The sequence below is a fragment of the Micromonospora sp. S-DT3-3-22 genome (assembly GCF_015354745.1).
GTDB classification, from domain to species: domain Bacteria; phylum Actinomycetota; class Actinomycetes; order Mycobacteriales; family Micromonosporaceae; genus Micromonospora; species Micromonospora wenchangensis.
In genome coordinates, this window is the sequence record NZ_JACGMO010000005.1 from 1 (window position 1) to 57,671 (window position 57,671).

The following is a 57,671-nucleotide window of genomic DNA, read 5'->3' on the forward strand; positions in this document are numbered from 1 at the left end:
CTGCAGGTTCGGGCGGGTGATGGAGTGGGCGATCTGTTCGGCGTGGTCGTGGTCGCCGGTGGCGGCCACCGCCCGGGCCAGGCCGGCCAAGGCCCACGCCTGCTGGTCCGGGTCGGTGATGGAGCGGGCGATCTGTTCGGCATGGGTGGCTAGTGCGCGGGCGCGGTCGTGGTCGCCGGTGGCGGCCACCGCCTGGGCCAGGTCGGTCAGGGCTTGCGCCTGCAGGTTCGGGCGGGTGATGGAGTGGGCGATCTGTTCGGCATGGTCGTGGTCGCCGGTGGCGGCCACCGCCCGGGCCAGGCCGGCCAAGGCCCACGCCTGCTGGTCCGGGTCGGTGATGGAGCGGACGATCTGTTCGGCATCGGTGGCTAGTGCGCGGGCGCGGTCGTGGTCGCCGGTGGCGGCCACCGCCCGGGCCAGGCCGGCCAAGGCCCGCGCCTGCTGGTTCGGGTCGGTGATGGAGCGGGCGATCTGTTCGGCATCGGTGGCTAGTGCGCGGGCGCGGTCGTGGTCGCCGGTGGCGGCCACCGCCTGGGCCAGGTCGGTCAGGGCTTGCGCCTGCAGGTTCGGGCGGGTGATGGAGTGGGCGATCTGTTCGGCATGGTCGTGGTCGCCGGTGGCGGCCACCGCCTGGGCCAGGTCGGTCAGGGCTTGCGCCTGCAGGTTCGGGCGGGTGATGGAGTGGGCGATCTGTTCGGCGTGGTCGTGGTCGCCGGTGGCGGCCACCGCCCGGGCCAGGCCGGCCAAGGCCCACGCCTGCAGGTTCGGGTCGGTGATGGAGCGGGCGATCTGTTCGGCATGGGTGGCTAGTGCGCGGGCGCGGTCGTGGTCGCCGGTGGCGGCCACCGCCTGGGCCAGGTCGGCCAGAGCCCGCGCCTGCAGGTTCGGGTCGGTGATGGAGTGGGCGATCTGTTCGGCGTGGTCGTGGTCGCCGGTGGCGGCCACCGCCTGGGCCAGGCCGGCCAAGGCCCGCGCCTGCAGGTTCGGGTCGGTGATGGAGCGGGCCAGGGCTTCGGCGCGGATGGGTTGTCTGAGGGTGGCCCAGATCGCGGGGAGTTCGGTGGGGATGTTGGTGTTGCGGTCGGCGAGTTGGTCGCGGTACCAGGCCAGGCGTAGGGCGGCCAGCAGGTCCGGGGATGGTTGGGTGCCGATGAGGGTGTGGGCGGTGGTGATCTCGGCCAGGGCGGTGCTGTCCCCACCGCTGAGGTCAAGCATCCGATCATGGCGTGCCGGATCTGTGGCGCAGGCCACCATCCGTTCCAGGTCCCCGACCGCGTGCAGCATGCGGTAGTAGCCCCGCAGCAGGTATTGCGGGGTATCTACCGGCCAGCCCTGCGCCTGGTATCGGTCAGCCCAGGTGTGCAACCGCTGTCGGTAGCCGGCCAACCGGTCCGCCCCCAACATGTTCACGGCCTGGCGTTGCACTTCCTCGTGGCCGAGCACGTACACCTGCGGCGCGGCATCCGGCCGCCAGTGACTACTTCGGGAGGTGAAGCTACGTCCCGCCACTGTACGCAGGTGGTCTTCCACCTGCCACACTGACCAGCCGGTCAACTCAGCCAGATCCGGGCCGCTCAAACCACCCCCGGCGGCGGTCAGCAGACCCAGCAGATCCTGCTCGGCAGGCGTACCGGCCAGCAGCCGTTTCAGCTCACGCTCCATGTCACCGCGCACGACCCGCGCGTATTCGGATGGGGCGAGTGGGCGGATGATTCGGGCATCGCGCAGCGGGTGATGCTCGGGCACGTCGGTGGGGATCGGCGGGTTCGGCCTACCGGCCACGATGACCCGCAGTCCTGCCGCCGGGCGGACTGGTAGCAGTGCGGCGATGCTGTGCGCGTCCGGCCCCGTGGTGACGCCGCGGTCCTCGTCCAGACCGTCGACCAGCAGCACCAGGCGCTCACCACGGTCGGCGCACCGCCCGGCCGCGTCGGCGAGCATGCGGTGCAGGTGCGCGCCGCGGGTGGCCTCGGTCAGAAACGGCGGCAGATGGCCGTCGAGCAACTCGGCCAACTGCTCCAACACCACGTCGGTGAAGGCCACCCAATTGTCCTGCCCAGCCCAGCGGGCGGTAATGAAGAACGACACCACCCGCACCCCCGGTGGCGGATTCAACACGAACCATGCCATCAGGGCAGACTTGCCCACCCACGCCGGCGCCCGCCACCACACATACGGCCCGCGGTCCGCAGCGGTACAGAAGTCGACCAACTCCGCCAGCTCCGCGTCCCGGCCCACCAACCCCGGTGGCGCGATCGACGCGACCTGGTAGCGGTAAGCCGACCGCACCGTCGGACCAGGTGCCGCCGTGGTGATCGGCCCGTAATTGTTACCACCGATACCGACGGAACCAGCTCCTGGAACGGCTACCTCGTTGTGCCCGGTGGAGGTGGCATCACGCCTGCCGAGGATCATGAATGAGGACTGCCTTCGTCCGGTACGGCAATTGTGGTACGGATCGGCGCGCCGCTATTACCGCCGATAGCCACCGACCCTGCCCCGCTGGCACTGACTCCCGCACTGCCGTCAGCCGAGGCTGCGGCAAGCGGCCGGGTGCCCAACACGCTGGTGCGAATCTCCGCCGTGCTGTCACCGCCGATAGCCACCGACCCCGCTCCACTGGCGTTCACCGGCGGCTTAGCACGGATGCCGGTTCGGCTGTGGCGCCAGGTCAGCCAGCCCAACCCCAGCCCTCCCGCACTCAACGCCACGGAGGCGAACACACCAACCAGCGATACCCACTTCTCCGCACGGTCCAGCCCCTGCCCGGCCAGCAGGACAACGAACCCGGCTAATCCGCCACCGAGCAACACGGCCGCTGCCGTCGTCCTGAATGGTCGGCTCACCAACACATCATCACCAATCCGAGCCACACTCTGACACCCCACCCCACCCCACCCCACCCCGCCGCACGCCAACACCATCGGAAGATCCTGGCCAAGCTGCGCTGCTGCCCTCGCCGCGCCACCACGATCGTGCAGGCCATCCTCGTCCTGCACCACATCGAAACCAACCGCTACCCAGGATGAAAATGGCTGTGAAGGCTCTCCGGCAGGACAAGGTCCTGCAGACTCCCCGTGTCGGGTTGACGGTAGGAGCTGGTCCCCCGCGGGCGGGCCATTGCGAACAGGCCGGGTCGGCGTGCCACACACGTCCTGACTTCCGAACCGCCGCCTTCACTACCGCGCCCGCCTACGGCCCCAACGGCAAGTCGGCCATTTCGACCCCACGGCTGCAGCCGATCGGCGAGGCCGCCACCTGTTCGTCGGGGTCGAATGCGCGTTGGCCTGCCGAACCCACCATCCACCATCTTGCGGCTGGCTTGGCCGGACGGGGCTGTGCCGCAGGCGATCACCGCATGTTCGCCTGCTCGTCGATGTCCCAGACCGCTTTCGAGACCCCTCCGCTCCATCGCTTCGAAGGCGTCTTCAAGAGCTGCGAACTCAGCGAACAACGCATGCTTGTCGGCCATGTTCTCCATCGCGGCCGTCCTTTCGATCCATGAGGCGACTCGTACTATGCGCGGACGGCGTCGGCGTCGGGCTGGTCGAAGATCTTCCGCACCAGGGTGGCGATCCACGGCTGCGCTGATTTCGGCACCTTCGTCAGAAGATTCCGTAGGTAGTGAGTCCTGCACCGTTGCCACGACGGACCGGGCAGGGCCGCCCCGATGGCTGCCACGAGGCCGGTGTGGGCGTCGGAGATGACCAGGCGGACGCCGGTCAGGCCGCGGGCGGTCAACGACCGCAGGAATGCCAGCCAGCCGGCCCCGTCCTCCTGCCAGGCCACGTCCACCCCGAGGACTTCGCGTCCTCCGTCGGCGTTGACGCCCACGGCGATCAGCCCGTGGATGTTGACCGTTCGCCCGTGTTCACGGACCTTCATCGTCAGCGCGTCCATCCACACGAACGTGTAGTGCCCGGCGTCGAGAGGCCGGTTGCGAAACGCCTCGACCTGCGCGTCCAGGTGAGTGGCCATCTCCGAGACCTGCGACTTGGACTGCTGCCGGATCCCGACTTGTTCGACAAGCTTCTCCACCCGCCGGGTCGACACTCCGAGCAGGTAGGGGGTCGCCACGACCGAGACCAGGGCCTGCTCGGCTCGCCGGCGGTGCGTCAGCAACCAGTCGGGGAGTGGGCGCCCTGGCGAAGCTTCGCGATCGCCAGATCGATCGTTCCGGCCCGGGTGTCCCACTCCCGGGACCGGTAGCCGTTGCGGGAGTTGACCCGCTCGTCGTTGCGCTGCCCGTAGCCGGCGCCGCAGATTGCGTCCGCCTCGGCGGACATCAACGCCTGCGCGAATGTCTTGATCATCGTCTGCAACACGTCCGGCGACGCGCCCTCGATCTGCTCGCGCAGCAGGTCAACAGGGTTCGCACTCTCAGATGCGGCCATCGCGTCCTCTATTCCTTCTCTGACTTGGTCGTCTTGAAGGATCGACGCGATGGCCGTCTCTCATCTACGCACACCCATCACGGGCAAGTCGTACACCACTTCCGTGGACGCAACCCCGGTCGAGCGGCGTTGCACGAGGGAGCGGCACAGGGTGACGTGATTTGGGAAGCTCTCCGTCACCTGCCAGAGATGGAGCAGTTCGCGGTTGAGCTGTTGACAGCAGACCCATATAACCGCGTCGGTCGTTCGTCAGAATCCGTGAAGTCTGCGCCACAACCGCGTGTCGGTGCGTTGCCACAGACTTTGGGTGCGATGGTCGTATCCGTCGCCGAGCCCGAGCGTAAGCCTCAGAAGTCCCTGCGGCGGATGCTCCGGACGACGCTTCAGTTCGACCACCTGGTAGGCGGTGACACTCTGCGCGTTGAGCGACTTCAGTCGCTTGAGGGCTTGATCGCGCTCCCGCTTCATCTGCGTGGTGGCGGGGTCCTCGTCAAGGAGTCCGGGGGTGAAGTGCCATGGTTCGATATGGGGACGGAGCACCTCGTGGACCGCTGGGAGCACGTCAAGGGCGAGGTTGTCGAGGTCCTTCCCCTGCTGTGGAGGCACCACCAGCATGGTGACCTTGATGGGGACAACTAGGTTTTGCAGCACCGGCCACCTGCTCCGAAAGTCCTCCATACTGGCGTACAGGGCATCGCGGAAGGTCCGCCGGTCGGCGCTGTTCTCCGGAAGGCCTGGTAGCGGCAGCATCATGGGGAACGACAGCAGGTCCTGCCACTGCTGGGTCTCGTGCCGCTCAATCAAATGAACTAACTCGGGCCTGTTCCGGTGCCCACCGCCGTCGCGAGTGCCCGACTCTGAGACCTGGTAGGGCGCGGACGAGATCGCGCCATCCACGAGCCGGTCCATCGCGATCAGCAACCGCTTCTGAGAAACCTCAGTGTTCTGGTAGGTACTCCACGCCAGCAGGGATGCGTTGAACCGGTCGTGTGCAGGATCGCCAGTCGGTCGCGGTACCTCCGTATCCCACTCCTCAAGCGGGTCGACGCGCGGGTAGTCGTCCTCATCGTCCTCCCCGAACACGTCCCAATCCCGGCGGTGCGGGTGTCTGACCCTCGACAACTCGTGGGACACACGCAGGTCCTCAACGACGTCTCGCAGTGGCTGCCCGTGGATGATCGCCTTGGGGCCCTCAGGCCCGGGCGGATGCCCGTGTCCAGGCCAAGCCTGGTCAAGAGAGACATGTAGTAGCTTGACCTGACGGTCGTTGCGATACAACAGCGGCCGGCGATCGGCGCTCAGCGCGGTGGTAGGACCGGGCTGTTCAAGGACATCGAGTGCCCACTTCGCCATCCGGTGGATGGCAGGCGGCGTCGGCCGCGTCGAGACGAACCGAAGTTCCAACGCGACTGGCCCGGTCATCGCTCGGTGTCCTGCCGCTCGCTGTTGTGCGGCCACCTGCCGCTGGAACTCCGAGATCGCTCGGCGACCCCGCTCGCCCTTACCCTCCGGCTCCCCGTCCACATGAATCCGCCTGACACGCTGACGGCGTACGAACGATCGGTACTGCCATGCCTCAGGCGAAGACCAGAATCCGGATCCGGCCGATGGACGCAGCGTCATCATGAACATGATAGAGAAGGCTGTGGCATGAATTCGAGTACGTGCTACCCGCCGATTCGGCGTTGAGGTGGTGGTGTTGCCGAGCCGCGAACGACCTCCTTGACTCGGTTGGCAGCCTCGACGGGGCTCTCGTGTTCCCAGATTCGGACGATTGTCCAGCCGGTGTCGGAGAGCAGTTGATCGGTCTCGCGGTCCCGTGCGCGGTTCCTGTCGATCTTCTCGCGCCAGAACTGTTCGTTGGCGCGGGCGGGCCGGTAGTGCTCGGGGCATCCGTGCCAGTAGCAGCCGTCGACGAACACCGCGACGCGGGCGGTGGGGAAGACCACGTCGGCGGTGCGCCGCAGCGTGGCGAGTGGGCGGGTGTTGACCCGGTATCGCAGGCCCGCCTTATGGAGAAGCGAGCGTATGCGTTTCTCGGGGCCGGTGTCGCGGGCCTTGTTGGCGCGCATCACGGCTCGTACGGCCGGGCTCTTTGCCCACGAGTTCTGGTCGGTGTGCAGCGTGGCGAGGAGTCCTCGGTCTAGGGCGAGGCGCCATCCCTCGGCTAGGTTCTCGGCCCGGGTGGCGTGCTCGACCTCTCCGAGGTAGCGGGCGGGCGATCGGCCACGGTCTGACCAGCGTAGATAGGCGCGAATTCGTCGTGTTCTGGGTAGCAGTTTGAGTGCGACGGAGGCGCGTGCCCGACGGCCATCGCCGAGGTCGACCCAGCGGCGGTCGGGTCCGCCGGCGGCGCGATCCTGTTCGGCCGAGGCCGCTCGTCGGCTGCGGCCCTTTCGGCCCTGCCAGGCCCTCGGGTTCGGTGGCTTGTCCGCCCAGTGCTGGTCGGAGCGCGCCGATGGTGTCACGGCTGTCTCTCGGCCTCGTCAAGCGCGGTGGCGATGGCTCGGGCGAAGAACTCGCCCAGCATGACGGGAACGGCGTTGCCGAGCTGGCGCATCTGCTCACCTCGCGGGCCGGCGAGCTTCCAGTCGTCGGGGAAGGTCATGACCCGGGCGGTCTCGCGTACGGTCATGTACCGGTGCCGGTAGGCGTAGGGTGATCCGGCGATGGGTTCGGGTAGCAGGTCGTCGGTCAGCAGTACCGACTCGCCGCCGGGCACTCCGTGCACTCCGGCTTTGACCGTCTTCGCCGGTCGGTCGAGCTCGTTGGGCGTGTGGCCCGCGTAGATTCGCGCGTCCGGCCAGCCGATGTGGTCGGTGAACCCTCCGAGCCGGTACTCCCGTCGGTCGAGGCGATCCCACGGCACCGGGGGGAGGGGTCGCTGGCCGTCGAGGCCCTTGATGGCGTCGCGGAGGGTGCGCCATGGCAGGGTGTCGTCAGCCTTGGGCGGGATGTCCGGCAGTCGCGACATGACCCGGTGACGCACGTGGCCAGGGACGTCCGGATGCCGTTCCCAGTAGGACCCGTCCAGCATCGACCGGACTAGCGCGGCTTCCGAGTATCGCGGGCCCACGGCCTTCTTAAAGCGCTTGATATCGACGCCGAGGTCTGACCTGAACGCCACGATGATGATCCGGTTACGGACCTGCGGGACGCCGTAGTCGGCGGCGTTCACCGTCGTGGTCACGACCTCGTACCGGCGTTTCGGGTCTGAGGGCTCCTCGTCCAGTCGCCGCCGCAGCACCTCGTCATGCTCACGCCAGGTAGCGCCGTCGACGCGTTCCTCGAACGGCAGCCGTAACTCGCGTTCGATGTAGTCGAAGTACGGTCTGAAGGACGGTCGTAGCAGGCCGCGGACGTTCTCGCAGATGACGGCCTTGGGTTGGATCTGCCGAATGGCGCGGAACATCTGCGGGAACATGTTGCGCTTGTCCTCGTCGCCCTTGGCGACACCACCCAGGCTGAACGGCTGGCAGGGCGGCCCCCCGGCGAGCAGGTCGACGCGGTCCCACAAGTAGTCGAACTCGACGCCGCCCACGTCGCCGGGGACGAGGGGCCAGCGCTCGCCGGGGACGGGAATGCGCTCGGTGTCACCACGTCGACTCGCCGCGTTGGCCTCCAGGGTCTCGCACGCGTACCTCACGAGCTCGTTGACCAGGAGGGGGCGGAAGCCCGCGCGGTGGACGGCCATCGCGAGGCCACCGCCGCCCGCGAAGAGCTCCACCGAGGTGCGGTCCCTCTTCGGGTCTCCTGCCGGCTCAGACATGGCAGGAGCATACCGCGGAGTTGTCGATCTTGGAAAGATGATCCCGGAGCGCCGCCACTCATGACCCCACCCATTGGGGCCGAGTCACGACGGAGCCCCGACGTGGGCGGCGTCGTGGATGTGGTTTGGTTACGCCAGCAGAGGGAGGGGCGATGGCCACCTGGCAGCTCGGTCCGTTCGACAACGACGACGCGGTCGAGTGGTGCGCCGCCCTGGAGGCGATCGCCCCCGACCGACGCACCGAGCTCGTACGCCGCGCGCTCGACGCCGCGGTGTCAGCCGATCACGCCCTCACCGCGGGCGAGGCCGCTCGGGCGGTCGCGGCGGCCGCGACCGTCCTGCAGTCGATCACCGGCGCGTCGGTCTCGGAATCCGCGTACGCACCGAGGTTCCTCCTCGGCCGGCGGGACATCCAGGTCAGCGAATCACTGCGAGACCTCGCCACACGGGCGCTCGACGCGATGATCGCGGACGGCTCGGCCTGGCGGCTGCGGTGGGCCGGTGACGTCGAGGAGGAGGACGCGCTGACCGTCATCGAGGAACTTCGGGTCGACCTCGCCTCGACGGAGGTCCCGTAGGCGGCCGAGCAGGCTCGTGACACCGTGACGCTGTCACGAGCCGCCGATGCTCAGAACAACTCGCCCGCGACCACGCCGCCGTCCGTACCATCCCCGCCGCCAGAGTCGGTCTCGACAGGTACCTTCTCGGCTTCGGCGGTGGTGAAGCTGCCAGGCGCGAGCTGGCCGAGGTCGCTGAGAAAGTCCGCCAGGATCGCCTCAAGCGTCGCGTGCGGCGGCACTCGCTCGAGGTGAACCTCGATCTCACTCCTGATCTGGCTCTCCGGTTTCTGATCCTCCATGAGACCACCGGCCCACGCCCTGCCAGGATGCAGAGTGTCCCAGGGGGATCGCTTGTTCGCGCGAGTGGTGGCGCTGTCCCCGTGCTTGCCCAGGCCGTAGCAGATCCTCATCTCGTTGTTCCAGATGGGCTTGAAGAAGTTGATCAGGTACTCCTCAGCCGCGCGCTGATAACCCGTCTGCACGATCAGGAAGCGGCAGTCGAAGTCCTCCGCGCGTAGCGTCGAGGTCGCCTTGGCGATGTTCTTCCTGTGCTCGTTGAGACGGTCGAACAAGCTCGTCCCCTGGCTGACCGCGTCCTTCGCCCCGACATCCTTAGGGTCAGCCTTGCCCACGTATATCGGCTGTTCCTTGCCCGAGAGCAGAGAGTAAGCGTCGAACGAACCCTTGTAGTAGAGGGCGTAGACGCCGGCACCATAGAAGGGCTGAAGAGAGACCAGCGGATGCCGCTGCTGGGCGATCGTCGTCAACGCGACGATGCGACCAGTGGTGGCCGGAGCGCTCGGGTCGAAGAGGCTACTCGGTCTGAGAACTGGATCAAGGCGACTTACCGCCTGTTCGAGCCGCGTCGCCTCCGCGATTAGCGCCTTGCGCAGCGAGTTACGCGCGGCGGTTCGGCTCGGAGGAGTCACAGACTCCAACTCGTCAACCAGGGCCGCGAGCTGCTTGAGGATATTCTTAGCGGGGTCACCGTGAGGCGTCGGCGAAGACACCCTCCGAGGCTACATGAGCCCTGCCCCCTCGCCTGAGAGTGAAGATCGCGCCCTTCGTCGTCTGGGAGATCCTCCAACGAGCGGGGCCAAGGCAACCCAGACACAAGCACGTCATGGGGCGACATTCCGGCGCCCGCAGGGTCTGTGCGATCGCCGTCGCCGGCTCTTCGACACCCTATGACCGGCTGGCGTCGACTCGTCCTGGCCGGCATGACCGAGCAATCCGGCAACGCCATCGCACGCTGCGGTGGCGACCCGATCAACATCACCTCGAAAGCACGTCATCGGCCGTGGTCTCGCTACATATGACCGTATATCGGCGGTAATCACTCCTGAACAAGAACCATCGTTCGGCATCGTCGGGCAGGAGACCCACATGCTGGGCCTACGACGGCAGATAGAGGCCTGATGGTCGTGGCGTTCCGGGCGACAACCGCTGGATGGGCGCAGCAGGCCTGATGGTTAGGGCCGCGAGTCCGCCGGATACGCCGAGGATATCGAGCGCGCGGTCAAGCCATGCCGGTTCGCCGGCGCACATGTCAGCCATGAGGCGGTACTGCCCCGGCACGGCCAGGCGACGATGGACGACGACGCTCTCGCGCATCAGCCCACCCGGCAACGTCCGACGAAAAGCTACGCCACGATGGCCGACATGATCGATGTCGTCACCAGGAGTGCCGACTCGCTGCTCACCGGAGGTGAGGACCACACCCAGGACATGCGGATGGGCGTCGAACAACGAGTCTAGGACCTGGCGAAGTGCCTCCTCCTTACCCGGCAGAGAGTCCTGAGCAAACGCGGAAAGCGGCCACAGGGCGCCGGCGTCCTCCAACCACAGCCAGGCCGCTCCAGCTGACTCCGTCTTGACAGCCTTCGCCATGAGCGCACGCAGCAGACGAGGGCCCTGATCCGCCTCCCATACCGGGCCGGCGACAACCGTCCCGGCCGGCGCCGGGCCGGGCCGCACGGTGAGAGTCACATCTTCCAGCGCGACCTCGACGGTTGCGCCGTCTGCCGCGGATCTCCGCGCGGCGGCGCCCACGGCTTCCCGCCACTGATCGGTCGGCTCGTGCGGCAGATCGCCGTCCCAGTGCACCCCGTACCGATGCTCGAGCTGCCGGAGAAACGCTTGCGCCTGGTCAACCTGCTGCTTGTACTCCAGGAACTTCTTGTCCGGCCCGAGCGTCCGCAACTCAAGGAATACGTCGCTGCCGGCGCGAACCGCCCGCAGGTCTCCCGGACCACCCCGGGGTTTGCTGGGCTCCAGCGTCACCCTGGCGCCCGCTAACTCCGCCTGCACCGCGAGCCTCGCCAAAGCAAGGTGATGGCGGAATTCGTCGGCGACAGGGTTCGCTCGGAGGTTTCGGCGCATTTGGCCGACGCCCGGCGTCGCGGCATCAACCAGATACTGCAGACGCGCCCACAACCCCACCACTGTTCCGAAGGCGCCGATGCCCAACAGAGAGGCGAAGTATGGCCCCATGGTCGGACCAGCTACACCCTTGGCGGGACGCACGGCCTTATGCAGCCAACCCGGCCCGAAGAACGCCTCGAGATCCTCGATCATCCGAGTCGCTGTCTGACGACCCAGTGGTGTCAGGTAGGTAGCCTCTGCCGGATCACCGACCGCAATGGACCAGTCGAGCTCGCGGCGGCCTGCTTCTACGTCACGCCATCCATCGTTCACAAGTCAAGCATCCTCAACGCCGCGACCGATTTCCGTCGGCTGAGAGGGCGTTCTAGGTCCTCATCGGCCCTACGAGGGTCCGCAACGGAGCATCCGTCATGGGCACTCCGCTCACTGCCGTCGGGTTGGAGGAGTCCGCCGACTCCGATGTGGCACAGGGATAGGTCGAGTTCCACGCTCATCGGCTGCTCCCGGGTGCGGTCTTTCGGGCGGTGGCTGGTGATGCCGGCGGCATCACTGCTTGCTCTTGCTCCGGGGAATGCGCCCAGCGGAAGCCCAGGGCGTCGAGGGCGTCGATGCGGTCGCGGGGGACGAGGCCACGTTTGCCCTGATTGCGAAGGTTGTGGGCGATGCTGCCGAGGTTGATGTCGCCTTCGCGGTGATGCCGGGGCACCTTGAGGTGTCCCTCGCGGTGGCGGAAGGTGGTGAACGCGGCGAGGTGTCGTTGCCAGCGGGCGTCGAAGACGCGCCAGGTGATGCCGAGCTGTTCGAGGGTGAGGATCTGGTCGGGGGTGAGTTCGCCGCGTCGGTGGCGGCCTCGGCAGTTGTGGATGAAGCTGCCGAGGTCGATGTCGCCTTCGCGGTGGTAGCGGGGTACGTCGAGGTGGCCTTCGCGGTGTCGGAAGGCGTGGTCGGCGGTGATACCTGCGATCCAGCTTTCGGTGGGGTGGGTGGGTGCTCTGCCGGTGGTGGCGTGGTCGAGGATGCGGATGGTGATGTCCCGCAGGAGGCTGTCGGTGAGGTAGCCGTCGGGCATGCGCAGGAGGACCCGTTCGGGTAGTTGTGGGTGTCGACTACCGGTGCGGGCGTGGTGGTGGCGGGTGTCGAGGTCGGTGGCGAGGGCGTCGTCGTGGGCGCACATCGCCCACAGCACCTGCAGGGCGGCCATCCATTCGTCGTCGGCATGGGGTAGCCGGTGGGGGTCGTCGGGGAGTAGCAGGGGGACGAGGATGGTGGCGATGCCGGTGCCTCGGGGGTTGCGGCGTAGGGCTCGTCCGACGGTTTGGACGGTCTGGACGGTGGAGCGCATGGGTCGGGTGAGGACGACGGCGTCGACGGCGGGGACGTCGATGCCTTCGGTGAGGGCGCGGGCGGAGGAGATGACGGTCCATCCGTCGTCGGGGGGTTCGGCGAGGCGGTCGAGGTGGATCTGTCGTTGGCGTAGGTTCTGCTGGCCGTCGACGTGGCCGGTGGTCAGCCGGCCTTTCGGCTGTTCGGCCGCGGGTAGGCGGGCTGCTGTTCGGGCGAGGGTGGCGGCGAATTCTCTGCTGTCGGCGACGCGTGGGGTGAAGACGAGGACCCGGCGGAGTCCGAACTCGGCGGCGGCGCGCAGGAGGGCGGTTTGGACGACGGCGGTGCGTAGTGGGGCTTCGCCGATGGCGGTGACGCGGTCGTCGTTCACGTCTTGAAGCACCTGTAAGGCGTCGTGGGTGCGGATGCCGATGACGACGATGCGGAAGTCGTCGAGCCAGCCGTCGGTGATGGCCTGGCCGAACGGGTACCGGTGCCATACGGGTCCGAACACGCTCGGGTCGTCCATCGACAGCACCTCGTGCGGCTGTCCCTTGCGGTGGTGGGTGGTGATGATGCGGGGTGTGGCGGTCATGTTCACCCGGATGGTGGCGGGCAGGTGGGTGTCGTCGTGGACGCGGGCGAACGTCTTGCCCGTGGGGCCGGCGGTGCGGTGTGCTTCGTCGATGATCAGCAGGTCGGCGGTCATACCGGCGGCCAGGAGTGCTGTGCCGACGCGGTCGGCGGAGGTGTTGGTGACCGCGAGCAGCCGCATCCGCCCGGGTGGGGCGTGGTGGAGCCATGCGGTGATCTCGTCGGGGTCGGCCAGTACCGGGCAGTTCGTCGGGTCGGTGTGGCCGGCGACGTCGGCGACGGAGTCGTCGCTGCACACCGCCGCCGTGTAGGCGCCGAGGGGCCGCCACACCCGCAGGGTCTGACCGACCAGGGCCAGTGACGGACACACGATCACCACCAACCCTCGTGGGCAGCACCGTACTGCCGCGTGTGCGGCGATCAGTGTCTTTCCGGTCCCGCAGGCGGCGATGACCTGTCCCCTGCCGTCGCGGGCGGCACCCTGGACGATCGCCTCGACCGCTTCCTGTTGATATCCGCGCAGCGGCGGCAAGGCGTCCGCCGGCAGTAGATGCCTTTGGTGGTCGCGGGGAGTGTCGGGTCGCTGTCCGTCCGCCTTCATGCCGCTCGCGGCCGTGTCCGGGGCGGTCACGCCTGCACCACCGGGAGGTTCACTGCTGGTCCTGGGCTGCTGTTGTCGTGGTGGGTGGAGTGGCGCTGTCGTAGCTGGTTGAGGTGTGCGGTCATGCGGGCGGTGGCGGGATGCCGGGGGTGGGCGCGGTGGTGGCGGTCGATGGTGTCGGCGAGGAGGGTGTGGGCGGCGTGGTGGTGGCCGAGGTCGTGTAGGACGAGGGCGGTGGTGGCGCGGACGGCGAGGGTGGGGTGCGCGTCGGGTCCGGTGGTGGCGGCCAGGTGGTCGGCGAGTTCCCGCAGGAGGTGGTAGGCGCGCTGGTGGTGGCCTGCTTGGCGGTGGGCGGTGGGCGGTGGCGTGGGTGTGGGCGGCGGCGAGGGTGTGCGGGTGGGTGGGGCCGTGGAGGTGGGTGAGGCTGCGGTGGGCGTAGTCGGCCCAGCGGATCGCCGCCTCGCCTTGTAGGAGCGGGGCGAGCAGGTGCGCGGCGTCGGCGCGGGCGTTGGTGACCCAGGTTTGGAGGAGGCGGCGGTCGAGGTGGAGTTCCCGGGCGACGGTGCTGATCGGGCCGCGTCGTCCCGTCGCGCGGGCGGCTTCGACCCTTCGTACTGCGTCGGCGATGACGTCGGAGGTGTACTTGCGGGGCTTGGCCACAGGAGGTTGGTCCTCGACAGGCTGGGGAGTCGGGGGTTGATGCGGCGTTGGCGCTGTCCGGGCGATCGGGCGTGTGGACACCGGGGTGGGTGGTCCCGCAGGCTGCGGGCTGGTGGCGCCAGGGTGGACGTCACTGTCGGATCGCGGTTCATGGTCTGGTGAGCGAGCTCAGCCCTTGCCAGAACAGGTCCTGGAGTATGGACAGGCTGTCGGGCTGCGTCCCGCCTACCCTTTGTCGCTGAGCTGCTCGTGTCGCGACCGCGAGGTGTCGTGTTTCGCCGCTTGGAGCGTGTGGTGGTCGTTCCCGTGGTCCCGGCGCCTCAGATGTCGATCTCGGCGGTGACGAGGTGGTGGTCGGACGGGAATGGTGGCCCGTCGGGGATGTGGACGTGGTAGCTGCTGGGGATGACGTGTGGGCGCATGGTGTTGTTGACCAGGAGGTAGTCGAGGAGGTCGGGGCCGCCTTCACCGGGTTTGTCGATGACGGTGGGTGCGATGGCGGTGTCAGGGTTGGCCAGCCAGGCGAGCTCGGCGACGGCGTGGTAGCCGGCACCGTTAAGTCGGCGGTTGCTGGTGGGGTCCCATCGGCCGATGAGGTGGTCGAGGGCGGCGGTGTCGGCCCCCCAGCGTCCTTCGGATGTCCCGTCATCGATCCATGCGCCCTTATGGGTACGGATGTGATGGTTTGCGGCCTGCCAGTCCCGTTGGGGGAAGTGTCCGCCGCTGGCGGTCGAGTTGAGGTCGCCGCCGCCGATGAACGGGAGCGGGTCAGTGCCGTAGCGGTCGAGAAGTTTCGCTTCTTCCAGGCGGGCGGCTCCGCTGCGGGAGTTGAAGTGGGCGACCCAGGCGCCGAACTCGGCCCCGTTGGCCTTGGCCCGGAAGCGGCCGACGTTGCGTTTGTCGGGGAAGACGTCGGGGTCGTGGGGGTCGTCGCCGGGCCAGTCCAGGTGGGTGACGAGGCGGGTGTTGTAGAAGATGGCCGGTGGGATGGGTCCGTGTTGGCTGGTGCCGAGGAGCCCGGTGTAGGGGGCGTGGAGGGCGTCGGTGAGGGCTTTCTCCGCCAGGCGTAGCCCTGCGTGTTGGTTGCGTCGGTAGTGCTTGGCCTCGCAGAACAGGATGATCGCGGGCGGAGTGTCGAGGGCGGCGAACGTCTGTTGCAGGGGCCGCATGTTGAAGATGCCGTCGCGGTAGCCGCCCGCCTCGTAGTTGTAGGTCGCGATCAGCAGGCGCGTCATGGGTGGGCCCCTTCGGCGGTGGTGGAGGGCGGGACTGGCGCGATTGCCCTGCGGGGGCGGGCGTAACGCCGGGCTGCAGGGTCCTGACCGGTCGTGGATCGCTCACCTTCGTGTCCTCCTTCGGGGTCGCGTGCGGGGGCTGCGCCGTCCCGGCGCGGCCGGGTCGACGCCCTGATCCGGAGGTAAGGAGCCGCCAGAAGGCTGAGGATCCGCGTGGGTCTCGTCACCGCTCACGGCGGCGAGGCGTTGCCCTGCGCCCGTCCGGAGGGTGGGATGCTGGCAGCCGGCCGCCGGTGTATGGGTGTTCGGGGTGCGGCGGCTGTCGACGTAGAGCCGGTAGCCGGCGGCGTCGGCGATGATCGTCGCTGGGTAGTCGGGTCCCAGGCGTGGGTCCTGCGGTGGGATGGGGCCGGTGATGGCGCTGTAGGCGGCGAGGAGCGCGCCACTGTGCTCGTCGATGGTGAGGATGTCGTGTCTCGGCACACCGGAGCGGCTGGTGTACGGGAGGATCACGTCGATGCCAGGACGCCCGATGCGGTCGGTGACGCCGGTCTGCGCTAGAAGGCCGGGTTGCTCGGCGAGGAGCCGCAGGACCGCGGCCCGGACGGGGCGGGTGGGCGCGTGGCGTTCGTAGAGCATCGCGATGCCGCCGACGACGTGCTGGGGATGGTTCTCGCCGGGACCAGCCGTGATGAGCAGGTGGGTGCGTAGGGCGGATGGTTGGCTCGGTGGCGGCTGGTCGAAGCGGTCGCCGGTCTGGCCGGTCCAGGTGCCGCTTCCGCCGTCGGGGGTACACGTTCCGCCGCTGACGTCCACGCTGACCAGCCGACCGTCGGCCGCGTCGTCGGTGCGCCACAGCTGGTCGACGCTGACCCGTTCAGGCCATCCGGCCGGGCCGGGTGACCCGATGATCCGCCGGTACCAGGTGCGGCGCTCGATGTACTGGTAGGGGCCACGGGTGTTGTCGGCAGGCGCGTCGGCGAGCGTGTCGGCGAGGCGGTTCAGGACCGGTCCGGCGGGGACCGGTGGTGCGCTGTTCGGGGGTGTTGTCGGGGGCGGTGGGTCGGGGTTCACGCTGGCGGAGGGTCCGGCGCAGGCGGTGAGAAGAAGTGACGCGGTGAGCAGCAACGCGCCGGTGCGGGTTCGGATGTCGGTGGGCGGGCCGCCGATGCGGGTGCGGGTGCGGGTGCGGGTGCGGGTCAGCATGCGGGGGATCCCGTTGCGCTCGTGCCTGCCCGTTGTGTGGGCGTCCCCTCGCCTCGGTTTCGTCTTCGCTTTGGGGCGGTTGAGTGGAAGCGGGTTGACCAGGGTTGTCGGGTGGTGCCGAGGGCGTGTTCTGCCAGTCGGAGGAGTTGGATGTCGGAGGTGCCGGCGGGGGCGGCGATGTGCAGGGTGTCGCGGAAGTAGCGTTCGATGGGTGATTGGGTGGGGTGGAGGCCGTGTGCGGCGTGGATCTCCATGGCGGTGCGGGCGGAGTCGATGGCGTGCTCGGCGTTGATCAGTTTGGCGTTGATGAGTTCGGCGTCGCAGGGTTGCCCGCTGTCGAGAAGGTGTACGGCGTGGTAGGCGGTCAGGCGGGCGGTCATCAGCCGGGACTGCATGGCGCCGATGCGGTGTCTGGTGGTGGGTAGGTCGGCCAGGGGTTTGCCGTAGCGGTGTTGGTTGGTCGCGTAGGCGGTGGTGGTGTCGAGGATGGCCTGGTGGATGCCGAGGGCGACGGCGGTGAGGTTGGGTCTGCCGTACAGGACGCTGGAGGAGTAGGCGATGTCGAGGCCGTCGCCTTCGGCGCCGAGCCGGTTCGTCGCGGGGATGCGGCAGTTGTCGAAGGTGATCTCGCCGAAGCTGAAGCCGTGCAGGCCCATGCTGGGCTGGTGTGGGGTGAGGTGCACACCGGGCCGGTCGGCTTCGATGAGGAAGGCGGTCAGTCCGCGGGTGCCGGGGCCGGTGCGGGCGACGACGCCGTGGAGGTCGGCGATGTGGCTGTTGCCGACGAAGGTCTTCGTGCCGGTGATGAGGTAGTCGTCGCCGTCGGGTGTGGCGGTGGTGGTCATGCCGAGGACGTGGCTGCCGGAGCCGGGTTCGGTGACGGCGATGGTGGGCAGGCAGTCGCCGGTGGCGATGGCGGGTAGCCAGGTTCGTTTCTGTGTGTCGTTGCCGAAGTGGATGATCTTCGCGGTGCCGAGGTGGGATGCCTGGAGCATGGCGCCCATGGCGGCGCAGACCCGGGACAGTTCCTCGATGATGAGTGTCTTGGCGAGGTGGCCGAGTCCGAGGCCTCCGTAGGTGGGGTCGATCGTGGCGCCGAGCCATCCTTGGCGGGCGATGTGTCGGGACAGGTCGTGCGCGACGGTCCGGGCCGTCTCCAGGTGCGGGAGGTGGGGTCGGATCTCGGTTTCGGCGAACGCCCGGACCGTGTGCCGGAGTCGGGTGTGGTGGGGGGTGAGGTGGTAGCCGTCGACCATCTGCCGCTCTCCTCGGGAGTCGCCGCGGTGTGCATCGGTGGTGTCGCGGGGCGGGGGTGGGATGCCGGCCCGGCTGTCGCTGGGGTGGGGTTCGCCCGACGCGGGGCGGCCAGGTCCACCCGGTGGTTGCGGCCGGTCCGGGGCCGCCGGATGGACCGGCGTCCGGTCACCTGCCGGGTTGGCGCTGCTGGATGCGGGCGGCGAGGGTGGCCGCCCAGGTCTTGATGGTGGTGAGGCCTTCCTGGCCCCAGGTGCGGGGTTCGGGGCCGACGACGCAGACGGTGCCCAGGGTGACGCCGGTGGCGTCGATCAGGGGGGCGCCCATGTAGGTGCGGATGCCGAGCTGGTCGACGACGGGGTTGCCGGCGAAGCGTGGGTAGGCGCAGACGTCGTCGAGGACCAGCGCGCGGCGTCGGTGGACGACGTGGGGGCAGAATCCCTGGTCCCGGGGCATCCACCGGCCGGGCTCCCGGGTGCCGGCCGGTGTCGTCACGCCGGGTGGGGTGGTGTTGCCGGTGTAGAGGCCGGCGAAGAACTGGCCGCCGTCGTCGAGGAAGTTGACCATCGCCCAGGGTGTGCCGGTGATGGCGGCGAGGTCGCGGGCGAAGTCGTCGAACTCCCGGTCCGGTCGGCCGAGGCCGAGGGCGCGTAGGCGTTGGAGGCGTTGTGGCGCCTGCGGGTCGGGTGGGGTGAGGGGTGCGGATACGAAACCGTCGTGGGTCATGTCGGGCTGCCTGCCGGGGTGAGGTGAGTGCTGGTGGAGGTCGGGGTGAGCAGGGTGCGGACCAACGTCGCCAGGACGGCGGTCGCGGACCGGGGGTGGCGGGCGTCGCAGGTCACGACCGGCACGTCGGGTCGTAGGCCCAGGGCGGCGCGAACCTCTGCGGGGTCGTGGCGATAGGCGCCGTCGAACTCGTTGACGGCGATCAGGAACCGGATACAGCGGGATTCGAAGAAGTCCACGGCGGCGAAGCAGTCCGGCAGGCGGCGGGTGTCGACCAGGACCACCGCGCCGAGCGCGCCGTGGCTCAGCTCGTCCCACAGGAACCAGAACCGGTCCTGTCCGGGTGTGCCGAACAGGTACAGAACGGTGTCGGGGTCGATGGTGATGCGGCCGAAGTCCAGGGCCACCGTGGTGGTCGTCTTCGTCTGCACCCCGGTGAGGTCGTCGGTGCCGACGCTGGCGGCGGTGATCAGCTCCTCGGTGCACAGCGGCGGGATCTCGCTGGTGGCGGTGATGAAGGTGGTCTTCCCGGCGCCGAACCCACCCGCGATGAGGATCTTGAACGCGTGTGGGATGTGGTCAGAGTCGCTGTTGCAGGCCGGCAAGGAGCCTCTCCAGGATCGATCGGTCGGTCGGGTCGGCGACCGGGTGGGGTGGGCGGGTCCGGACCGCGCCGACGGCCACCAGGTCCGACAGCACCACCTTCGTGACCGCCGCCGGCAGCCTCATCCGGGCGGCGATCTCCGCGACGGTGGTCGCCGCCCCGCACAGCCGCAGCGCCACGTCGTGGTCGGGTTCCAGCCGGGCCCGGGGTCGTACGCCGGTGGCGACGACCCACGACAGCAGGTCCATCGTCGTGGTGGGTCGGGTCCGTCCCGCGCTGACGGTGTAGGGGCGCACCAGGCGTCCCGCCGCGTCGTCGACCCACGTCTCCTGGTGCGTGCCGGACATCACGGGGCGGCGGGGGCGGGGATGCCGACGTCGCGGACGGGTGTCGCCAGGTACGGGCGGACGCTCTTGACCATCTGGGACATCTCGTAGCCGAGGACACCGGCGTCGGCCTGCCGGTCGGCCAGGACCGCCAGCACGGCGCCGTCGCCGGCGGCGGTGACGAACAGCAGTGTCTCGTCGAGTTCGGCCACGACCTGCCGTACGCCGCCGCCCGCGTCGAACCGCTCCCCCACGCTGCGGGCCAGGGAGAACAGCCCGGAGGCGATCGCCGCCAGGTGGTCGGCGGCGTCATCGGCGAGGCCGTGGGCGGCCCGGGGCAGCCCGTCGGAGGACAGCAGCAACGCGCTGCGGGTGTGCGGCACCCGGTCCACCAGGCCGGCCAGCAGCCAGGCCAGTTCCGGGGATGACAGCTTCGTGGTAGTCACAGACGGGCTCCTTGTCACACAGGTCGGTGGTTGACGCCCGCACCCGCTGCGGGTGGTCCGGAGGAGGCGGCGCCGTGGAGGAAGTCGGCTATGAGGGTCGGGTTGTGGGTGCCCGACGGTTGGTTCGCCGACGGCGGGCGGGCCTGCCGCAGCGGGGCCGCCAGATGCGCCTGGCGGGTACGGCGAGGCAGCACGGGCTGTGCCCCGCCGGCCTGCCCGGGTGTGCCGTCACGGGCCGGTGGTGGCACGTCGCGGTGCCGGCTGGGTGTCCCCGCCGGTGGCGGTACCGGCGGAGAATGCCGCGGACCGGTCGGCGCGGTGGGGACCCCTGTCGACGGGGGAAACCCGGCCGCGGGTGGTGGTTCGCCCCGTGCGGGTACGCGGGCCGTGTCCACGGCCGGTGGTGGGTCGGTCTGCCGGTCGCCGAGCAGGGCCGTCGGGAGGATCACCACCGCCTGCGTCCCGCCATACACGTTGTTCTGGATCTTGGTGGTGATGCCGTGCCGGCGGGCCAGCGCCGAGACCACCCACGCTCCGATACGACCGTCGCGGAGCAGGTCGCCGACCTCCACCCGGTGGGGATCGGCCAGCAGGGTGTTCACCCTGTCCTGCTCCAGGTGTGTCATGCCCAGGCCGCGGTCGTCGACCTCGACCGCGACGCCGACGGCTACCCGCCGGGCCCGTACCGTCACCTCGGTGTGCGGGGGCGCGAACGTGGTCGCGTTCTCGATCAGCTCGGCCAGCAGGTGCACCACGTCGGCGCCGGCGTGACCACGCAGGGTTCCCTCGACCGGTGGCACCACCCGCACCCGCGCGTACTGCTCCACCTCGGCGATGGCCGAGCGCAGCACCTCCACCAGCGGCAGCGGCCGGCTCCACTGCCGCCGTGGCACCGCCCCGCCGACCACGGCGAGGTTCTCCGCATAGCGGCGGATGCGGGTGGCGAGGTGGTCGACCTGGAACAGGCCCTTGAGCAGGTCGGGGTCCTCGACCTGCGCCTCCAGGACATCCAGCAGCTGAATCTCGCGGTGCACGAGGCCCTGCAGCCGGCGGGCCAGGCCGACGTACACCTCCTGCTGTCCCACCACCCTCTGGCCGTCGGCAGGTGAGGCAGTCACCATCAGGCGGGTGAGTCGACGAACGTAGACGGCCCCGCCGGCGGTGACCACCCCGCTAAGCGCCGCCGCTCCCACCAGCGCCAACCCGGACACCGTCGGAATGGGGCCCGGTGACAGGGCGAGCACCCATGCCGCCGTCCCCAGGACCAACGCCGCCACCACGGCGGCCAGTGCCACACACACCCATGCCAGGCGAGCGGGTGAACCAGCCCCGGGCGGGCCTCCGGCCGACGCATCGAGTAGCACTCTGCCTCCGTGAATCAGGAATAAGGTGTGTCAGCGGTTCCACCACCGGTGGGAACCCGGCCGGTTTCGGCCGTGACTGTCCAGGCCGCGCCTGGTGGGGGTTCGTGGCGAAGGTGGTGCTCGGTCCCGCCGCGGTCAGTCTCGATCGGCCTGGGGATGTCGACCACCGTCGACGTGAGAAATCAACGCCGGTCTCCGGCGCGCCTCGCCGTGTAAGGACCAGCGCCCACGCCTACCACCTCGCCCTTCCGCTACCCCGGCCGCCACTTCCAGTGGGGGCGCGGTGCCGCGGACCGGGGTCGTCGGCCACGAGGGGCGGCGTGACGTGTAGGCCAGTGTCGGATATCAGCGTCGAGGGTGTTCGACACGAGCGGATGCCGGATTACTGGAGGAGGAAGTCCCGTGAGGCAGGAGGGGTGTTTCGACGGCTCCTGCGAGCGGCCCGGCGCTGGGGGGACCCATGAGCAAACCGCTGGTCATCGATACCCACGCCAGCTCCTGCTACTTCCGCACATCGGTCGATGACGGCGAGCGCAAGGCGTTGGTGCAGATCACGCAGCGGTGCAACCTGCACTGCGCCCACTGCTTCGTGTCCTCCACCCAGGTCGGCGCTGATATCGCCGTCGACGACATGGTCGCCGTCGTGCTGCCCCGGTTGCGGCGGGCCCGGGTGACCCGGTTGACGTTGACCGGCGGCGAGCCGTTCGCGCACCCGCACCTGCTGCAGATCTGCGCCGCGGCGGCGCGGATGGACCTCCCCGTCAAGATCTGCACGAACGCCACCCTGACCAGCGACGAACAGATCAGCGCCCTCGCCGAGCTGGGTAACGTGCGGGTCAACGTCAGCTTCGACGGGTTCCGGCCCGCCTCGCACGGCCGGTTCCGGGGCAACCGCGACTCCTTCGCCGTCACCCGGGAGACCACGCGACGGTTCGCCCAGGCGGGTCTGCTGCACGGGATCCTGTCGACGCCGAACGTGCTCACCCGCCCGCAGGAGTTCGCCGAGCTGTGCGCGTTCGCCGCCGACCTGGGCGCGGCGTACGTGCTGATGAACCCCCTGTCGAGCTTCGGGCGGGGCGTGAAGTCCCACGGGCGGCTCGCCGCCCCGGAACAGACGATGCGGGCCATCGCCGCCGCCACCGCGCCCCTGGCCGACCGCGTCGAGCTGGTGCCGATCCGGTTCCCCAACGACACCCGGCCGTTGTCCGGCTGCGACGCCGGCACCCTGATCTACGTCTTCGCCGACGGCGCCACCGCCGTCTGCCCCTACCTCGTCTTCGCCGCCCGCACACCCCAGTCCCGGCACGCCGACCGCGAGTTCCTGATCGGCAACATCCTCGACGGGGAGATCGCCGACGCCCTCGACCGGTACCGCTTCCACGACCGCTACCAGGTCGGCGCCAACACGACCTGCGGAGCGTGCGCGGTGAACGACTCCTGCGGCAAGGGATGCCCCGCCGCGGTGATCGCCGACGGGCAGCGCATCGGCGCACCCGACACCGCGCAGTGCCCGCCCGAGGCGATCCGCCTCCCGCTGATCCCGATCACACCCGCCGCATCCTGATGCCATGTTCGTCGTGATCGAGGGACCCAACGGCGTCGGTAAGACCACCGTCGCGGGACTGCTGGCCGAGCGGCTACGCCACCACACCGGCGGGCCCGTGCACCTGACGACCGAACCCACCCGGACACCCCTGGGGAACCTGCTGCGTGAGGCCGAGGCCATCCTCCACGGCCGGGCACTCGCGCTCGCGCTCGCCGCCGACCGCACCACCCACATCGAGGACGAGATCATCCCCGCGCTCGACGCCGGCACCATCGTCGTCAGCGACCGGTACGTCCAGTCATCGCTGGTGCTGCAGCGCCTCGACGCGGTCGACCTGGGCGAGATCTGGAGCTACAACCGGTACGTCCTGCCGCCCGCCATCTCCCTGTACCTGGTCGACGACCCGCAGGTCATCGCCACCCGCCTCGCCGCGCGCCGCCAGCTGACCCGGCTGGAGGCCACCGGCACACCCGAACGCGAGCTGCGGCTCTACCGGGAGGCGTTCGACTTCCTCAACGGCCACCTGTGGCACCAGGCGTGGATCGACTGCCGCCGCCGCGACCCGGACCACGTCGTGGACGCCATCCTCGACACGCTGGCCCCGTTGCTCGCCCGCCGCCCTAGGGCGTGAAGACTCGACGCCGTGTTATCGATCCTGACGCTGAACATCCAGGCGACCTCCCGTCGGCGCGCCGACGCCCTGCTCGCCTGGCTCGCCGGCCGCCCCGAGCAGATCCTCCTGCTGACCGAGACCAGCAGCGGCGACGGCACCGCCCACCTGCTCGACTGCTTCCGCCGCGCCGGCTGCCAGGTTCACCATCCGCCCCTGCCCGGTGACCGCGGCACCGCCATGATCAGTCGGGTTCCGCTGACCGTCCGTCCGGACATCACCGCCGCACTGAGCATCCCCGGCCGGGCCGTCGCCGCCACCGTCCACACCGACCCGCCGGTCACCGTCCTCGGCGTGTACGTGCCGTCCAGCGACCGCGCCCCGGCCAAGGTCGAACGCAAGCGGGCCTTCGTCACCACCCTCGTCACCGCGATCGGTGGCCTGACCGCCAGCGAACGGGCGCACCTGGTGCTCGGCGGGGACTACAACGTCATCCCCCGCGACCACCAGCCCCCCTACCCGGGGGTGTGGCTGCCGTTCGAGTACGAGCTGTTCGACGCGCTGACCGCCGCCGGGCTCACCGACGCCCATCAGCATCTCGCCCCCACCGCGCAGCCACACAGTTGGTTCGGCCGGTCCGGCAACGGCTACCGCTTCGACTACCTCCACGTCGGCACCGCGTTACGCGACCGGCTACATGGCGGCAGCTACCTGCAGGAGCCCCGCGAGCAGCGCCTCACCGACCACGCCGCCGTCAGCCTCGACCTGGACCTGGCGACCCCCACGCTCGACACACGCCCGGTGCCGTCGACGGCCGCGCCGGCGACCCTGTTCTAACCGTGCTGGAGACGGGACGACGTGGGGCGTCCGCGCAGCCTCACGGTGAGGTGCGGGCGAGGGTCCTCTGACCTGCGACGGTGCCAGGCCAGCCTGACATGACCCGGGCGCTGGTCGGATCGCTCCGCCGCGCTGTGTGGCACCCTCGCCCGGTGGATGCGGTGAGGAAGCGGTATTTGGTGTGCCATGACTACGGCATGGGTGGCCTGTGGTGGTGGGTGTGGGCCGCTTCTGCCGAGGAGATAGTGGACAACGTCGCCGAGGTCGAGGTGATCACCGACGAGGCGAGCATTCGCCAGATGGGCCCCTACGCGGAGGAGGAGCTGCACCTGGACGCGCTGTCGGGGACATCCCTGGCGGACCTGTGGGACCAGCGCGCAGCGCACCGGTCACTGCCCGGGTACGGGGTGCTCGCCGGGCGGGAGCGGGTGTACCTGCGCGACGACGAGGACGGTGCCGTCTTCCTCGTGGAGGTCGGCCCCGACGGGCGTCGCCTGCGGGAGGTGGAGGTGTCCCCCGAGGGCGCGTTCCGCCTGGCCGATGACCTGCTCAACCCACCGCGCGACCTCCGCGACCCGCGATACGTACGGATGGAGATCAGTCGTGACGGGTTCGAAGCGGCGTGGGATCGGTCCGCGTTAGCGCCGTGTACGGCAGAAGCAACTGTTCCCTCCAGTCCCCGGCAGGAGGATGTCGGCCTTCGTTTTCGGCACGCAACCTAGACCCTCGTCCGCGCGGCACGAATCAGCGAGTCGTAGGTGTCGGTGGCCCGCTCCAGAGACACGCCCAACGTGAGAGCGAACCGGTCGAGTTCGGCCTGGAGTCGCTCACCCTCCTCACCGTGGCTGACCATCCGCTCGATCTCCAGGAACGCCCCGATGCCGTCCACCTCGTCGACACACAACGACATCAGCCCGAGCATCGCCGTGCGGCGGGCCTTGCGGATACGCACCGTCGGGTAGAAGCCCATCTGCTGGATCGCGGCGTCCATCTGCGCCCGATCCGCCACCTCGGTCTCATGCTCGACACACGACAACTCGTTGGCCATGGGCGTCTTGACCGTCAGCAGATGACGTCCCCGCTCGGTACGTAGGCGGGCGAACGGCATCCCGATCTTCGACTGGCCGTACTCCCAACCGACCCGCGCGTACGCCTGATCGTCCTGGATGACCGGGGCCGACAGGACAACACCATGCACAGCGAGGGCCGCTTCCACTGCGGCGAGATCACTGATCCGGTACTTGACCTCCACCTCGTACGTGGATGGCGCAGTCATACCTGTCGTCTGGATCGTGTTGATGCCCGTCACGTCGTCGCACCCTATGACCCGACCGGCCGCATCGGTGTCTCGACGCGCCCGCAACCGCGCGAGAGGTCGTCGGACCCGGAGCCATCCTTTGCCCAGCGACGACAGCGGAACATGGGGGCGCGACGCTGGATGATCCACACCCTGGCACACGGCCGGGTCGTCCCCAGCGTCAGCGCCTCCTCAGCCCAATCGTCTCCTCTCGCAAGCATCACCGCACACGGCCACGCAGATGTTCTGTGTGTGCGCCACCCGTCCGTGAGCTCTACGCGGCGTCTGCCCGGTTCCGTCGAGGGACGAGCCTGATCGTGGCCTGCGCGGTCGTCCTCTTCAGTTCCGCGAGGACGGAGGTGTAGATGTCGGCGGTCATCTTGTAGGACGAGTGGCCGAGGGTGTCCTGGATCTCCTTGATGCTGGCCCCGGCGGCGAGCATCAGGGTCGCGGCGATGTGCCTGAGGTCGTGGAACCGCACGGGTGGCAGGCCGCTGCGTTGGACGAGCCGGTCGAAGCGTCCGGTGACGGTCTCCGGGTGCCAGGGTTGGCCGTCGCGTTGCCGGACGAAGAAGATGCCGCTGTCGGCCCAGGCGTCGCCGGCGGCGAGCTTCCACGCCGCCCTGCGGGCGAGGTACCGGCGCAGGCTGGTGACGGTCTCGTCGCCGAGGTCGACGACCCGGTCGCCGGCTGCCGACTTCACTTCCTTCTCGATCACCTGGTAGCCGACGCTGGTGCGCTGGCCGGTGATGGTGATCGCGGCGGCTTGCAGGTCGACGTCGTAGTCGTGCAGGCCGCACAGCTCGCCCCTGCGCGGGCCACGGTGGATCGCCACGTCGAACAGGGCGTACAGCTCGGGGTCCTCGGCCTCGGCGAAGTCGAGAAACCGGCCGGCCTGGGCGGGCGTCCAAACCATGACCGGACTGGGACGCAGTCGGGTGTGACGCCACCGGTTGACCGCCGCGTCGGTCCACAGCCGGGGCCTCGGCGGCCTACCGGGCGCGAGCTCGACGGACTCGGCGGGATTGTGGTCGACCAATTTGTGGTGGTACAGGCGGCGGGCGTCGTTGAGGGCCTTGCGCAGGGTCGCGAGGATCCGCTGCTGGCTGGCGGCACCGACCGTCCGGACCCCCTTGACGGCGTCGCGGATCTCCTTCACCGGGCTGGCTTTCGCGGCGCGGATCTCGTCGTTGCGGGCTTCGATCGTCGCGAACACCGACTCGATGTGCGCGGCGGTCAGTTCCTGCAGCGCGACCTGCCCCAGGTGAGGGGTCCAGTACCTGGTGATGTGGTCGTGGTAGCTGCGGCGGGTCGCGGGCGCGAGCCTGACCCGGTTGGTGATCCATTCGGCGAGGTACTCACCGAGGGTGAGCCGGGTGTCGGCGGGCACGTCGGCGCGGATGCGGCGGGCGACGTGGTCGCGGTCGGGCAGCGGCTGCTGGGGTTTGCATGCCTGCAGCAGGTCGGCGATGCGCCGACGCTGGATCTCGTCGCGGCCGGCGAGGTCGAGCAGCGCGCGGGCGTGGTCACGTTCGGTGGCGGCGGCCTCGCGGGTGTCGAATCCGGTGCGACGCAACTGCCGTCGGCCGTTGCCGGCGTCGAGGGGGAGTTCAAGCTGGTAGCGCCAGGTGCCGTGGTGGGGGTTCCAGCCGTTGCCGCGGCGGAGCTTGGGGCACCTGGCACCGAGGCGTCTGCCGTCCTGTCGGCAACCGCAGCGTTTGGTGATGGATCCGTCTGCCATGACGAGTTCACTCCTCGCCGACGCCCGCTGACGGGCATCGGATTGTCGGGGTTCCGTGGGTGGTGATCACCGCTCGTCGCGGCCGGGTGATCAAGTCGCGGGCGGGGGGTCGCTGGGGACGCCGAGGGCGGTCAGGATCGCGGTGACGGACACGCGGTAGCGGGATCCGACCCGCAACACCGGCACCGGTAGCCGGTCGCGGCGCGCCAGCTCGTAGGCGCTGCTGCGGGACATGCCGAAGATCTCGCCGACGGTCCCGACGTCGGTGACCGCTCCGAGCGCCCGGATGCGTTCGATGGTCCATACCTGCGGGTGCTCTGCGGCAGTGCTAGCCGTGCTGTCCAAGGGATTTGGTCCTTCTCTAGTAGAGGGTGCCGCTATTGGTGAAGCGGCCGACTGGCGGCTATGTGGGCTGCCTCGTCTGAGGGGAGACTCGTGCGGTGAGTTCAGGTGTTCCCCGTGTGGTCAAGGCGGTCGACACGTCGGAGTTGATCCGGCTCGACGCGGAGGCGATCGAGTGCGGGTTGAACCGCAATCACGGTGTCGGATGGCTGATGGAGTTCGCCGATCCCGGGGCGGTGCATTTTCTGCGGCCGGTGCTGGTGCACAGGGCCCCACACCGCCCGGAAGTCTCGCCGCATTGGCGGTGCATGCTGTTGCTGACGATGCGAGACGGCCAGCAGATCTTTTCCCTGCTGGATGTCCTGCCCGCCTCGTTCGAGAACCTGCCAGAGACACTGGACGCGGCCGCGCAGAGTGGAGTCATCCGCCGTCTGGAGTCGGGGGGCCTGCTGACCCAGGCGCAGTGGCCTGGGCTTGAAGCCTGGCCGGGTCCTGGTAGGCGATGACGTGTCGTTGGGCCGACGTTCTTGACGGGTGATCTCTGCGGCGCCGGGCGCCCCGGTATCCGATGGCGGCGAGGTCGAAGCGACCCTGGCTGGCGTCGAGGCGGCAACCTGCACCGCTGTCGGAGGGTGGGATAAGGCCCCGGGAGGTTGGGTGAGGAGTGGTGAGCGCTATTGGTCGGGGCATGGCGGTTGGTAGGGCACGCCGGGAACGTAGGTCGCCCATTCGGTGGGGGTGATGGCGTTGCCTACGGTGGCGCAGAGCTGTTCGGGGATCACACTCAGGTTGGTGTTCCAGATCCAGACGGTGTTGCCGGTGCCTCCGCCGCTGAGGGTGTTGCCGTCGCGGTGGTAGGAGACGGTGTAGATGCCGCCGCCGGGGGTTGGCAGCACCGCGAACACGGCGGGCCTGCTGCGGTCCTTGAGGTCCCACAGCCAGGTTCCGGCGTTGGTGACAGCAGCGGCCAGGGACGTTCCCTCTGTGTTGAAGGCCAGCGTGTACACGTAGTTGGTGGGCCCGGTCAGTGGTACGCCGACCGGTGAGGGCTGTTCGGGATGACTGATGTCGTACAGGCTGATGGAGCTGTCGGCGCTGCCTACCGCCAGGGTTCGGCGGTCGGGGCTGAACGCGACGGTGTAGACGTAGTGGCCTGCGGTCAGCGGCTCGCCGAGTGGAACTGGCGAGTCAGGTCGGCTGGTGTCCCAGAGGCGCACCGATCGGTCGATGCTTCCGCCGGCGAGCAGGCTGCCGTCGTGGTTGAACGCGACGGTCGATACGTAGTTCCCGAAGCCGGGCAGCGTGGCCAGGGGTGTCGGTGTGGTCGGGTGGGTGATGTCCCAGAGGCGGATGGTGTGGTCACGGCTGCCGGTGGCGAGGGTTCGTCCGTTGGGGCTGATGGCGACGGCTTCCACCAGTTGGTCGTGTGCTTGGAGTGCGGGGCCGTGGCGCGCTGGTCGGGTGGGGTCGGAGATGTCCCACAGTTGGACCGTGCCGGAGCGGGCGGAGACGGCCAATGTGTGGTTGTCGGGGGTGAAGGCGAGCGCGCCGGAGAAGCCGTCGGGGTTGGGCAGGGCGGGGCCGGCGGGTGTGGGTCGGTCGGGGTGTTCGACGTTCCACAGTTGGGTTGAGGTGCTGCCGACGGCGAGGGTCCTGCCGTCGGTGCTGAACAGGGTCGCGCTGACCACGCCTGGTGTGGCGAGCACTGGGCCGGGTAGCGGCCAGAGTCGGGCCGTGCCGTCGTTGGAGCTGGTGACTATGGCGCTGCCGTCGGGGCTGAACTGCAGGGCGGTCACTGGTGCGGGGTGGGGCAGTGTGGCGGTGATCCGTTGAGTGGCCAGGTCGTGGATCTGCACCCCGATGGCCGGGTCGGAGCTGCCGACGGCGAGCAGGTTGCTGTGTGGGTGGAATGCGACGGCGTTGACGAAGCTCTTCGGCCCGGTCAGCGCAGGCCCGAGGGGCGTCGGACGTGCGGGTTGGCTGACGTTCCAGAGGTGGGTGGTGAAGTCTCTGCTTCCGGCGGCCAGTGTTCGCCCGTCGGGACTGAAGGTGACCTGGCCGACCTCGGTGGAGGGCCCGGCGGGCCGGCTGAGCCGGTGGGGTCGTTGTGGGCGTGTGATGTCCCAGAGACGGATCGTTCCGTCGATGTCGCCGACGGCCAGGATGTGGCCGGAGGGGTGGAAGGTCAGCGATTTCGCGCCGGAGGGCGAGGGCAGGCCGACGCCGATCGGGGTGGGGTGGTGGCGGTCGGTGGTGTCGTACAGGCGGGTTGTCCCGTCAGCGCTGGCCGCGGCCAGCAGTCGCCCGTCTGGGCGGTAGGCCACCGAGTAGACGGTGTTCCCGGCGTCGGCCAGTGGCGGTAACCGGACCGGGCTGGCCGGGGTGGTCATGTCCCAGCGGTGCAGCCGGTGGTCGCCGCTACCGACGGCCAGGGTGCGGCCGTCCGGGCTGAAGGTGACCGAGTAACCGGGACTGGTGAGGCCGGTGAGCGGGTCTCCCAGGGGCGCGGGTCGGGGGCCGCTGGCCACGTCCCAGAGTCGGATGGTGGTGTCGACGGCTGCGGCGAGCAGTCGCCCGTCCGGGCTGAACGCGACGGCGTACATGGTCTGGTTCTTGCCAGTGAGCATTCTGATCGCTGGTTGGGTAGCCGTTGAGCCGATGAGGCTCGACCGGGCCTCGGTGGTCGGCGCGATCCGGTAGGCGGCCAGGGCCAGTTGCCGAGACAGTGAGACGTCCTTGTCGCGAAGCTGGTCGGCTCGAGCTGCGACCAGGCGGGAACGAGCCTCGTCCCGTTGGTGGGCGACTTGTTGGTGCAGGGTCTGCGCCTCGCCCGTACGGCGGACCGCGATCACGCCGGTGAGGGTGCTGACAAGGGTGAGGACTGTCAGTGCCGCGACGGTCTGGTAGAGCCGGCGGAGTTGGCGGCGGGCGTGCCGGGTGCTGGCTCGCACGAACCGTGCCGGTAGGGCTGGCGGCGCCGGGTGCCCGGCTAGCCACTGTTGGCCCGCGATCAGTCGGCTACCGCGTAGAAGCAGGGCCGGATCTCGGCTCTCAGTGATCCAGGTTTCCGCTGCGTCGGTGACCTGCTGGCCGATGAGCAGGGCGGCTCGGTCGGTGGTGAGCCAGCCGCGCAGTTGGGGCCAGGCGGTCAGTAGCGCCTCGTGGCTGATCTCGACGGTGTCGTCGTCGACGGTCAGCAAGCGCCTGTCTACGAAGCGGTCGATCACCTCGTCGATGTCGTCGCTCGTCGTGCCCGTGGGGGCGCCCTGCAGGAGGTAGGTGCGGCGGAGCCGTCGGCGGGTGTCGGCGGCGCCCTGGCCGAGGTGCACGAGGCGGAGGAACAGTGTTCGGGCGAGTTCCTGGTGGCGTGGGTGCAGGGTGGTGTAGACGGCGTTGGCGGTCGTGGCGACCGCGCCGTCGATACCACCTGTCGCGCGGTACCGCTCGGTGGTGAGTTGGCCCGCGCCGGCCTCCCAGGTCGCCAGTAGGGCGTGCGACAGCAGCGGCAGCGCACCGGGATCGTGGGCCGCCGTCAGATGGCCGGATCGGGGCGCGATCTCTTTCAGGAGCAGGTCGACGAGGCCGTCTTCGACGTCGACGCCGGCTCTGCGGGCTGGTTCGGTGATCGCCTTGCGGAGTTCGGCGGCGGTCATCGGCCCGACGGTGAACTGGTGTTCCTGGGCGACTCCCGCCAGGCTCGGGATGCGGAGCAGGTCGGTGTAGAAGTCGGCCCGCAGTCCCAGGACGACGACGGGGCCGGGCCGTATGGTCGGTTTCGTTGCTGTGGGTGGCTCGGTGGGCCGCTGCGTCGCGGTGACGAGAGCCGCGACGAAGGCGTCCGCTTCCGTGGGGTCGACCTCCGGTGCGAACACCTCCTCGAACTGGTCGACGACGATCACCGGAGCGGTCGCGGTGTTCTGGTCGGAGAGTTGTTCCTGCCATGCCCGCAACGGACGGGACCCGGGCGTCAGGACGGCGGTGTCGATCAGTGGGCTGTTGTCGTTGTGCTCGCGGATCGCCGCGAGTAGCCCGGCTCGGAGCAGGGACGATTTCCCGATCCCGGATGCTCCGGTGACCAGCAGGATGCCGCCGCCGGCCTGCCGTAGGGTGCGCACCCGCTCGACGAGCCGGGTGGTCAGCTGCTCCCGGCCGAAGAACCAGCCGGCGTGCTCGGTGTCGAACCGGTTCAATCCGCGGTACGGCTCTTGGGTGGCGCGGGACGTCCGAGCCCGGCGGACCCGCCGTAGCGCGGCCAACCATCGTGCGACGTCGTCGTCGGTGGCCGCGCAGGCACGGAGCACTTGCTCGAAGAGGGCGTGGGAGGACGGCTGGGGCAGGCCGCGTCCGGCGAACCAGTCGCTGATCGTCCCGTGCCGTCGCGACTGCCGGGGGATGGCGGCCACGACATCGCGTACCGAGAGGCCGGCCCGCTCCCGCAGGTGGGTCAGCTCCCGGGCGAAGTCCTGGCGGGTGCGGATCTGATCAGCGACGGGCGGGGACGGTTCGGACACCGAGACCTCCCTGCTCAGACACGTCGCCGGTCGGCCACAGGTTCCGGCGGTCGGCACCAGACCTGAGCTGAGCAGGGTGTACGGCCTCGTACGGAATCCCACCCGGGGCTTCTCCGCCCTGGTCCGGCGGGCCAATTCTGGTGTCTGACCAACGGTTGTCCGGCTGAGAAGACGGGATCCGGACACGCGAATTCCCAACTGGGAAGGAAGTCCCCGAGATGAGAACACGCATCGTCCGAGGCGCTGTGGCGGCGGCCCTGAGTACCGCCGCCGTTGCCACCACCATCACGCTGTCCGCCGCTCCGGCCGTCGCCTACCCCGGCAACTGCGGCTCGGCCCTGCGGTCCGACGGGGTGGTGTCCGCCTGGTGCGCGACCGGCACCGGCAGTGTCAGCGCGGTGGCCGGCTGCGAGTGGTTCGGCTGGTGGACCACTGCTCAGGGCCCCTGGGTCAACGTCGCCACCGGGTCGTCCCACGTCAGTTGCCCTTGGCCGTACTCCCCCCGATGGACCGGGTTCTACCTGCGGGATTGACCACGGGAGTGACCCCACCGACCGAGCGCCAAGCATCCACAACCAGAGATTCGGCAAGGGAGAGAACCATGCGGGCACTGAATATCGCGGCGATCCTGGCACTCACCGTCGGGCTGGTACTGGGCACCTCCGGACCCACCCAGGCCGCGCCGCCCGGCGGCGGCTACGACTACACCGACCCGGCACAGACCGGCTGTTCCGCCACCGGGATCACGATCTGGTCCAAGGAGCTGCGCCACCCGGCCACCGGAACGGTCAACGGTGTCATGGAGCTGCGCTACTCCACCGCGTGCGAGACCAACTGGGTACGGGTGAACAACTACATCCCGGGCGCAGCCGCCACCAAGATCATCACGCGGCCACGGGTGCACGCACCGGCGGGCGGATCGCTGGAGTACGCCACGGACAGCACCACCGACGTCTACTACGGCTGGAGCTACGGACTGCAGTTCTACGCCCCCTCCTGGGTCTGCGTGGACGTCGGCGCCGTCCTCACCCTCAACAACGCCGTGATCGGATCCAACGGACAGGCGCTCGACCGGGTCTGCTGAACAACCCGTCAGGAAGACCGGACGTGGGGGCGGGGCGGCAGCCGCCCCCACGTCCTTATGTCCGCGCCACTCGACGTCAGGGCCGAACCGGTGATGCTTGGTCGATCAGGCATCCGGGTGGACGGTCATGCACGCTGGCGCCCTGCACCGGTTGGGGCACAGCAGCAGCCGTAACGCGGCGGCTGCCTGTTGCGGGACGACGCCGTTGCCGAGGACCCGCAGCGCGGCGGTGCGCGGCAGTTCGAGCGCCGGGTCGGTGACCCAGTGCTGGTCGAGTCCCATGAGCCATTCCACGAACGGCGGCGCCAGGACCGGTTTGCCGTGCCGCCCGGGTTGGGTCGGCTCCGGCACGGGCCGGCCGAGCAGCAGCTCCCACCGGGCTACCGCTTCGGCGTAGACGCCCCACCGGACGGCGTCCGGCTGGCCCAACCCGCCGATGGTGGTGCGCAGGTCCGCACCGCCGTCGCCGTGTCGGCCTGGTCCCCGCGCGTCGGAGGCGCGCGGGGTGGGCAGGGTCCGGGTCGGAACGCGCACCGCCGCCGACGGCAGAGTGAGGTCCCCGTGCGAGCCGCGTTGTCCTGGGCAGCCCTTGGTGCCGTCGGTTGCCTTCGGGGTGGGTAGCAGCACCTGTGACAGGGGTGGTCGCCATCCGGCGCCGGCGCGCCGGCCGGGGGTGCCGGTGTCGCTGGCGCGCGGGGTTGGCAGCAACTGTCCGGCGATGCCGGAGAGTCCGGGGCGACGGGTCGCCCCGGCTGAGGGGGACTTGTTCGACCCGTATGTCACCGCGGTCGGGGTGGGCAGCAGGTGGTGGCGGGTTCCGGTGGGCTCGATCAGGTCGGGTAGTCCGTGCTGGTGGCCGGGGCCCTTGCCGTCACGGGCGCAGGGCGTCGGCAACGTCCGCACGCTCTTCTTCTCCCGGCTGGTGGGTGGGGGTGGCGAGCAGGAACAGCCTGTCGCGTTGGTGGGCGGCGCCGATGTCGGATGCGCGTAGGCATAGCCAGCTCGTGTCGTACCCGATCGCGGCCAGGTCGGCGTGGACGACGTCGAGTCCTCTGCGTAGGAGGGCGGCGACGTTCTCCACGAAGAGCAGGTGCGGTCGTAGGACGCGAACGGCTGTGGCGACGTGGTTCCAGACGCTGGAGTGCGCGCCGGTGATGCCGGCGCGTTTGCCGGCGTTGCTGATGTCCTGGCAGGGGAAGCCGGCGGTGAGGATGTCGACGGGTTCGATGTGGGTCCAGTCGACGGCGGCGATGTCGCCGAGGTTGGGGATGCCGGGCCAGTGGTGGGCGAGGAGGGTGGCGGCGTGACGGTCGGTTTCGGCGTACCAGGCGAGTTGGCCGCCGAGCACCAGCTCGACGGCCAGGTCGAGGCCTCCGTAGCCGGTGCAGACCGACCCGACTCGTGGTGCGGCGGCCTGTGCACGGTTCACGCCACCTCCCCATGCCCGGCGGCGGGTGCCGTGTCGTGCGGGCAGGTCCACGGCCCGCAGGCGGGGGCGTCGGCCGGTCGTGGGCGTGGGCGCAGGAGGACCTCGTCGAGCGGCACTCGGGCCCGGTGGAGGAAGAACTGCCCGCGTAGTGGGTGCCCGTCGGCGTTGGCCTTGGCGGAGCCGTGGCGGATCGCGTGGTCGAAGGCGACGGCGTCGGCCCACTCCGTCGGGCTGTTCGCTCGCAGGTCGGCCCAGAAGCCGTCGTCGTGGAACGGGCAGCCCACGCAGGACGACTTCGGGGTGTCGCCGAGTCCGTGGTCGGCCAGGTATCGGAGACAGTCGGTTCGCCGCCAGCCCAGGTCGAGCAACGGGAAGATGTTGCGGGTGTAGGCGACGTCGGAGTCGCGGGCGCGGCCGATCTCGTCCAGGCTGATCCCGATCGCCATCTGCGCCCGCAGCCCGGCTGGTACCCGTGTCGGGTGCGGGTAGCCCAGGCGGCGCCGTACCTCCGCCTTGATGGGTTTGATCTTGTATTCGGATGTGCACTGCCGGCGGGCCATGCCCCGCTCGCCGTTCGGGCCGAGCGTGAACAGGGGGCATGGACGCGAAGCGGTGCTGCGGGTCGAGGGCGTCGGCCCGGATGTCTCCGGCGCCGACGCGCACCACGTCGATGCCGGCGGTCTGAGCGATGCCGGTCAGACGGTTTAGGTGACGGTAGACCGCCGTCGGTTCCCAGCCGGTGTCGGCGAAGATCGCCGCGTCGAACCCGGGGATCGTGCCCTGGGCGGCGAGCAGCAGCAGCGTGGTGCTCTGCACGCCCGCGCCCAGCGACAGGTAGCGGTGGGCCGGTGCGCTCACGCGACCACCCCGGGGTCGTCCTGCGACAGTACGACATCGCTTGAGTTGGTCGGCGTGTGTCTGGTGGTGGAGGTCCTTGAGCTGGTGGGTCTCGCGATGCGGATCAATGGTTGTGTTCTGAGCCCTTCTCGGGAATCTTGAAGTTGCTTCGGATCGTCTGGGGTGGCTTCGGCGTGCTTGAACGTGAGGTTCTTGAGTTGGGGTTGGCGGTCGTCCGGGATCTGCGTGACCGGCGTGCGCCGGCGTCGGCCGAGGAGATCGAGCGGTTCGAGGTGGATGTCCTGGCCGGGTTCGTGCTGGCGCGGGCCTCGGCCGGGTTGACCGACGGCACGGTGCGCGGCGATGTCAGCCAGCTGGAGCAGATTCGGGATTGGTTCGGCCGGCCGCTGTGGGAGATGGAACCGGCGGACGCGGACGCCTACTTCGGTCGCGTGCTGCGGGGTGCGCCGTCGGGGACGAGGCTGGCCCGTTCGCAAGCGCTGCGCACCTACTTCGCGTTCCTTGAGTTGCGCTTCCAGGCGGAGCTGCACGCGCTGACCGGCCGGGTCGTGGCGTGTCCGATCGACGAGATGAACCGGCCGCGCGGGCGGAAGGACGCCAAGCTCCGGATCCCGCCCAGCGTCGAGGAAATCGACACGTTGTTCACGGGCTGGGCGGCAGAGTTGACGACATGCCGCAAGTTCGCGCCGACGGCCCGCAACTACACGGCGGCGAGGTTGATGGCCGACGTCGGGCTGCGGGTCAACGAGGCCCGCAGCCTGGACCTGGACGACATCAAGTGGGACATCGGCCCGTTCGGCAAGCTCCACGTCCGCCACGGCAAAGGCGCCAACGGCTCCGGTCCCCGCGAACGCATGGTGCCGCTGATCAACCACGCCGGCCGCACCCTCGCCTGGTTCGTCGAGGACGTGTGGGCGCACTTCGGCGGCGACTACCGGACGCCCGGCACACCTCTGTTCTGCTCGGAACGCCTCGGCGCCGGTCGGGTCAGTTACGACGTTCTGCGCGCCGGGCTCGCCGCGGCGGTCGCCGCGCACCTGCCGGCCTGGACGGACAAGCTCACCCCGCACGTGCTGCGGCACTACTGCGCGTCGCAGATGTATCTCAACGGGGTGGACCTGATCGCGATCCAGGAGATGCTCGGGCACTCCTGGGTCGCCACGACGATGAAGTACGTCCACGTGCACCGCACCCGCATCGAGCAGGCATGGCTCGATGGGCAGCGACGCGCCGCCCGACGACTGGAAGGACTGGGCTGAATGCGGTGGAACATGCGCCTGGTCGCGGCTCAACGCGGCATCTGGAAGGCCTCCGAGCTGCAGCAGCTGTTCGCCGAGCACGGCCTGGTCATCTCCGCCGGGAAGATGTCCGGGCTGTGGTCCGGCCAGCCCGTGACGGTCAAACTGGCTGACCTCGACGTGATCTGCGTGGCGCTGGACTGCCAGGTCGGAGACCTGCTGATCGCCGAACCCGACACCGTGTCCCGGGCCACCCCGGAGGCTGCGAAGCCCGCCGCCGATGCCACGGCACCCGTTCCGATCAGCCGGGTGGTTCCCCGCCGCCGCGACGGCCGGTCGCTGCCGCCGCGCTGACCGGTGGCTGCCCGCGACCATGACGGCACAGTCGTGCCGCGCACCGTCACCAGCTGCGCGGACTGCTTCGCCTGGGGCCTGACCTACGCCCAGGGCATCTGCCTGCCCTGCTACAACTTCGCCGCCCCGCACAAGGGCTACCCGACCGGCGAGTGCGGGGCCTGCGCCCGGCTGCAGCGACTGAAGCAGGGCTACTGCCGCCTGTGCTGGTGCCAGGCCCGCGACGAGCGGGCGCGGCTGGCCAGCGACGCCCGCTCCGCCGTCATGCTCTCCCCCTACCTTGCAGGCATCCGCTGGCAGCAACTGTTCTTGAGCCTCAGCGACCGCCGGCAGCCACCACCACGCACGGCACCACGCCGCTACGGCGCCAAAGGCCGGCCGCCCAAGCAGCCACCACCACACGCGGGCCGCCCCCGCAGCGCCTGGTTGCAGGAGCCGCTGCTGCCGCCCGGACCACGCCACTACCGTGCTGCGGTGGACCTGCGCGCCGGGCCGCCACCGGACAACCCCTGGCTGGCCTGGGGCCTGCACCTGGCCCACACCACGGCCGAGGCACGCGGATGGGAACCCACCGCGCAGCGCGCGATGCAGCGGGTCTTGGTGCTGCTGCTCACCGGGCACCGCGAACCTGACCGCATCCGCGTCAGCGACTTCGCGCCCGTCGCCGCCCGGCAATACATCAACCTCGACCACGTCATCGAGATCCTCACGGCCATGGACATCGTCGACGATGACCGGCCTGCCAGCCTGGAGAGCTGGATGGCCGCCAGACTCGCCGGACTGCCCGGACCGTGGCGTCGAGACCTGAGCAGTTGGGCGCGCACGCTGCGCGACGGCAGCCCACGAAGCCGGCCCCGCAACTACGGCACCGTCCGCGCCTACACCGCTGCCGTGATCGACGCTGCCGCCGGCTGGCCGCAGCGCGAGCACCTGCGCGAGGTCACCCGCGAGGACGTCCAGACCTACCTCGCCACGCTGCACGGCCGCCGCCGGGAAACAGCGACGACCGCCCTGCGTGGCCTGTTCCGATGGGCCAAGACGAACAAGCTGGTCTTCCGCAACCCCACCCGCGGCCTGCGAGGCCCGACCGTGCCGGACCCGATCTGGCCGCTGCTGGCACCGGATGACATCAGCGCCAGCGTCACCGCCGCCACGACCCCGCAGGCGCGGCTCTGCGTCGTGCTGGCCGCCGTCCACGCCGCCAGACCAGGGAAGATCCGCGCTCTGCACCTCAACGACGTCGACCTCGCTGGCCGGCGGATCACCATCGCCGGCAACACCCGACCACTGGACAACCTCACCGCCCAGGCGCTGCTCGACTGGCTGACCTACCGACGCGAACGCTGGCCCCACACCGCCAACCCGCACCTGCTCGTCAGCACCGCCAGCGCCCTGGGCCTCGCCCCGGTCAGCGCCACCTGGATCCTGAACCTGCGCGGCCTGCCCGGCACCCTCGAACGACTGCGCATCGACCGGCAACTCGAGGAAGCCGTCACCACCGGCGCCGACCCGCTGCACCTCGCCGCCGTCTTCGGGCTCAGCGAAGGCACCGCCATCCGCTGGGCCACCAACGCCCGAAACCTCATCGGCGACCCTCACTCGGACCGCCTCCCCGAGTTGCCCTGAACCCCGGTGTCCGCATGGCATGATGTCCCCTCCGGACACCCGGATTCGCCCTGCGAACACTTGGGTTCAGCCGAACTCGCGGACTTTAGTTGCTTGGTGAAGATCAGGACGTCCTCGTGCGCGATGAGGTGCATGGGTGTGCCGGCGGCCCTGGCCTTGCGGACCTGTTGGAGTTGGAAGAACGACGGTCGGGCGACGAGGTGGTCGTCGCGGACGGCGGCGAGGAGGGCGACGCACCGTTCGGTCGGGACGAGGCCGGCGCGCCGGCCGGCGGCGATGACCAGGCTGGGCAGGTCGATCAGCTCGCCCTGTTTGCGCCAGGGGCGGGCGGTGACCACGACGGCGCCGCCGGGGCGTAGCAGGGTGGCGCAGCCGGCCAGGATCTGGGCGAATCCGTCGGCGAGGCCGGTCAGGTCGCGGTAGGCGAGGTTGCCCTTGTCCTCGCCGTACCGGTCGTCGTGCTTGACGATCCCGCCCTCGCCGGGGCGGACGAGGCCGTGGACCGTGGGCCCGTACGGGGGCGAGGTGACCACGAGGGCCACCTGCCCGGTGAGGGCTGTCGGGACGAGGGACATGAGGCGGGTCGCGTCGCCGCGGATGACCGACGCGCGTCCGGTGGCGCCCTGGTCATGGGCGTGGCGGATGTTGGCGTCGGCGATGTTCGACCACTGCGGCTCGTACTCGATGCCGAAGGCGTCGCGGCCGGCGTGAACGGCCTCGACCAGGGTGGTGCCGATGCCGCACATCGGGTCCAGGACCAGGTCCCCGGGCCGGGTGTAGGCGGTGATGGCGTGGGCGGCGATCGCCGGGAGCATCCGGGCGGGATGCTTCACCGACTCGGGCATGTACCGGCCGCGGCGCTGGACGGGTCCGGTGGACTGCGCGGTGGCCCACACGGACAGGCCGTCGGGGTCCGCGCGGTGGCGGCCTTCGTATTCGTGGTGCCGCCCCTGGTAGCCCCCGTCGGCGGGGGTGGGGGTGTTCGGCTGTGGTTCGGGCTGTGCGGGGACGGGGGTGGGTTCAGGCACGGCGGTCACCCCCGTCGCGGGTGCCGCGTCGCCGCGGTCCGGCATCGGGGGTGGGCTGTCGTGGGGTGAAGACCAGGAGGTCGGCGTGCACCCGCAGGTGCGCGACCTTCCACTGCTCGGCGGTGGTGTGGGCGAGGGTGAGCAGTTCCTCGTCGGTGACGACGTGGTAGAGGAACTGGTCGCCGTCGGTGTCGGCCTCGACGGCGACGATGTGCTGCAGGTAGCCGAGTCCGACCCGGGAGGCGGCGGCCACGAGGGGGCCGAAGTCCTCGGGCGTGGGCTGCGTGCCGGCGGGCACGCCGACGACGAGGACGAGGCAGCCGCCGGGGCGCAGCAGCCGCGCGCAGGCGGCGAGGAGCCAGGCGAGCCGGACCCGGGCGGTCGTGTCCGTGTCGTGCAGCGGCCAGGACGCGACCACCAGGCTGGTGTTCGCGTCCACGGGTCCGTCGCCGGCTGGCCGGACGACAGGGGTGTCGGTGCCGGGGAGGTCGGGGTCGGTGAGGTCGTCGCCGAACCACTCGACCAGCTCGGGTGCGTCGTCTCCGCCGTCGTCCCGCGGGGTCGGGAGAAGTGGGTTGTTGTCGTCCGGCAGGGTCGTGGTGGCCGGGCCGATGATCAGGCCGGAACTGCTGTCGGTGAACCAGGCACGGTGGTGCCGCCGGTTACCTCTGGCGCAGGTCGCGGTCAGGGCGTGGTCGCGGGTGAGGTCGACGACCGCCTCCCCGGGCCGGCTGTAGGCGGCGACGAGGCGGTAGGCCAGACGGGCGGGCAGGCTGGTGTGGTGCTCGGCGTCGGTGCGGGCCGTGCGCCAGACCGTGATCGGGACCGGCGGGTCGCCGGCGATCAGGTCGATGAGTGCGGGGTCGGCCGGTGCGGTGTGGCCGGCCTGGGTGTTGTGGTGCGGCGTGTGCTCGCTCATGTGGTGTCGGCTCCGCGCCGCGCCGTGAAGCGCTGACACCCCCAAACCGGGGTTTGTGAGCCCTGACGAACACTTGCCGCGCTCACCACCACTCACAGGCGCCGCACCCGGTGGTCGCCCGCTTTAGTGCGGACGTCTCTCTCCGCCCCGCCCGTGCGGCGAGCAGAGACAGCCGCCGGTCGGCCACGAAGGACTCTGGATCCGACCCGTTCTGTCAGTTGCGGTGCGTCACTGACAGAACAGGGCGGGAGGGCCGCTTCCGGCGTGCCCGGTGCGACTCGATGTGGGCGTGGATCGCGGCTTCGACCAGCACTGTGAGAGCGGCGTGAATGCCACCCGAGGCAACCCGCCTTTGCCGGCACGGTGGCGCTGTCGGAGGTTGGTCGTGTCACCGGTGGCGGTGCCTGCGCCGCTGTCCGAGGCGCTGCCGGCGAGCTGGCGCGGGTCTGTCAAGGTGGCCGGTGACAGCGGCACGGGAGCGGGGTCGGACTGTCACAGGCTGTCGTGTGTGAGCGTGGCCAGTGCCGTCGGCGTCCTGTCATCAGGTTGCGGGTGAGCGGGTGCCGCCGTCACCGCGAGGGTGTCTCGGCGGGTTCTGTCAGCCTGTCACAGGGCAGGTCAACCGGCCTTCGCCGGAGCGTCTGTCAGCGGGTCACAGACGATGCGGGCCGGTGGCGGTGCGGCGGTGACAAACGCCGAGAGACGGGCGCGGTCGGAGGTCTACACAGCGCTGTCAGAGGCTTGTGAGGGTCGTGTGGCGGAATCGATGCCACCGTCCGCCGCGATGACACCGGCGGCGGTCATCCGATCCCCTGCACTGTCACAGGAGTTCTGACATGAGCGTGTCCGACGCTACGGACTGGCCCACCTCCGCCCTCGACGCGGCGGCGACCGCCTTCACCGCGCTGACGTGCGAACCCGCGCCGCTGGTGCTCGACTGCGCGGCGTTCGGCCCCGACACCGGTCTCCCACGGCAGGTGATGCCGCTGCCGGCGCTGCGGGACTGGCTGCTGCGCCACCCCCACGCCTACACGGTCCGTGACGAGGTGTGGCGGGAACTGATCCGCCGCGCCCGGCTCGACGGGCCGCACTGGGTCATCGCCGCAGTCGGCATGGCGCTGCCGGCCCTGCGACAGTACGCGGCCCGGCTCTGCGAGGGCTACGACGGAGACCCGGCGGACATGGACGCCGAGATCCTGACCGGCTTCCTGACCGCGCTGCGCGACCGGGCCGACCTGACCAGACCCGCGCCGTACGCGGGTCTGTGCCGGGCGGCGTGGCGGGCCGGACGGGACCTGCGCCTGCAACGGCAGGAGTACCTGCTGGTCGAGGACATCGAACACGCCACCGCCGGACCCCGGACCCCGAAGACGCCCTACGGTCACCCCGACCTGCTGGTCCGCCGTGCGGTGACCCTCGGGATCCTCGACCCCGAGGACGAGCAGGCCTACATCGACGTGCGGCTCGGGCACCGGGCGATCGAACCCCTCGCCGCCGCGCTCGGCGTCAGCGTCGACGCGCTGCGGATGCGGCTGTCGCGCATCGACCGCCGCATCGCCGAGGCTCTCGCCGACGGGCTGCTGACCGGGGTCGCGTCGCCGCAGACCCGGGCACGCTTACACGCGCAGGCGCAGCAGCGCGGCCAGCGGCGAGCCGGGCGTGCTGCGGCCGCCCACCGCGACATCACCACGCCGCCAGCGACGGCAGCTGCCTGACGGCGTACAACCCGCTAGTGGTGGCCCGACGCGAGGCGTCGGGCCACCACTATGTCGGTGTCCGTCATCCCTGACGGAGCGCCGACGGGCAAGCATCGGTGGTACTGGCAGGGCCCCAGCGACGGCTGTCGAGCGGACCAGGCTGGCGGTGCGACCGGGCAGTCGGCGACAGCAGTGGTCGAGGGCTCGTCCTGCCTATCCAGTGGGGGCGTCCGGTGCCTGCCCATGCCGGTACGGGTCGGCGGCGTTCCAGACGCTGGTGAACTGCTCGTAGAAGTAGTCGAACCACTCGCCGTCGCGTCTGCGGATCATCCGGAAGGTGGGTCGTAGTTCGTGGCGGCCACCGAAGGAGCCGAGGCGGAACTCCATCGAACCGTCGTCCAGACCGGGGTCATAGGCGTAGAGCGTGTACGGGGGCAGGTAGTCGATCAGGCGAACCTCCAGGCCGTCGCCCTGCCCGATGCGTCGTTCGAGCAGCCCGAGGTTGATGGCCAGTCGTTCCTCCAGTCTCTGCCGGCCCCACGTGGGCCCGGCCCGGAAGGCCAGCATGGACATCGCGGCCCCGCCGGGACTGATCAGGAGGACCTTGACCCGGACGTCACGGGCCAGTGCCTGACCGAGGTAGGTATCGATGTAGGGGATGTGCATCGCCAGGGTCGTCCCCCACAGCCACACCTCGTCCTGAGTCTGCTGGATCAGATGGGAGATCTCGCTGACGTCGTCCAGTTCGGCGAAGAACCGGTAGGCGGACACGGGCTGGGTCAGGTCACGGAGAAGCCGTTGGCGGGTCTGGATCGACTTCGACTTGTGGACGCGGTCGAGCGCGTCAAGCCACGCGGAGACCTCTCGGTCGTCGTGCACCTCGCAGGCGGCGAGGAGGTTGAGCAGGAGCTGGCGGCTGGGCGGCCGGGCTCCGGAGCGCGCCTCACTGAGGGACGTCCGCGGCATCGGCCGGTTGTGCGCGATCCCCCACGACTCCAGTTCCCGCAGGGACAAGTTGCCGCAGTGCGACAGGAGGTTACGGATGCACCGTGCCAGCCCCTCCACCGTCTGCACCGACGAGAGTTCAGGTGCCATGCCGCGCTCGGACATTGTTCCTCCCCGATGAGATTCGATGCGGCGAGTATCGATGGCGGCCGGTCTGTCCGGCACCTGACGGTGCGTCCGGCCGGACACACCCCGGACGGTCTGCCGTCCGGCAGTGCACGGGGGATCGCCGGACGGCACCGTCGTCCTCCGACGGCGGATGATCTTGCTGGACGGGTGGTCACAGGCGCCTGCTGGTGACATGCCCTCCGACATGCCTCCCTCGCCGCGTACCTGCCGACCCGACGCACACCCTGAGGTCGACACCGATCACACCCGTAGCCTGCGGGCCAGAATCATCCCGATGGTGACCGCCGGTATCGCCTCCGGGATCGCCCGCGCGGTCACCGCGTGGTTTCTCGACCAGATCAGTCTCTAGCCCGCCGCCTCCCATTTGGTGAGCGTGCTGTGAGCGCGGCAAGTGTTCGCCACAGCTCACAAGACCCGGTTTGGGAGTGCGGGACTTCTCCGAGCGGCACCGCTGCCCCGGTGGTTCCGCCCGCCGCCGGGCGACAGGAGGAGCGCGATCCGCGTGCCTCGGGTGCCGCGCCACGTTGATGCGCTGACACCACATTGATGACCGCAACCCACCCCTGAGGGAGGACGAGCTCCTCCCGGGACGCGCGGTTCGTTCCCCTCCCCTGTGCGCCCGGCGGCGGCCCCCATGGACCGCTTCAAGTCATCGCCGCGCCCCGGTCACGCCCCTCGGCACCCCGGGAGTGCGGCGGGAGGTGAACCGCAATGTCCCGCATTCCCGCTCCCACCCGTCGCAGCCGCCGTATCAGTCGGGTCGTGCTGCGCGCGGCCATGTCGCTGGTCGCTGTCGGCCTGCCCCTGGCCGTCCCGTCCGCCGCGTACGCCGACCCCGGCGGGGCCCTTCACGTGGCGGCGAACTCGCTGCCGGTGGTGATCGCCAACCTGCAGGCCTGGGTCATGGGCATCCTCGCCGCGATCGCCACCCTCTTCCTCGTCCTGGCCGGTGTGTACTGGGCCACCGCCGGTGGTGACCCGTCCCAGGTGGAGAAGGCCAAACTCGCCCTGCGCAACGCGCTGCTCGGCTACGGCCTGGCCGTCCTCGCGCCGATCCTGCTGCAGGTCGTCCAGGGCATCGTCGGCGGCTGAGTCGTCATGGGATGGTTCCTCGACCAGGCCCTCGACTGGCTCACCACGGCGATCCTGGCCTGCCTCACCGCGATCTTCGACCTGATCACCGGCATCCTGCTCACCACCCCGAAGGTCACCGCGCTGCCGCAGGTGCAGGCCCTCACCGGCCGGTCGGTCTGGATCGTCGACACCGTCTTCGTCCTGGCGTTCGTCGCCGCCGGCGTGCTCGTCATGGTCGCCGGCGGCGGCGAACAGTCCCGATACACGGTCAAGGACCTCCTCCCTCGGCTGGTCGTCGGGTTCACCGCCGCGCACTTCTCGCAGCTCGCCTGCGCCCAGCTCATCGACGTGGCCAACGCCCTGACCGCGGCGATCAGCGAGGCAGGCCCCGACGACACAGGGGCGTTCACCGCGATCCGCACCCACCTCACGGCGGCACAGGACCACATGGTCCCGCTGTTGTTCCTGGTCCTGGTCCTCATCATCGCCGTGCTGGTCGTGACGACCGCGTTCCAGCTGATCGGCCGGTTCGTGGCGTTACTGGTGATGACCGCCGTCGCGCCGCTGGCGCTGGCCTGCCACGCCCTGCCACAGACCGACCCGTTCGCCCGCCTGTGGTGGCGCTCCTACACCGGATGCCTCGCGATCCCCGTCGCCCAGGCGTTCTTCCTCACCGCGGGCGAACAGACCCTCCTCGACCCGCAGGCCATGCTGCCGGTGTTCGGCCTGCCCGCCGACCCCGGCGGCACCCTCAACCTCCTGGTCGTCGTGGTCCTGCTCTGGACCACCGTCAAGATCCCCACCCTGATGGCCCGCTGGGCGGGCCAGAGCGGACGCGGCACGACGAACATGCTCGGCGCGGTCGTCCGCGTCGTCGTGGTCCAGCAACTCTCCCGCGCCGTCCCCGGCCTCAACACGCTACGAAGGGGCATCCGATGACCCCACCCGACTCCGACGGTGACCTGACCCGTACGCGGATGCCCGCCGACGTCGACGCCCCCGACAAGGTCGCCTACGGCCTGACGTTCCACCAACTGGCGATCGTCGCCGCCGGCACCCTGCTCCTCTACGCCGCGTGGCGCACCCTGCACGCGGTCGTGCCCGCACCGGTCCTCATCGGCGCGGGAGTGCTGCTCGGCGGGCTGGTCATCGGCCTGGCCCTCGGCCGCCGAGACGGCCTGGCCATGGACGTGTGGCTGCTGCACGCGATCCGCCACACCCGCGCTCCCCGCTCGCTGTCCAGCACCAGCATCGCGGCGGACACGGGGGTGCCGGAGTGGGTCGAGACGCCCCGGAGCGGGCGGGTGCCGCTGCCGGCGCCGCTGCGGCTGCCCGCTGACGCCATCGACGACGACGGGGAGATCACCCTTGCCGGTGCCCGGGCGGCGATCGTCGGCACCACCACGGTGAACCTCGCCCTACGCATCCCCACCGAGCAGGCGGCCCTGATCGACGGGTGGGGCAGGTGGCTCAACAGCCTGTCGACGCCCACGCAGATCGTCGTGTCCGCGCAACCGGTCGACCTGGCCTCCCACGGCCGTGCCCTCGCCGCCGCCGCGGACGCCCAACCGCACCCCCATCTGCGGGCGGCGTGCGCCGACCACGCCGCGTTCCTCGCCGACCTCGCCACCCGGCGGGACCCGCTGCGCCGGCAGGTCCTGATCGTCCACCGCACGGCAGCCGGCGACCGGACCTCCCACGCGGGCCTGCGCCGCGCCGAGAACACGGCACGGACGCTGTCCGGCCTCGGCGTCAGCCCACAGGTCCTCAACGGCCCGGCGGTCACCGCCGCACTGGCCTCCGCCGCCGACCCCTACCGGCTACCGCGCCCAGGCGGCCTGGCCGCGCCCGACGCCGTCATCACCGCCACCACCCCCCGCACGAACAGGAAGACACCATGATCAGGAAGAGAGGAACCACGGGCGGTAATGAGCAGCCGCGGCTGGCGTCGACGGTCGCGCCGGCCACGGTCGAGGTCACCCCACGATGGCTGCGCGTCGGCGACGGCTACGCCGCCACCCTCGTGGTGACCGGATACCCGGCAGAGGTCGGCGGCGCGTGGCTGGAACCACTGCTGTCCTGGCCTGGCCGCCTCGACCTCGCCCTGCACATCGAGCCGCTACCGGCGCCGATCGCCGCCGCCCGCCTGCGCACCCAACGGGCACGCTTGGAGTCATCTCGCCGGGCGGACTCCGACCGGGGCAGGCTGGCCGACCCCTACGTCGACGCCGCCGCCGAGGACGCCGGTGACCTGGCTGAACGACTCGCCCGCGGCGCGGCGAAACTGTTCCGCGTCGGCCTGTACCTGACCGTCCACGCCCGTTCCGAGGCCGAATTGGCACAGGCGTGCGCGCAGGTGCGGGCCGCCGCCGCGTCCACCCTCCTGGACGTGCAACCGGCGACCTGGCGGCAACTGGCCGGCTGGACCACCACCCTGCCCCTGGCCACCGACGGGCTACGAATGCTCCGCACCATGGACACCCAGGCTCTGGCCGCCGCGTTCCCCCTGGCCAGCCCGGACCTGCCCGCACCGCTGCCCGGTGATCCGCCGACCACGGGTGGTGTCCTGTACGGGGTCAACCCGGCCAGCGCCGGCATCGTCTGGTGGGACCGGTGGACGCAGGAGAACCACAACTCGATCGTCCTGGCCCGCTCCGGGGCCGGGAAGTCGTACTTCGTGAAGCTGGAGATCCTGCGCAACCTCTACCACGGTGTGCAGATCGCGGTCGTGGACCCTGAGGACGAGTACCTGCGGCTGGCCGACGCCGTCGGCGGCAGTGTTGTCCGGTTGGGCCTGCCGGGCGTGAAGATCAACCCCCTCGACCTGCCCGCCGGCGACCGACGCTCCGACACCCTGACCCGCCGCGGGCTGTTCCTGCACACCCTGATCAGCGTGCTGCTCGGCCATCAACCGCCACCGGCGGAACGGGCCGCCCTGGACCGGGCCATCCTCGCCGTCTACCGGCAAGCCGGCATCACCGCCGATCCCGCCACCCACCACCGGCCGGCACCCCTGCTCCGCGACCTCGCGCAGACACTGCGCGCCGACGACGACCCGGCCGCCGCGACGCTGGCCGCCCGGCTCGCGCCGTGGGTGCAGGGCAGCTTCGCCGACCTGTTCAACGGGCCCACCACCCAAACCCCGACCGGGCACCTGGTCGTGTGGTCGCTGCGGCACCTACCCGATGAGCTGCGCACCGTCGGCACCCTCCTCGCGCTGGACTCGATCTGGCGCACCGTCGACGCACCCGGACGGCCGTCCCAGCGGCGGCTCGTCGTGGTCGATGAGGCATGGCTGCTGATGCGCGACGGCGAAGGCGCGAAGTTCCTGTTCCGCATGTCGAAGGCGGCACGCAAACGCAACGCCGGGCTGACCGTGGTCACCCAGGACGCCGCCGACGTACTCGGCACCGACCTCGGCCGGGCGGTGGTGTCCAACGCCGCCACCCAGGTACTGCTACGGCAGGCCCCACAGGCCATCGACGCCGTCGGGGAAGCGTTCGGACTCACCGGCGGCGAACGACGCCTGCTGCTGTCAGCTCGCCGAGGCCACGGCCTGTTGATCTCCGGCGTGCACAGAACAAGCTTCGAGTCGATCTCCTCGGACGCGGAGCACGCGCTGTGCACCACGGATCCGGTCGAGCTGGCCGAGGGCGACGAGGAGGACGACCTGTGACACCACCCCTGGACGTTCGGGGATCCGTGCCCCTTTCGCCGCCACCGGTGCCCAGCCCTACGTCCGGGCCGGGCACCGGTGCCGTTCCGCCTCCTACCGGACCGGGGGCTGCCCTGGTCGACGTCGCCGTGTGGGCCACACAGCGGCCCTGGTTGGCGGCTGTCGCCGCCGGGCTGCTGGTCGGCTGGGTCGCAGCCCGGAACATGGTCGAGATCCGGCGGCACCACCATCACGCCCAGGGTGCGCGGCTTGTGACGGTCGCGCCGCCGCCCGAGGTCGACCCGCGCAGCGCGGGCGCGTTGTGGGCGAACCTCGCCGGTGTGCTCACCCCATCACGCCGGCGACGCCTGCTCTACGGCGTCCCGCATGTCGTGTGGCAGTACACATGGTCGGGTCGGCAGCTGCTCATCTCGATCTGGGTGCCCGGCACCGTCCCGCCCGGGGCGGTCGAGGCGGCGGTCCGAGCGGCGTGGCCCAACTCGGCCACAACCACCGACACCAACCCGCCACCGCCGATCCCCTTACCGGCGCACCCGGCCACCGGTGGACATTTGCTGCCGATGTTCGCGGAGTGGCTGCCGTTTGCCGTCGATCACGATGCGGACCCGCTGCGTCCGCTGATGTCGGCTGGCGCGCAACTGAAACCCGGCGAGTACGCGTGCGTGCAGATCCTCGCCCGCCCGGCCGCACCCGGTCGGGCGGCACGAGCCCGTCGCGCCGCCGGACGGCTACGCGCCGGCAAGACCGCCGTCCCGGCGATCAACCCGGCCGCGCCGCTGCTGTGGCTGCTCGACGCGTTCCTACCCGGCAACAGCGGCGGTGGCCGGGGCATCGCTTCCGCCGCCCGTCGGGATCCCACCGTGGAGCGGGACGTTCGGGCGGTCCTGGACAAGACGGCGCACCCGCTGTGGCAGACCGGCATCCGGTACGCCGTCGCCACCACCAACCAGCGGTCCGGCGCGGACCCCCGTGGTCGGCTGCGGGGTATCGCCGACACGCTCGCCTCGGCGTTCGCCATCCACACCGGCCGCAACCGGCTCACCCACCGGGCCCGGTTGCCCGCCCCGGTGGCCGTCCTCGCCGCCCGCCGCCTCGGCACCGGATTCCTCACCTCCACCCCGGAACTCGCCGCCCTCGCCGCCCTGCCGCGGGACCTCGCCGTGCCCGGCCTCGACCGGGCCCGGGCCGCGTCCATGCCGGTACCGGTCGCCGTCCCCGGTGGCGGGCGTGGCGTGAAGATGCTCGGCGATGCGGAGATCGGCGGCCACAGCGTCGGGCTGTCGGTGGCCGATGCGAGGTATCACCTGCATGTGATCGGTGCGACGGGCTCCGGGAAGACCACCCTGCTGGTCAACATGGCCCTCGACGACATCAGGGCCGGCCGGGGCACCGTCGTCATCGACCCGCACGGCGACCTTGTCCTGGACATCCTCGACCGGCTTCCCGCCACCGTCGCCGACCGTGTCGTGCTCTTCGACCCCGACCAGGAGAATCCGCCGACGCTGAATCCCCTCGAAGGCGACGACCCGGACCTGGTCGTCGACAATCTCGTGTCGATCTTCGGGAACATCTTCGCCAAGGCGTGGGGGCCGCGGATGGACGACGTCATGCGGGTGGCGTGCCTGACCCTGCTACGCCACAACAACGTCACTCTGCAGCACATCCCCCCGCTGCTCAACAGCCCCCAGTTCCGGTCGGCGATGACCGTGGACCTGGACGACCCGGCCGGGCTGAGTGGCTTCTGGCAGTGGTACGACAGCCTCAACGACAGCCTCCGGTCCCAGGTCATCGGACCCGTCCTGGCCCGGCTGCGCTCGTTTCTGCTGCGTGACTTCGTGAAACGCACCATGCGGTACCCGAAGTCGAGCTTCGACATGGGCAAGGTCCTCGACGGCGGGGTGCTGCTTGTCCGGATCCCCAAGGGTGTTCTCGGCGAGGACACCAGCCGGCTCCTCGGCTCTCTGATCCTCGCGCAGGTGTGGCAGGCCGCCACCGCCCGCGCCGCCACCTCGTCCGAGCGGCGACGCGACGCGACGCTGATTATCGATGAGGCGCAGAACTTCCTGACCCTGGCCAACAGCCTGGACACGATGCTCGCCGAGGCCCGCAAGTACCGGCTGTCCCTCGTCCTCGCCCACCAGGACCTCGCCCAGTTCCCGCGGGACCTGCTCGCCGCCGCGTCGGCGAACGCCCGCAACAAGGTGTACTTCACGGTCGCGCCGGAGGACGCGAAGGTCCTCGCCCGGCACACGATGCCCGAACTCGGCGAGCACGACCTCGCCCACCTCGACGCCTACACCGCCGCGGCCCGCCTCGTCGTCGACGGCCGCCAGACCCCGGCGTTCACGATGAAGACCCGCCCACCGAGGCCGATCGTCGGCGAGGCGACCGCCATCCGCCAGGCCGCCGCGGCGGCGGTACCCGTGCAGGACACCAGCGCCATCGACGACCTCGTCGAACGGCTCAGCCGCAAGCCCGACGACCGGCGGACCCGCCCGAAGAGCGACCGCACCTGACCGCCCTTTGCCGGTCCGGAGGCGTCGACCGGGTCGCGCACCGGCTCGTCACCGGGTTCGCCACCCGTGACCGCCCACCGCACGCCGCACAGTCCTGACCTGGGCTGTCAGTGCCGCACACACCCCCTGACAGACCCCCGGTGCGGTCCCCTCCCGTGCCAGACACCCCTCCCGATCGGGAGGGAACCCTCATCCTGCCCAAGGAGCGATCCGTGTACTCCCGTGTCCCGCCCCTGTCCAGCAAACCCGACCCCCTCGCGGTGTTCGGTCGTATCGTCCCCCGCGACCACGCTCTCCTCCGGCTGTTGGCCGAGCACTACCTGCTGTCCACCGACCAGATCACCCACGCGTTCTTCGACAACCGCCGTACCGCGCAGCGGCGGCTGACGATCCTGCACCGCCTCGACGTGCTGCACCGCTTCGGCCGCAGCGGCGCCCACGGCCGCTACGGATCCCTGCTCTACACCCTCGGCCCCATCGGCCTGCAACTGCACCCGACGAGGTACCACGACCCGAACGGCAACGGCGGCAGGGCACCGCGCAGTTCCCTGGAGCGGGCCAAGCGGATCGCCGCCAGCGGTCAGGTCAACCACCTGCTCGGGGTCAACCAGTTCTTCACCGACCTCCTGGCCACCGCCCGCCGCGCCGACGCCGTCCGGCTGTCACGCTGGTGGTCCGAGCAGCACGCCACCACCGTCTACGCCCAGGCCGGCATCCGCCCCGACGGCCACGGCGTGTGGACCGTCGGCGACACATCGACCGGGTTCTTCCTCGAACACGACAACGACACCGAGAACCTCGCCCGGGTCGTGGCCAAGCTGCGCGGCTACGAACGCCTCACCACCTTCGGCCCCCGCTACCCCGTCCTGTTCTGGGTGCCCAGCCGCCGCCGCGAGACCAGCCTCCTGGGCGTGCTCGCCGGACTGCGCACCACCAGCCCCATCGCGACCGCCGTGCACAGTCCCGACCCGGCCGGCCGGGTGTGGACCCTCGTCTCGGACCCCACCCGCCGCCGTTACCTGCACGAGCTGCCTTGCGACCACGGACCCGACACCGTCACCAACCCGCAGCGCTTCGACGACCTGTAGGACTCACACCGCAGGTCAGCGGCACCGGCCGCTCACACCGAGGGCTTCCGGGCAGGTCGCCCACGCGCTGCGTCTGTCACTGACCACGATCGCCTGTGAGTGGTCCGGAGTCTCACAGCGTCGACGCCGACGACGGCTCACCGCAGGCCGGAACGTCTTACAGCGCAGGTCAACCCCATTGTTCGGCGGCCACGTCGCCGCAGCGGCCTGACAGAACAGGCCGCTACCTTTCACGGCACCAACAGCACCCACATATATCCCCACCCGGTTCGGTCCCACCTCGGAACCACCGCCGCACCACCGGTGCGCCACGCCCACCCGCCCCTTCCAGGGGCCGGTCGGCACCGCGCCGCGCGGCGACCCCAGGTCGCACCGCACCACCCCGCACCACACCTCTCCCCTTGCGACCGACCCACGTACCCGGTGGGCCGGTCATCTCCGCGCGCCCTGACGCGCCCACACCCTAGGAGGACCCCATGGCCAAGGACCCGGCCCGCAAGGCCACCCCACCGACGGCGACGTTCGGCACCATGATCGTCTGCGTCCCGGACGACCTGCCCCGGGAAGCCCTCACCGCACACCAACTCGACCGCACCTTCGGTGTGCGGGGCACCCTGTCGCCCCGGTTCTGGGCCACCGCCATGTACCCGTGGCAGCGCGGCCAGATGTTCGGACTGCGCAAGGGCCGCCCCGCCTACTGCGCGGGCGGACCGGTACGACTGCTCGACCTGCACGGCATGCGTCAGGCCGCCGGCATGGGCGCGGGTATCCGCCACCAACTGTTCAGCCAGATCGTGCACGGCACCAGGCCGGCCACCCCGTGGCACGTCTACCAGGCCCGCCACCTCGCGGACCCCACCAAGTACCCGTACGACACGGCAGCGGCGGACTTCCACCACCAGCCCCGGGTCAACGCGATCCGGATGCACAACGCCGCCACCTACGGTGCCGGGCGGATCGCCGTCGGCGAGCTGGAGATGTACCAGGCCGGCTCCATGGCCTACCAGCACCACAGCGCGCTGACCGCGATCGTCGGCGACGCGCTGATCACCGCCGACGGCGCGAAGTTGGTACCGGTCAGTGACGCCATGGCCGACCGGGTCACCTACCTCGAACAGGCCCACCGCCTGCTCGCCACCACCGACCCGGACCAGCGGCTGCTCGCCGTCGCGCTCTGAACCCCGGCCTCGACAGGAAGGACAACGCCATGGGTCGCGTCATGTTCCTGCTCGACGAGGTCGAGCAACTCGCCGACGCCTGCCTGCGCGCCAGGCGCCGAAACACCACCAACCCTCAGGCACTCCACTTGACGCCGGCAGCGCTGCGGGTCATGCATGACGAGTTCCACCGGGTCTACCTGACCAGCGACAACAGCTCCGTGGGTGAGCACCACCGCCTGCGGCCCGTCACCTACGGCCTCGTCGGCTGGCAGGAAACCCCGGTGCTCGCCGGGGAACTCACCGGCAGGCACTACCGGCGGCTGCACCCCGGCTGTCTCGGCGACATGCCGCTGCACGGACCCGAACGCGACCTGCTGCACCTCATCCAGTCCGGCATCGACGCCGGCTGGAGCATCCTCGTCGTCGACTACGTCAACGACGCTCTCATCGCCGGTGTCGGCCGCGGGCGCTTCCGCACCCCGCGCTGACACCCTCCGATCGGGCCGGCAGCGCCATCCCTGTATCCGAAGGATGGCGCTGCCGCCCGGTCGGCCCGGCACCCCACCTCATGCCCCACCGGCTACCGCGACCGCCGCCGGTGGCCCGCCCAGCCTCTGATCCCTGCGGCGGTGTCGACCGGGCACGCCGGGCCACGACCAGCCGGCACGGTTAGTCCCGCCCTCGACCCCACCTCTCAGACGGGCCGTCGTGCCTGGTCGGTGATTCGCCAGCCGCCCCTGGCAGGGGCACCTGCTGCGCCACCGGCCGACGACACGGCCGCCCTTTCCCTCTTCCACTGCCACCCCGGTAGCGACACGTCCGCATTGGTGACCCGCCGTGGGGTCGCTCCACCGAAGTCGACGGCGACCAGGTCCCTGGTCGCCGACATCACCCTGTCTAGAAGGACGGACACGCCATGATCCGACTCCCGATCTGCCCTGTCTGCCATGACCCGGTGGTAGACCAGCCCGCCAGTGACTGGACCAGCGCCTATCGCGGCCGCGGCGGCTCCTGGTGGCATCTCGCCAACGACCGGCCCATCTGCCCGGACGCGAACGGAAACCCCTCCCCGCCGGTCTTCGTCGAGGACCACCTCCCCATCGACAGCGAGACCAGTTCCTGGCTCGAGACGATGGCCGACCTGTTCGCCATCGACGGCCCTTACAGCCCCGCCCGTCTGGGCAGCGCCCTCACCGCCGCCGAGCACCTGAACCGGTGGCTGCACACGGCCACCGGCCCCTTCAGCGCGCTGCTGTCCCTGGACACCACTGCCGACGTCGCCTCCCTGATCGGATACCTGCACCGCACCAGCCGACTCCTCGCCCGGGTCCACGTCCAGACCGGATCCCACCTGCTCGACCAGGCGCGGGAGACCTCGTTCACCGGCCTCGACGACAGCGGCGGCGTCAGCGACGCCGCCGCCGACATCCAGGTATGGCTGCGCGACGCCGCCGCCTGGTCCGCCGAGGCCGCGCGGGCGACCGGCATCGCCTGGGCCCGCGCCCACACACTCGCCACCCCGACCAGAGCGACGTCCCCCACACGGACGGACCAGCAGCAGCCAGGGGGGATCAGCACGTCCCGCGAAGGAAAAAGCGCTGTGTTCCTGCGCGGCCTCGTCCAGCGATTCCGACGGTGGGTGTCCCCCGGCCCGGCCACCAGAGGCGTTCCCGGGAACCAGGTCGTGGCGTGGAAGCCGCTCGACATGTCCCCCGACCACTTGACCGAGTTGATCGGATCGACCTTCGGTCACGACACCGACGTCAGCGCGGAACGGGCCAGCACCGCAGCGCGGATCCTCGAGATCACCGCCACCTACCTGGCCGACTACTTCAGCCCCACCCGATCCACCGCCGTACCCACACCGCGCGATCTCACCGATCTCGCCGCCTCGCTGACCCCTCTCCTACGGATCCTCACCACCGGGCTACGGAACCTCGCCCACAGCCCGCAGGGCATCGACAGCTACGGCCTCGACCACGGCGACGCGACCGCGATCCAGGAAACCCTCACCGAAGCAGCCGCCGCCCTGCGCTTCGTCGCGAGCAACCTGCTTCCCGGCCCCAACACCGCCGGTCTCGAACAGCGGACTGAGGAGCAGCGGTGACCGGCGGCAGCATCCCCGCTGGCGACGCCGACACAACCCCACCGAACCTGACGGTGGTGGACCGGAGCTTCGGCGAACGCGGGGCAGGCTACGACCTCACCGAGGTCCGCCGCACCGCAGGCGGCCACCGCCTGCGGGTCCGGATCCACCGCGACCCCTACCCGCAGCAGAGCCACGCCCTCGTCGAGGTCCTCACCCCCGCCATGACCTGGACCCCACTCGCGGACGAACCCACCTCCACCTGGCATCCCGCTACGCCATCGCGCAGCACCACCCCGACACCGCTGGAGAACCTCACCGAGAGGCTCTTCCAGCGGGCCGTCGCGATCCTCCACGCCGATTAGGTCGTCCCCGCACCCGCCAACGTCCCGACCGCTACAAACCCCGCACTGGTCCGACCCCTGCGGATGCCGGCGACACGAACCCGCCTACGGCGCCACGCCGTGGCCGGACCTCACCGCCGCCCCGGCGCGCCGACGGGCCTCCCGAGATCCGGGCACGCACTTGATCACGGCCGCCGTCGAAGCGTGCATCAGTGCACGCCACCACACATCGGGCAACCAACGAGGAGAACACGATGGACAGTGAACTAGAGCAGACCGCGCCGCCCAGCGCGCTCGACCGGGTCGCCGCCGCTCTGGCGGCACTCGGCCAGGACACCGCCGCGGCGATCGCCCAACGAGCGGGGGTGGGCTACTCCACGGCCACCAAACGCCTGCGGCTGCTGGAGGACACCGGCCAGGCGGAGACGTTCCGCGCCGACGACGGGCGCACGCTCTGGCGCCAGCCCACCACTCGGTCAGAACGCCACGACGACGGCGGCCCATCGGCCAGCACGACCGCCCACTCCGAGCCCGACAATCCGGAGCCCTCGGTGCCGCAGGAACAGGCCGCGACCACCGCGGTCGGGGCGGGACCGGGAGATGAGCCAACCGGCGGCCCACCGGCCGGTGCGCCCTCACCGACACCCCACGACGAAGCGGACCAGCCGCCGTCGCAGGACGCGCCAGCCCGGTCAGACACCGACGACAGCGAACAGGCCCTCACCGCGACCCACGAGGACCGCCCACCGGCCGGCGTCGACGAGACGACGGCCGGGACCGCCGATGCGACCTCCGGGCAGGTTCCCGAACCCGAGGGCAGCGACAACTCGGACGTGGCCAACCGGACAGGCGACGCCGCGAGCGCGTCGGCCAGTGGGAAGCCACGCCGATCCAAGGGCAGCCTGCGCGGCGCGATCCGCGACGTGTTGGAAGCCCATCCCGGCCAGCCGTTGCGGACCAGCCAGCTGTGCAAGGCCATCGACGAGGCGAACGCGGGCAGCGGCGCGGCGAGGGCCAGCGCGGGCGCGGTCGTCAACGCCGTGCACAAGCTCGTCGCCGACGGTCTGGCGGTCCAGGTCGTCGAGAAGCCGGCGGCCTTTCAACTCGCCGCGCGGACCGACCGCTGATCCCACACCCGTGGTAGCCCGGGGTGGGCGTCGAACTTGGCGGTACCACGCCCACCCCGGTGCTCCTTCAACAGCAAGGAGTGATGCCGAGTGTCTCACCTGTACCCCTTCCTGACAGCGGCTGGCGGCGTGCTCGCCGGATTCGCCGCCTGCTTGTTGCCGCTGATGCGGCAGCGGCGGATCATCGACCACCAGCGGCGGACGCTGGACGACCGTGAACAGGACCGGTCCCACTGGCGCCGTCTGGCCACCCACAACGACACCAGTGACCTGCCGAACCGGCGGGCTCTGCGCACCGTCCTGGATGTCATGTTCTCGCTCGGGGAGCCGCTCGGGCTCGTCCTGATCGACCTCGACCGGTTCAAGCAGGTCAACGACACCCACGGTCACGAGGCGGGCAACGACCTGCTGTACGAGGTCGGCCAGCGTCTGGTCACCCTCGGACCGGCGGTGGTCCTGGCCGCGCATCTGTCCGGCGACGAGTTCGCCCTCGTCGTCTACGGCGATGCCGCCGACGTCGAGTCCGCCGCCCGGGCCGCTCACCGGAGTATCTCGGGTGCCCCGTACGACATCGCGGGCCACCAGGTCGCGCTCACCGCCAGCGTCGGCTACGCCACCGCGGAGCCGCACATGTTGCCCCGCGACCTCCTGCACGCCGCCGACCAGGCCATGTACCTCGCCAAACGCCTCCGTGGCATCCCGCACGCCCACGACCCGGGTCACACCCCGGCGGCGGGGGATGGCGTCCGCTACCGCGACCTGCGGTAACGCACCCACACCCGCCCGACAGGAAGCCCCTCCGCCACCACGTGAGCCCCGCAGGCCGGTCGGTCTGCGGGGCTCACCCGCGTCAAGGAGCCGATCACCGTGATGACCTTCAACGCCGTCCGTGCCCTCACCGG

General features: G+C 70.3%; 52 protein-coding genes and 2 pseudogenes (1 of these 54 running past the window's edge). 27 read left to right on the forward strand and 27 right to left on the reverse strand.

All coding sequences use genetic code 11. The annotated features are described in order from the left end of the window. A partial coding sequence (locus tag H1A17_RS02225; RefSeq protein ID WP_194820891.1) for a tetratricopeptide repeat protein occupies nt 1–2,130 on the reverse strand: 2,130 nt, incomplete at its 3' end. 281 nt (nt 2,131–2,411) lie between these two features. Further along, nucleotides 2,412–2,846 carry a hypothetical protein gene (locus tag H1A17_RS02230; protein WP_194820892.1) on the reverse strand — a complete coding sequence of 145 codons (435 nt, stop codon included), beginning with the start codon at nt 2,844–2,846 and terminating at the stop codon, nt 2,412–2,414. An 81-nt stretch (nt 2,847–2,927) separates the two neighbouring features. Here H1A17_RS02230 and H1A17_RS02235 point away from each other — a divergent pair. Further along, nucleotides 2,928–3,029, forward strand: a pseudogene (locus tag H1A17_RS02235) (IS5/IS1182 family transposase); the annotation flags it as partial. A 490-nt stretch (nt 3,030–3,519) separates the two neighbouring features. Here H1A17_RS02235 and H1A17_RS02240 read toward each other — a convergent pair. The 4 genes and pseudogenes from H1A17_RS02240 to H1A17_RS02255 all read right to left on the reverse strand — a co-directional run. Continuing rightward, nucleotides 3,520–4,394 (reverse strand): annotated as a pseudogene (locus H1A17_RS02240) (IS256 family transposase); the annotation flags it as partial. Nucleotides 4,395–4,643: 249 nt separating this feature from the next. Next, on the reverse strand, nt 4,644–6,017 hold the full coding sequence (locus H1A17_RS02245; RefSeq protein ID WP_194820893.1) for a hypothetical protein: 1,374 nt from the start codon (nt 6,015–6,017) through the stop codon (nt 4,644–4,646). 44 nt (nt 6,018–6,061) lie between these two features. Then, a complete protein-coding gene (locus H1A17_RS02250; RefSeq protein WP_309236682.1) occupies nt 6,062–6,469 on the reverse strand; it encodes a very short patch repair endonuclease in 408 nt (135 codons plus the stop codon). 389 nt (nt 6,470–6,858) lie between these two features. Next, a complete protein-coding gene (locus H1A17_RS02255; protein ID WP_194820895.1) occupies nt 6,859–8,163 on the reverse strand; it encodes a DNA cytosine methyltransferase in 1,305 nt (434 codons plus the stop codon). A gap of 152 nt (nt 8,164–8,315) precedes the next feature. Between H1A17_RS02255 and H1A17_RS02260 the strand changes: the two genes are divergently transcribed. Continuing rightward, entirely contained in the window at nt 8,316–8,741 is a 426-nt protein-coding gene (locus H1A17_RS02260) for a DUF4259 domain-containing protein (protein WP_194820896.1), read from the forward strand. Nucleotides 8,742–8,791: 50 nt separating this feature from the next. On the opposite strand, the gene H1A17_RS02265 is transcribed toward H1A17_RS02260, so the two are convergent. The 11 genes from H1A17_RS02265 to H1A17_RS02315 form a co-directional block, all read right to left on the reverse strand. Then, on the reverse strand, nt 8,792–9,733 hold the full coding sequence (locus tag H1A17_RS02265) for an Eco29kI family restriction endonuclease (RefSeq protein WP_281901974.1): 942 nt from the start codon (nt 9,731–9,733) through the stop codon (nt 8,792–8,794). A gap of 385 nt (nt 9,734–10,118) precedes the next feature. Further along, nucleotides 10,119–11,300, reverse strand: coding sequence for a hypothetical protein (locus tag H1A17_RS02270; protein ID WP_194820897.1), 1,182 nt, complete (start codon nt 11,298–11,300; stop codon nt 10,119–10,121). Between the two features lie 298 nt (nt 11,301–11,598). Beyond that, entirely contained in the window at nt 11,599–13,656 is a 2,058-nt protein-coding gene (locus H1A17_RS02275) for a DEAD/DEAH box helicase (RefSeq protein ID WP_194820898.1), read from the reverse strand. 950 nt (nt 13,657–14,606) lie between these two features. Beyond that, nucleotides 14,607–15,521 (reverse strand): hypothetical protein, encoded by a 915-nt coding sequence (locus H1A17_RS02280; RefSeq protein WP_194820899.1) that lies wholly within the window; start codon nt 15,519–15,521, stop codon nt 14,607–14,609. A gap of 102 nt (nt 15,522–15,623) precedes the next feature. Next, complete coding sequence (locus H1A17_RS02285; protein WP_194820900.1) at nt 15,624–16,727, reverse strand: hypothetical protein; 1,104 nt, start codon at nt 16,725–16,727, stop codon at nt 15,624–15,626. Beyond that, entirely contained in the window at nt 16,721–17,983 is a 1,263-nt protein-coding gene (locus H1A17_RS02290) for an acyl-CoA dehydrogenase family protein (protein ID WP_194820901.1), read from the reverse strand. Before H1A17_RS02290 ends, H1A17_RS02285 begins: the two co-directional genes overlap by 7 nt. Before the next feature lie 166 nt (nt 17,984–18,149). Beyond that, nucleotides 18,150–18,707 (reverse strand): GAF domain-containing protein, encoded by a 558-nt coding sequence (locus tag H1A17_RS02295; protein ID WP_194820902.1) that lies wholly within the window; start codon nt 18,705–18,707, stop codon nt 18,150–18,152. Further along, nucleotides 18,704–19,312, reverse strand: a complete 609-nt coding sequence (locus H1A17_RS02300) for an ATP/GTP-binding protein (RefSeq protein ID WP_194820903.1) — start codon at nt 19,310–19,312, stop codon at nt 18,704–18,706. Before H1A17_RS02300 ends, H1A17_RS02295 begins: the two co-directional genes overlap by 4 nt. Further along, nucleotides 19,287–19,658, reverse strand: a complete 372-nt coding sequence (locus tag H1A17_RS02305; protein ID WP_194820904.1) for a DUF742 domain-containing protein — start codon at nt 19,656–19,658, stop codon at nt 19,287–19,289. The genes H1A17_RS02300 and H1A17_RS02305 overlap by 26 nt, the downstream gene beginning before the upstream one ends. Beyond that, entirely contained in the window at nt 19,658–20,083 is a 426-nt protein-coding gene (locus H1A17_RS02310) for a roadblock/LC7 domain-containing protein (RefSeq protein WP_309236671.1), read from the reverse strand. The genes H1A17_RS02305 and H1A17_RS02310 overlap by 1 nt, the downstream gene beginning before the upstream one ends. Before the next feature lie 14 nt (nt 20,084–20,097). Next, on the reverse strand, nt 20,098–21,384 hold the full coding sequence (locus H1A17_RS02315) for an ATP-binding protein (protein ID WP_309236672.1): 1,287 nt from the start codon (nt 21,382–21,384) through the stop codon (nt 20,098–20,100). Nucleotides 21,385–21,907: 523 nt separating this feature from the next. Here H1A17_RS02315 and H1A17_RS02320 point away from each other — a divergent pair. From H1A17_RS02320 to H1A17_RS02335, 4 genes are all read left to right on the forward strand, one after another. Beyond that, nucleotides 21,908–23,011 (forward strand): radical SAM protein, encoded by a 1,104-nt coding sequence (locus tag H1A17_RS02320; protein WP_194820905.1) that lies wholly within the window; start codon nt 21,908–21,910, stop codon nt 23,009–23,011. 4 nt (nt 23,012–23,015) lie between these two features. Next, nucleotides 23,016–23,624, forward strand: a complete 609-nt coding sequence (gene tmk, locus H1A17_RS02325; RefSeq protein ID WP_194820906.1) for a dTMP kinase — start codon at nt 23,016–23,018, stop codon at nt 23,622–23,624. A gap of 12 nt (nt 23,625–23,636) precedes the next feature. Then, a complete protein-coding gene (locus H1A17_RS02330; protein WP_194820907.1) occupies nt 23,637–24,440 on the forward strand; it encodes an endonuclease/exonuclease/phosphatase family protein in 804 nt (267 codons plus the stop codon). Nucleotides 24,441–24,592: 152 nt separating this feature from the next. Then, nucleotides 24,593–25,162 carry a hypothetical protein gene (locus tag H1A17_RS02335; RefSeq protein ID WP_194820908.1) on the forward strand — a complete coding sequence of 190 codons (570 nt, stop codon included), beginning with the start codon at nt 24,593–24,595 and terminating at the stop codon, nt 25,160–25,162. Here H1A17_RS02335 and cyaB read toward each other — a convergent pair. The 3 genes from cyaB to H1A17_RS02350 form a co-directional block, all read right to left on the reverse strand. Then, nucleotides 25,159–25,749 carry a class IV adenylate cyclase gene (gene cyaB / locus H1A17_RS02340; RefSeq protein WP_309236673.1) on the reverse strand — a complete coding sequence of 197 codons (591 nt, stop codon included), beginning with the start codon at nt 25,747–25,749 and terminating at the stop codon, nt 25,159–25,161. The genes H1A17_RS02335 and cyaB overlap by 4 nt on opposite strands. A gap of 262 nt (nt 25,750–26,011) precedes the next feature. Beyond that, a complete protein-coding gene (locus H1A17_RS02345; protein WP_194820909.1) occupies nt 26,012–27,478 on the reverse strand; it encodes a tyrosine-type recombinase/integrase in 1,467 nt (488 codons plus the stop codon). Between the two features lie 90 nt (nt 27,479–27,568). Continuing rightward, the gene (locus tag H1A17_RS02350) at nt 27,569–27,823 is read right to left on the reverse strand and encodes a DNA-binding protein (RefSeq protein ID WP_194820910.1); all 255 of its coding nucleotides are present in this window, start codon (nt 27,821–27,823) and stop codon (nt 27,569–27,571) included. 116 nt (nt 27,824–27,939) lie between these two features. On the opposite strand from H1A17_RS02350, the gene H1A17_RS02355 reads away from it, so the two are divergent. Then, nucleotides 27,940–28,326 carry a hypothetical protein gene (locus H1A17_RS02355; protein ID WP_309236674.1) on the forward strand — a complete coding sequence of 129 codons (387 nt, stop codon included), beginning with the start codon at nt 27,940–27,942 and terminating at the stop codon, nt 28,324–28,326. Between the two features lie 168 nt (nt 28,327–28,494). Here the strand turns inward: H1A17_RS02355 and H1A17_RS02360 are convergent, their stop codons facing one another. Then, on the reverse strand, nt 28,495–32,331 hold the full coding sequence (locus tag H1A17_RS02360; protein WP_194820912.1) for a helix-turn-helix domain-containing protein: 3,837 nt from the start codon (nt 32,329–32,331) through the stop codon (nt 28,495–28,497). A gap of 218 nt (nt 32,332–32,549) precedes the next feature. Here H1A17_RS02360 and H1A17_RS02365 point away from each other — a divergent pair, with 218 nt between their 5' ends. Beyond that, nucleotides 32,550–32,864 (forward strand): hypothetical protein, encoded by a 315-nt coding sequence (locus H1A17_RS02365; protein WP_194820913.1) that lies wholly within the window; start codon nt 32,550–32,552, stop codon nt 32,862–32,864. Between the two features lie 68 nt (nt 32,865–32,932). Then, complete coding sequence (locus H1A17_RS02370; protein ID WP_194820914.1) at nt 32,933–33,415, forward strand: DUF2690 domain-containing protein; 483 nt, start codon at nt 32,933–32,935, stop codon at nt 33,413–33,415. Between the two features lie 105 nt (nt 33,416–33,520). On the opposite strand, the gene H1A17_RS02375 is transcribed toward H1A17_RS02370, so the two are convergent. From H1A17_RS02375 to H1A17_RS02385, 3 genes are read right to left on the reverse strand one after another with little or no spacing between them, the layout of a single operon-like run. Further along, entirely contained in the window at nt 33,521–34,318 is a 798-nt protein-coding gene (locus H1A17_RS02375; RefSeq protein ID WP_194820915.1) for a hypothetical protein, read from the reverse strand. Further along, nucleotides 34,287–34,844, reverse strand: coding sequence for a DNA cytosine methyltransferase (locus H1A17_RS02380; protein ID WP_194820916.1), 558 nt, complete (start codon nt 34,842–34,844; stop codon nt 34,287–34,289). The genes H1A17_RS02375 and H1A17_RS02380 overlap by 32 nt, the downstream gene beginning before the upstream one ends. Then, the gene (locus H1A17_RS02385) at nt 34,841–35,290 is read right to left on the reverse strand and encodes a hypothetical protein (protein WP_309236675.1); all 450 of its coding nucleotides are present in this window, start codon (nt 35,288–35,290) and stop codon (nt 34,841–34,843) included. The genes H1A17_RS02380 and H1A17_RS02385 overlap by 4 nt, the downstream gene beginning before the upstream one ends. 70 nt (nt 35,291–35,360) lie before the next feature. On the opposite strand from H1A17_RS02385, the gene H1A17_RS34140 reads away from it, so the two are divergent. The 4 genes from H1A17_RS34140 (at nt 35,361) to xerC (ending at nt 38,920) form a co-directional block, all read left to right on the forward strand. Next, nucleotides 35,361–35,552: a hypothetical protein gene (locus H1A17_RS34140; RefSeq protein ID WP_228542814.1), complete on the forward strand. Its 192-nt coding sequence runs from the start codon at nt 35,361–35,363 to the stop codon at nt 35,550–35,552. Between the two features lie 323 nt (nt 35,553–35,875). Continuing rightward, nucleotides 35,876–36,961, forward strand: a complete 1,086-nt coding sequence (locus tag H1A17_RS02390; protein WP_309236676.1) for a site-specific integrase — start codon at nt 35,876–35,878, stop codon at nt 36,959–36,961. Continuing rightward, nucleotides 36,962–37,294 carry a helix-turn-helix transcriptional regulator gene (locus H1A17_RS02395; RefSeq protein WP_194820917.1) on the forward strand — a complete coding sequence of 111 codons (333 nt, stop codon included), beginning with the start codon at nt 36,962–36,964 and terminating at the stop codon, nt 37,292–37,294. A gap of 33 nt (nt 37,295–37,327) precedes the next feature. Further along, complete coding sequence (gene xerC, locus H1A17_RS02400) at nt 37,328–38,920, forward strand: integrase (RefSeq protein ID WP_309236677.1); 1,593 nt, start codon at nt 37,328–37,330, stop codon at nt 38,918–38,920. Here xerC and H1A17_RS02405 read toward each other — a convergent pair. Beyond that, a complete protein-coding gene (locus H1A17_RS02405; RefSeq protein ID WP_375372781.1) occupies nt 38,890–39,948 on the reverse strand; it encodes a TRM11 family SAM-dependent methyltransferase in 1,059 nt (352 codons plus the stop codon). The two genes, xerC and H1A17_RS02405, sit on opposite strands and share 31 nt — an antisense overlap. Beyond that, nucleotides 39,941–40,867: a hypothetical protein gene (locus tag H1A17_RS02410; RefSeq protein ID WP_194820919.1), complete on the reverse strand. Its 927-nt coding sequence runs from the start codon at nt 40,865–40,867 to the stop codon at nt 39,941–39,943. Before H1A17_RS02410 ends, H1A17_RS02405 begins: the two co-directional genes overlap by 8 nt. 836 nt (nt 40,868–41,703) lie before the next feature. Here H1A17_RS02410 and H1A17_RS02415 point away from each other — a divergent pair. After that, nucleotides 41,704–42,582: an RNA polymerase sigma factor gene (locus tag H1A17_RS02415; protein WP_194820920.1), complete on the forward strand. Its 879-nt coding sequence runs from the start codon at nt 41,704–41,706 to the stop codon at nt 42,580–42,582. A 195-nt stretch (nt 42,583–42,777) separates the two neighbouring features. Here the strand turns inward: H1A17_RS02415 and H1A17_RS02420 are convergent, their stop codons facing one another. Continuing rightward, nucleotides 42,778–43,659 carry a hypothetical protein gene (locus H1A17_RS02420; protein WP_194820921.1) on the reverse strand — a complete coding sequence of 294 codons (882 nt, stop codon included), beginning with the start codon at nt 43,657–43,659 and terminating at the stop codon, nt 42,778–42,780. Nucleotides 43,660–44,409: 750 nt separating this feature from the next. On the opposite strand from H1A17_RS02420, the gene H1A17_RS02425 reads away from it, so the two are divergent. The 13 genes from H1A17_RS02425 to H1A17_RS02485 form a co-directional block, all read left to right on the forward strand. After that, nucleotides 44,410–44,790: a pilin gene (locus H1A17_RS02425; protein WP_194820922.1), complete on the forward strand. Its 381-nt coding sequence runs from the start codon at nt 44,410–44,412 to the stop codon at nt 44,788–44,790. Nucleotides 44,791–44,796: 6 nt separating this feature from the next. Continuing rightward, nucleotides 44,797–45,711, forward strand: coding sequence for a conjugal transfer protein TrbL family protein (locus tag H1A17_RS02430; protein ID WP_194820923.1), 915 nt, complete (start codon nt 44,797–44,799; stop codon nt 45,709–45,711). Between the two features lie 38 nt (nt 45,712–45,749). Beyond that, complete coding sequence (locus H1A17_RS02435; protein ID WP_194820980.1) at nt 45,750–46,673, forward strand: PrgI family protein; 924 nt, start codon at nt 45,750–45,752, stop codon at nt 46,671–46,673. Then, complete coding sequence (locus H1A17_RS02440) at nt 46,670–48,448, forward strand: VirB4 family type IV secretion system protein (RefSeq protein ID WP_194820924.1); 1,779 nt, start codon at nt 46,670–46,672, stop codon at nt 48,446–48,448. The genes H1A17_RS02435 and H1A17_RS02440 overlap by 4 nt, the downstream gene beginning before the upstream one ends. Nucleotides 48,449–48,561: 113 nt before the next feature. Next, complete coding sequence (locus H1A17_RS02445; protein ID WP_228542798.1) at nt 48,562–50,964, forward strand: type IV secretory system conjugative DNA transfer family protein; 2,403 nt, start codon at nt 48,562–48,564, stop codon at nt 50,962–50,964. A gap of 212 nt (nt 50,965–51,176) precedes the next feature. Further along, complete coding sequence (locus H1A17_RS02450; protein ID WP_194820926.1) at nt 51,177–52,052, forward strand: replication-relaxation family protein; 876 nt, start codon at nt 51,177–51,179, stop codon at nt 52,050–52,052. Between the two features lie 476 nt (nt 52,053–52,528). Next, the gene (locus tag H1A17_RS02455; protein WP_194820927.1) at nt 52,529–53,230 is read left to right on the forward strand and encodes a hypothetical protein; all 702 of its coding nucleotides are present in this window, start codon (nt 52,529–52,531) and stop codon (nt 53,228–53,230) included. A 41-nt stretch (nt 53,231–53,271) separates the two neighbouring features. Beyond that, nucleotides 53,272–53,700 carry a hypothetical protein gene (locus H1A17_RS02460; RefSeq protein WP_228542783.1) on the forward strand — a complete coding sequence of 143 codons (429 nt, stop codon included), beginning with the start codon at nt 53,272–53,274 and terminating at the stop codon, nt 53,698–53,700. 467 nt (nt 53,701–54,167) lie between these two features. Beyond that, nucleotides 54,168–55,319 carry a hypothetical protein gene (locus H1A17_RS02465; protein WP_194820929.1) on the forward strand — a complete coding sequence of 384 codons (1,152 nt, stop codon included), beginning with the start codon at nt 54,168–54,170 and terminating at the stop codon, nt 55,317–55,319. Beyond that, nucleotides 55,316–55,663: a hypothetical protein gene (locus H1A17_RS02470; protein WP_194820930.1), complete on the forward strand. Its 348-nt coding sequence runs from the start codon at nt 55,316–55,318 to the stop codon at nt 55,661–55,663. The genes H1A17_RS02465 and H1A17_RS02470 overlap by 4 nt, the downstream gene beginning before the upstream one ends. Before the next feature lie 233 nt (nt 55,664–55,896). Continuing rightward, nucleotides 55,897–56,769 carry a hypothetical protein gene (locus tag H1A17_RS02475; RefSeq protein WP_194820931.1) on the forward strand — a complete coding sequence of 291 codons (873 nt, stop codon included), beginning with the start codon at nt 55,897–55,899 and terminating at the stop codon, nt 56,767–56,769. A 90-nt stretch (nt 56,770–56,859) separates the two neighbouring features. Next, a complete protein-coding gene (locus tag H1A17_RS02480) occupies nt 56,860–57,537 on the forward strand; it encodes a GGDEF domain-containing protein (RefSeq protein ID WP_194820932.1) in 678 nt (225 codons plus the stop codon). 102 nt (nt 57,538–57,639) lie between these two features. Continuing rightward, nucleotides 57,640–57,671, forward strand: the 5' portion of a protein-coding gene (locus tag H1A17_RS02485; RefSeq protein ID WP_228542784.1) for a hypothetical protein. The gene runs 550 nt beyond the window's last position; the window shows 32 of its 582 coding nt (coding positions 1–32); its start codon is at nt 57,640–57,642; the stop codon falls past the right edge of the window.

Coding starts and splice junctions, on each gene's coding strand:
- H1A17_RS02345 (WP_194820909.1), bottom strand. CDS start 27,478: ATGGCAGACGGATCCATCACCAAACGCTGCGGTTGCCGACAGGACGGC.
- H1A17_RS02425 (WP_194820922.1), top strand. CDS start 44,410: ATGTCCCGCATTCCCGCTCCCACCCGTCGCAGCCGCCGTATCAGTCGG.
- H1A17_RS02260 (WP_194820896.1), top strand. CDS start 8,316: ATGGCCACCTGGCAGCTCGGTCCGTTCGACAACGACGACGCGGTCGAG.
- H1A17_RS02370 (WP_194820914.1), top strand. CDS start 32,933: ATGCGGGCACTGAATATCGCGGCGATCCTGGCACTCACCGTCGGGCTG.
- H1A17_RS02410 (WP_194820919.1), bottom strand. CDS start 40,867: ATGAGCGAGCACACGCCGCACCACAACACCCAGGCCGGCCACACCGCA.
- H1A17_RS02285 (WP_194820900.1), bottom strand. CDS start 16,727: ATGCTGACCCGCACCCGCACCCGCACCCGCACCCGCATCGGCGGCCCG.
- H1A17_RS02270 (WP_194820897.1), bottom strand. CDS start 11,300: ATGATCGAGGATCTCGAGGCGTTCTTCGGGCCGGGTTGGCTGCATAAG.
- H1A17_RS02395 (WP_194820917.1), top strand. CDS start 36,962: ATGCGGTGGAACATGCGCCTGGTCGCGGCTCAACGCGGCATCTGGAAG.
- H1A17_RS02385 (WP_309236675.1), bottom strand. CDS start 35,290: ATGGCGATCGGGATCAGCCTGGACGAGATCGGCCGCGCCCGCGACTCC.
- H1A17_RS02435 (WP_194820980.1), top strand. CDS start 45,750: ATGCCCGCCGACGTCGACGCCCCCGACAAGGTCGCCTACGGCCTGACG.
- H1A17_RS02290 (WP_194820901.1), bottom strand. CDS start 17,983: ATGGTCGACGGCTACCACCTCACCCCCCACCACACCCGACTCCGGCAC.
- H1A17_RS02440 (WP_194820924.1), top strand. CDS start 46,670: ATGATCAGGAAGAGAGGAACCACGGGCGGTAATGAGCAGCCGCGGCTG.
- H1A17_RS02305 (WP_194820904.1), bottom strand. CDS start 19,658: ATGTCCGGCACGCACCAGGAGACGTGGGTCGACGACGCGGCGGGACGC.
- H1A17_RS02415 (WP_194820920.1), top strand. CDS start 41,704: ATGAGCGTGTCCGACGCTACGGACTGGCCCACCTCCGCCCTCGACGCG.
- H1A17_RS02430 (WP_194820923.1), top strand. CDS start 44,797: ATGGGATGGTTCCTCGACCAGGCCCTCGACTGGCTCACCACGGCGATC.
- H1A17_RS02245 (WP_194820893.1), bottom strand. CDS start 6,017: ATGACGCTGCGTCCATCGGCCGGATCCGGATTCTGGTCTTCGCCTGAG.
- H1A17_RS02455 (WP_194820927.1), top strand. CDS start 52,529: ATGGCCAAGGACCCGGCCCGCAAGGCCACCCCACCGACGGCGACGTTC.
- tmk (WP_194820906.1), top strand. CDS start 23,016: ATGTTCGTCGTGATCGAGGGACCCAACGGCGTCGGTAAGACCACCGTC.
- H1A17_RS02460 (WP_228542783.1), top strand. CDS start 53,272: ATGTTCCTGCTCGACGAGGTCGAGCAACTCGCCGACGCCTGCCTGCGC.
- H1A17_RS02295 (WP_194820902.1), bottom strand. CDS start 18,707: ATGACCCACGACGGTTTCGTATCCGCACCCCTCACCCCACCCGACCCG.
- H1A17_RS02320 (WP_194820905.1), top strand. CDS start 21,908: ATGAGCAAACCGCTGGTCATCGATACCCACGCCAGCTCCTGCTACTTC.
- H1A17_RS02420 (WP_194820921.1), bottom strand. CDS start 43,659: ATGGCACCTGAACTCTCGTCGGTGCAGACGGTGGAGGGGCTGGCACGG.
- H1A17_RS02475 (WP_194820931.1), top strand. CDS start 55,897: ATGGACAGTGAACTAGAGCAGACCGCGCCGCCCAGCGCGCTCGACCGG.
- H1A17_RS02365 (WP_194820913.1), top strand. CDS start 32,550: ATGAGAACACGCATCGTCCGAGGCGCTGTGGCGGCGGCCCTGAGTACC.
- H1A17_RS02280 (WP_194820899.1), bottom strand. CDS start 15,521: ATGACGCGCCTGCTGATCGCGACCTACAACTACGAGGCGGGCGGCTAC.
- H1A17_RS34140 (WP_228542814.1), top strand. CDS start 35,361: ATGGGTTTGATCTTGTATTCGGATGTGCACTGCCGGCGGGCCATGCCC.
- H1A17_RS02255 (WP_194820895.1), bottom strand. CDS start 8,163: ATGTCTGAGCCGGCAGGAGACCCGAAGAGGGACCGCACCTCGGTGGAG.